Origin of the sequence: Castellaniella sp. S9, assembly GCF_027257175.1 — a bacterium.
Classification (GTDB): domain Bacteria; phylum Pseudomonadota; class Gammaproteobacteria; order Burkholderiales; family Burkholderiaceae_B; genus Castellaniella.
Window position 1 is genome coordinate 1 of sequence record NZ_JAPFGD010000004.1, and the last position, 57,099, is coordinate 57,099.

Sequence of the window (57,099 nt, forward strand, 5' to 3'; positions counted from 1 at the left end):
TCCCATCCCGAACAGGACAGTGAAACGCCTTCGCGCCGATGATAGTGGATGGACATCTGTGAAAGTAGGTCATCGTCAGGCTCTGATGCAAAACCCCCGCAAGGATCAACCTTGCGGGGGTTTTTTTTATGGGCGTTCCTTCGAAATAGGCCAGGCTGGGCCCAGCCGCACTGATCGCGGTCAGCGTCGGGGCTGTTATGACGCTAAAATGAGGCCGACAGCAACCTGCGCTCGGCGCATCTAGGAGATCCCCCCATGGGAGACACCCCCGACACCGACAATGGGCTGACCATGCGCCAGCTCATACACCTGATGTATGCTCTGTTCGCCGTGGGCATCGCCACCGGCGGGTTCTTTGGCGTGGCCGTCATCGCCGCCCTGGTGCTGGCCTACCTCAAGCGCGGCGATGCAATCGGCACGGTGTATGCCGGCCACATCGACTGGATCATACGGACGTTCTGGTGGGGGCTGTTGTGGCTGGCGCTCAGCGCGTTGGGAACACTGGTGTTCATTGGCTGGGCGACGGGCCTGGTGGCGCTCATCTGGATCGTTTACCGGATCGCCAAAGGATGGCTGGCCCATTTCGCCGGCGAGACGCCCTTGCCCGGATTCTGACGAGTTTCCCGACGCGAAGCCCTATTGCCGGCCCTATGCAGGGATTGCAGGCGCCGGATGCCCGACCCGGCGGCTTGGGAGTGCGCCCGTGGGCGCAAGCCCCCGCAGGATTACTTCAAGTGCTGGCTGACGAGCTTGGTCAGCTCGAACATCGAGACCTGGTCCTTGCCGAACAAGGGACGCAGCTTGTCATCGGCGTTGATGTTGCGGCGATTCTTGGGGTCTTGCAGGTTGTTTTTCTTGATGTAGTCCCAGATGCGCTTGGTGACTTCGGTGCGGGGCACGGCCTCGTTGCCGATGACCGCGGCCAGCGTGGCGCTGGGGGTCAGGGGCTTCATGAAAGCGGCGTTGGGCTTGCGCGCTGATTTTTCGGTGGTTGCCATAGAGACAGGCTCCTTCTTTGTTGGAAAATGTGATGCCCTCGCAGCATACCGCGTGTTTCCCCGAAAGACAAAGCGGATTCCGTAAGAATTTTTACAGATCAATCCCTCCCTGGAGCCTCTCATGCCTCACACTCCGCGCACTCTGACGATACGGCAGCCGGACGACTGGCATCTGCACCTGCGCGACGGCGCCGTTTTGCAGGCGGTCGTCGGCGACAGCGCGCGCCAGTTCGGCCGCGCGATCATCATGCCCAACCTCAAGCCGCCGGTGACGACCACCGCGCAGGCCGCCGAATACCGTGAACGCATCCTGGCGGCCGTCGCTAGCCTGGACGAGGCCGGCGCCGCCGGCTTCCAGCCGCTGATGACGCTTTACCTGACGGACCACACGCCCCCCGACGAGATCCAGCGGGCCCGCGAATCCGGCTTCGTCCATGGCGTCAAGCTCTATCCCGCGGGCGCGACCACGCACTCCGATGCGGGCGTCACGGACCTGCTGGGACGTTGCGGCGGGGTGCTGGAGGCCATGCAGCGCCACGGCATGCCCCTGCTCGTGCACGGCGAGGTCACCGATCCCGAGGTGGACCTCTTCGATCGCGAGGCGGTTTTCATCGAGCGGGTCATGGTGCCGTTGCGCGAGGCCTACCCCGAGCTGAAGGTGGTCTTCGAGCACCTCACGACGCGGGACGGCGTGCAGTATGTCAGCGAGGCTCCCGGGCCGATCGCCGCGACGATCACCGCCCACCACCTGTTGTACAACCGCAATGCGCTGTTCAAAGGGGGCCTGCGGCCCCATTGGTATTGCCTGCCGGTGCTCAAGCGCGAAACCCACCGGCGAGCCCTGCTCGAGGCCGCGACCGGCGACAGCCCGCGGTTCTTTCTGGGAACGGACAGCGCACCCCATCCGCGCGGCGCCAAAGAACAGGATTGCGGCTGTGCGGGCTGCTACACCGCGCGCCATGCCATGGCGCTGTACGCCACAGCGTTCGAGGGCGCGGGCCGGCTGGATCGGCTGGAGGCATTCGCCAGCCTGAATGGCCCGGCCTTCTACGGCCTGCCGGTCAATACCGCCACCCTGACGTTGGAGCACGTCGACACGGACATACCCCACGAGCTGCCCATGGGCGATGACGTGGTGGTGCCGCTGGCCGCGGGAGAGTCCCTGCCCTGGAGGCTACAGGGCTGACGATCGTCGACGCGGGACGTCAATCCTTTTTGCTTTCGAGGAGTTCCCAGCGGGCATAGCTGGACTCGAGCTGCGCCTCCACGGCCTCGATCGCCCGTTGTATGGATTCCGCCTCCTCGGTGCCCGAGCGGTAGAGGTCGGGGTCGGACAGGCGCGCCGCGAGACCGGCCTGTTCGGCCTCCAGTTCCGAAATGCGCTCGGGCAGGGCCTCGAGTTCCTGTTCCTCCCAGGGGGCGAGCCGGTTCTTGCGGGCTCGTGTGCCGCCGTCCTCCTTGTCGGCTGACGCGGGCCGGGAGGGTGCGGCATCGCGGGCCGCGGGCGCGGAGGATCCGGCCGGATCCGGCGTGGCGGGCGCTGGGCGCTGGGCGATCCAGTCGTCGTAGCCGCCGACGTACTCCCGCCACAGGCCGCCGCCCTCGGCGACGAGGGTCTGGGTCACGACGTTGTCGAGGAAATTGCGGTCATGGCTGACCAGCAGCACTGTGCCGCCGAAATCCTGCAGCAGGGATTCCAGCAGTTCCAGGGTGTCGATGTCCAGGTCGTTGGTGGGTTCGTCCAGGACCAGCACGTTGTGCGGTTGCGCGAACATGCGCGCCAGGGCCAGCCGTGCGCGTTCGCCGCCCGAGAGACTGGAGACCGGCGAGCGGGATCGGGCCGCCGGAAAAAGGAAGTCCTCGAGATAGCTCATGACGTGCTTGCGCTGGCCGCCGATCTCGACCCATTCGCTGCCGGGGCTGATGGTGTCCGCCAAGGTGGCGTTCTCGTCCAGCATGCCGCGCATCTGGTCGAAATAGCCGATGGACAGCTGGGTGCCCAGCCGCACCGTGCCCGCGTCCGGCTGCAGCTCGCCCAGGATGATGCGCAGCAGCGTGGTCTTGCCCGCGCCGTTGGGGCCGATGATCCCGATCCGGTCGCCGCGCTGGATGGTGGCGTCGAGATCGCGGATCAGGGTCCGTCCGCCGTAGCCGTGGGTGACGCCGCGCAGCTCGGCGACGAGCTTGCCCGAGCGTTGGCCATCGGCCAGCGAGAACCGGACCTGGCCTTGCTGCTCGCGGCGGGCGGCGCGTTCGCGGCGCAGCGCCTCCAGGCGCCTGACCCGGCCTTCGTTGCGGGTCCGGCGCGCCTCGACCCCCTTGCGGATCCAGACTTCCTCCTGGCTGAGGAGCTTGTCGAACCGTGCATCGGCCAGGCGTTCCGATTCCAGCCACTGCGCCTTGCGCGCCTGCCAGGCGCTGAAGTTGCCGGGGAAGCTCAGCAGCCGCCCGCGATCCAGCTCGATGATGCGGGTGGTCACGACGTCCAGGAAGCGGCGGTCGTGGGTGATGATCACCACCGCGATCCGCGCGGCCAGCAGCAGGCCCTCGAGCCAGGCGATGCCGTCGAAGTCCAGGTGGTTGGTGGGCTCGTCCAGCAGCAGCAGGTCCGGCTCGGCGACCAGCGCGCGTGCCAGGGCGACGCGTTTGCGCGTGCCGCCCGACAGGCCCGCGATCGGTGCCTCGGCGTTCAGGCCGAGGCTGTCGATCAAGGCTCCGGCGCGCGCCGGGCGTCCCCAATCCTCGGTGTCCAGCATGTCGCCGCAAAGCGCCTCGAGCACCGTGAGGCCCTCGGGCAGTTCGGGTTCCTGTTCCACGGTTGCGACCCGCAGCCCGCTCACGCGGCGGATCTCGCCGTCATCGAGCTGCGAGCGGCCGTCGAGGATGCGCAGCAGCGAGGATTTGCCCGCGCCGTTGCGGCCGATCAGGCCGATGCGCTCGCCCGCCTGGATGGCCAGGTCGGCGTGGTCGAGCAGGGGATGATGGCCGTAGGCCAGCTGGGCCTGGGTCAGGGACAGCACAGTTTCGGACATGGACTGCGGGGTCTCCAAGGCGAGGGGGTTGAGGACATTCCCGTATTGTCGCAGTATTGGAGACGGGGGCAGTTGGGATAAGGAGGCGGGACATGCAACTACCGTTGCGTTTGGACCTGGGCCGGCATCAGAACTTGCAGCGACAGATCTTCGAGCAGATCCGGGACCTGATCATCGAGGGCTGCCTGAAGGAAGGCGTGCAGCTGCCGGCAAGCCGCATATTGGCAAAAGACCTGGGGGTGTCGCGCAACACCGTGGTGCAGGCGTACGAGTTGCTGGTTGCCGAGGGCTACCTCGACATGCGGCCGCCTGTCGGCACGTTCGTGGCGCCGCTGCCGGCGACGGCCCGGCCCGTGTCCGATGTGCCACCCGCGCCGTTGCCGGATGTGGCGGCGTCCTGTTGCAGCCTGCGCTACAAGGGCGAGCCACACATTGTCGTTTCTCCCTATGACACCCCAGTGGCCTTTGATTTCTGGGTCGGACGACCCGACGCCCGCCTGTTTCCGATCCTGAACTGGGCCAAGAGCATGAAACAGCGCCTGCGCTATCTGCAGGACGGCAATAGCGGCTATGGGGATCCAGCAGGCCTGTGGGATCTTCGCCAGGCGATTGCCGAGTACGTCGGGGCGGCGCGCGGGATCCGGGCCGAGGCGGGCGACATCCTGATCGTCAATGGCATCCAGGAAGGCCTCAGCCTGATGGCGCAGCTGTTCATCGCCGAAGGCACCGAGGTGGTGGTCGAGAACCCATGCTACATGGGGGCCGCCAATATGTTCGCCAGCCGGGGCGCGCGCCTGGTCCCGGTGCCGGTGGACGACCAGGGCCTGTGCATCGAGGCGTTGCCGACGGGTGCGGCGCTGGCGTATCTGACGCCGGCACACCAGTACCCGACCGGTGCGGTATTGTCCGCCCAGCGGCGGCATCGCCTGCTGCATTGGGCCCAGTCCTGTCGGACCTATATTCTGGAGGACGATTACGACAGCGACTTCCAGTACGACCAGACGCCTTTGCCGGCGCTCAAGAGCCAGGACGAGAGTGGCCACGTGGTCTACATGGGTACGTTCTCCAAGAGCCTGGGCGCAGGCCTGCGGGTGGGCTACCTGATCCTGCCGCGCCCGCTGTTCCAGCCGGCCCTGGTCGCGAAGTGCCTGCTGAACAACGGCACGGTGTGGCTGATCCAGGCCTTGCTGGCCGATTTCCTGGCCTCGGGCGCCTATCGCCAGCACCTGCACCGGATCCGCACGCTGTATGCGGCGCGGCGCAACCTGCTCTGGCAGGCGCTGTCCCAACAGCTTGGCGGCGAAGTCTCGGGTACGCAGGGCGGGATGCACCTGGTCTGGCACATGCCTGACAGCATGCCCGAAGCCCTGGACGTGGAACGCCGGGCGCGGGCGCTTGGCGTGGGCGTCTACAGCTTTCCCACCGGCAACGCGCGGCTGCTTGGCGATGCGGCCGAGCAGCGCTATGCCCGGTCGCTGATGCTGGGATATGCCGCGCTTCAAGAGCGTGAAATCGAGTCCGGGGTGCGGCGCCTGGCGTCGCTGCTGGGGTGAGGCGGCCGGCCGCCGGCCGCGCATGGACCCATCAGATGGTTGAAGCATGGACCTTGAGTTTGCTGGCTCCGGACCTAGACTAGACAGCATAGAAAAAGACCCGTCATGGGGAGGAGACAGCAATGCGCAATCATTTGCTGGGCAGCCTGCTGGCTATGCTGGTGGCGATGCTTTTGGTGGCGCCGGCATCCGCGAAGATCTGGGATTCGGTGCCCGACGAACAGCTCAAGGCGCTTGAGATCGACCGGGATGCCAGTCCCAAGGCGTTCTACGAGGCCTTGTCGGCACGCTACAAGGCCGAACTGACCAAGGGCAAGTTCGCCAAGTGGTGGGAACCCATACCCATGGACCAGTACCTGGCTCCCACGCTGTTCTACTCGCCGCCTCCCGGACTGGACATCGAGGTCAGCCGCAGCCAATGCGCGGACTGCCACCAGGCGGTGACGCATGGCTGGGTGAAATCCTGGGAAAAGAGCGTGCACGCGAATCTCGACGAGATCCGTGGCTTGCCCGACGGGGATGTGCGCGCCTATAAAAAGGACATCATCGCCGAGGTCGAGTCCAATCTGCACTCGCTCGACCTGCTGGCTGCGGATCAAACACTGAAGAACGTCTCCTGTATTGACTGTCACATGGGCGTGGGCCAGGAAACCGGCAACCACGCCAAGGACCTGCGCATGCCTGACCGGTCCGTGTGCGGGACCTGCCACCTGAGGCAGTTCGCCGAGGCCGAGTCCGAGCGCGATACGCTCGTCTGGCCTCAGGAACAATGGGCGCCTGGGCATCCCTCGCATACGGTGGACTACATGGCCAACGTCGAGACCGCCACCTGGGCCGCCCTGCAGCAGCGTGAGGTGGCGGCCAGTTGCACGATGTGCCACACCAATCAGACCAAGTGCGACAACTGCCACACGCGCCACGAGTTCTCGGTGGTCGAGGCCCGCAAGCCGCAGGCCTGCGCGACCTGCCACAACGGCGTGGACCACAATGAATACGAGAACTACATGACGTCCAAGCATGGCACGGTCTACCAGACCCTGGGCCATGAGTGGGACTGGAATGCGCGGCTGGCCGATGCCTTTGAAGCGGGTGGGCAAACGGCGCCGACCTGCCAGACCTGCCACTTCGAGTACAACGGCGAGTTCACGCACAACGTGGTGCGCAAGGTGCGCTGGGGCTTCCTCCCGTTCCAGAACATCGTGGACAACCTGGACGACCCCTGGTTCGAGTCGCGCAAGGTGGCCTGGCAGTCGACGTGCTCGCAGTGCCACTCGCCACGCTTTGCCAAAACCTATCTCGACATGATGGACAGCGGCATCAAGGAGGGCACGGCGCTGGTCGAGTCGACGCGCAAGGTGGTGCAAAAACTCTATGACGACGAACTGCTGGTGGGCCAGAAGACCAACCGTCCGGTGCCGCCCGAGCCCGAGATCGCGGAGGCCGGTGGCTTCAGCTCGCTGTTCTTCGCCCAGGGCAATGGCACCACGCTGGTCGACCGCACATTCGCGGAAATGTGGGAGCAGCACGTCGCCCAATACATGAAGGGATTGCAGCACGTCAATCCGGGCGGCTGGACGTACTCCGCCGGCTGGTCCGACCTGATCAAGGACCAGACCATCATCAATGAGCAGGATACAGTGCTGCGGGCCCGGGCCGCGCTCGAGGAGCGCGTGGCCAAGCTCGAGGGCGCCACGCAGCAAAGCGCGGCGAAGGTTTCTTCGCTGGCGCCGGCGTCGGGGTCGATACAGCTGGCCAGCCTGACCCTGGATGCGGATTACACCAGCGGCAGCCTGGCCCTGCTGGGCGGGGGGCTGCTGTTCGGGGGCTTGATGTCGGTACGGCGCGCACCCAAGCGCAAGGAGGAAGAGGAGACCGCGTAGGCGGCGACACGTGGGGTGGTGCGCAAGCGCCACCCCCCATGCGCCGCAGTCCCAGAGGAGTCGTGTGCAGGAGGAGTCATGACGGGAATCTCCACTCGGTTGGCGGATACGCGGTGGCGGGGCATGCTCGTGATGGGTGTGGGCGCGCTGTTGCTCGGCGCGGCCGCCTGGATATGGATGCGCGGGATGGCGGCGGAGCCGCCCTATCGCTACGAGATGGATGCGGCGCCGGCACAGCAGGCCGCACCCGAGACCCTGCGCAGTGCGCAGGGTGTGTTGCCATTGCAGACCGGACGGGTGCTGGTGGCCGGCGGGGCCGGGGATGTCCTGGCCAGGTTCGCCACGGTGGGCTCGGCCGATGGTCCGGTCCTGATGCGCTGGCAACCCACGGTCGATGGTCCATTCCTGCGCCTGCCGCCCGACTTGGGCGAGATCGAGGCGCTGGCCGAGGTGCTCGAACGCCATGTGGATCCGCAGACCCCCGTGCTGGCATGGTGGGATGTCTCCCGTCAGCTGGGCCTGCTGTCGGGGGTGCGGACCGTCTTTGATGCGCCGCTGGGCAAGCCGCTCTTCATTCCCGCGGCATGGCGCGGCGCGCGCGGCCAGGTGGAAGCGGTTGAAACGGCATTCTGGGGCGCCACCGCTCAGGGCGACGAGGCGGCACGCTTCGAACGCTTCGCCGATGCGCTGGTGATGGAGGAGGGCGCCGGCATGGACGCCTTGCGCAGCCTGCTTCCGGACCAGCGCGCCGTCCTGGTCTTGCATGTCCGCGATGCCATCCAGCTTGGCCAGATGCGTCCTGACCGCATCGGGGTCGCCTATCGGGAATTTCCACCCTCGGGGGACGTGCACGGCATGGTGCGCAGTGTGCGCGGCTGGCTGGGCGAGGATGGATACACGGCCTATGCGCTCATGCGCAACGAGAACCAGCCCCTGAAGGCGATCGCATTGACCGACGATGCGTCGGGCATGACGCTGGCGGCGCGCCTGCTGCCCTTCATCGGCAATGCCCAATACGATGTGCCTGGCACGACCCTGGTCTATCAGACGGGGGGCTTCGTCGTCTATGAAATCGGGCCGGCGGCCTCCGGCGCGCAGGAGTAAGCCATGGCGGCCGGACGGATCAACTGGTATGCCTTTGCGGCGCCGCGCCGCTTCTACGATCTGGCGGGCGCGCTGATTCCCTGGCTGGGGGGACTGGCTGCGCTGCTGGGGGTGGCGGGCCTGGTGATCGGACTGGGCATCGCGCCGACCGATGCACAGCAGGGCGACGCCTATCGCATCATCTTCGTCCACGTCCCGGTGGCCTGGATGTCGATGATCATCTACCTGGCCATGGCGTTCTGGGCCGGGGTCAGCCTGGTGTTCAATGCGCGGCTGGCGGCCATGCTGGCGCTCGCCCTGGCGCCGACGGGCGCGCTGATGACATTCCTCGCGCTGTGGACGGGCGCGCTCTGGGGCCGGCCGACCTGGGGGGCCTGGTGGGTCTGGGATGCGCGCCTGACCTCGGAGCTGGTCCTGCTGTTCCTGTACGTTGGTTTTCTGGCCCTGCACGCGGCGATCGACGACGTGCGCCGCGCCGACCGCGCGGCCGCCCTGCTGGCCCTGGTGGGCGTGGTCAATGTGCCCATCATTTATTTCTCCGTGGTCTGGTGGAACACACTGCACCAGGGCGCCTCGGTCAGCCTGTCGAGCGCGCCCACCATGGCGGCCATCATGCTGACGGGCATGCTGATCGCGACGCTGGCCTTGTGGTGCTATTGCATCGCCATTGTCCTGGCCCGCGTGCGCGTCCTGATCGTCGAACGGGAGGGCGCGTCCAAGTGGATGGCGCGCAAGGAGGAGTGGACATGAACTGGTCGAACTGGGCCGAGTTCTGGGCCATGGGCGGCCATGCGCGCTATGTCTGGGGCAGCTTTGCCATGGTGGCCCTGGTCCTGGCGGCCGAATGGGCGCAGCTGGCGTGGCGGCGCCGGCTTGCGCGCCGCCCGGAGGGCCTGCGCGGCATCGCACTGGACAAAGAGGTGAAGGCCCATGAAGCCGCGAACGAAACGTAGCCTGATGGTGCTTGGCGGCCTGGCCTCGCTGGGATTGGCCAGCGCGCTCGTGCTCGACGCGTTTCGCAGCAACCTGGTGTTCTATTTCAGCCCGTCGGAGGTCGCCGCCTCGGCCGTGCCGTCGGGCCAGCGGTTTCGCCTGGGCGGTGTGGTCGAGGAAGGCAGCCTGCGGCGCGAGGGCCAGACCCTGCGCGTGAGCTTCGGCGTGACCGACGGTGCCCGGACGGTGCCGGTCCACTACGAGGGATTGCTGCCCGATATGTTCCGCGAGGGCAAGGGCGTCGTGGCCCAGGGCGTGATGGATACGGGCGGCGTATTCGTCGCCGATCAGGTCCTGGCCAAGCATGATGAGAACTACATGCCGCCCGAAGCCGCCCAGGCGCTCGAGGACGCCCGCCTGGCCGCCAATACCGAGGTGTCGACGGCCTGGACCGGCGGTGGCGGAGGCACGCCATGATTCCCGAGATCGGTCACTTCGCCCTGACCCTCGCGCTGCTGCTGGCCTGTGTGCAGGTGGTGCTGCCCCTGTGGGGCGCGGCCCGCGACCGGACGGCCTGGATGGCCCTGGGACGTCCGGCGGCGGCGGGACAGGCGCTGTTCGTGCTGGTGGCGTTCGCCTGCCTGATGTGGTCTTTTTATGCCAACGATTTCTCGGTGCGCTATGTTGTTCAGCACTCCAACACGGCCTTGCCCTGGGCCTATCGCCTGGCGGCGGTGTGGGGCGGCCACGAGGGCTCGATCCTGCTCTGGCTGCTGATCCTGTCCGGCTGGACCTTGGCGGTGGCGCTGTTTTCGCGCCACCTCGAATTCGGCATGCTGGCCCGCATCCTCGGGATCATGGGGCTGATCAGTATCGGTTTCCTGCTGTTCATTCTGTTCACGTCGAACCCATTTGACCGGCTGTTTCCGGCCGCGCTCAACGGCGACGACCTGAACCCGCAATTGCAGGACCCTGGGCTGATCCTGCATCCGCCGCTGCTGTACATGGGGTATGTGGGCATGGCGGTGCCGTTTGGGTTCGCCATGGCGGCACTGCTGGCCGGCAAGCTGGATGCCGCCTGGGCGCGCTGGACCCGGCCCTGGGCGACCGTATCCTGGTGTTTTCTCACCCTGGGGATCGCCCTGGGCAGCGCCTGGGCCTATTACGAACTGGGGTGGGGCGGCTGGTGGTTCTGGGATCCGGTCGAGAACGCGTCGCTGATGCCCTGGCTGGTCGGCGCCGCCTTGCTGCATTCGCTGGCGGTGACCGAGAAGCGCGGCACATTCAAGATGTGGACCGTGCTGCTGGCGATCATTGCGTTCTCTCTGTCGCTGCTGGGCACGTTCCTGGTCCGCTCGGGTGTCCTGACCTCGGTGCATGCCTTTGCCACGGATCCAAAGCGTGGCGTCTTCATCCTGCTGTTCCTGGGCATCGTGGTCGGCGGCTCCCTGCTGTTGTTCGCGCTCAGGGCTGCGCAGGTGGGTCTTGGCGGGCGTTTCGCAACGGTATCGCGGGAATCGATGCTGCTGGGCAATAACGTGCTGTTGATGGTGGCGGCCAGCGCGGTCTTGCTGGGCACGCTGTATCCGCTGCTGATCGACGCCCTGGGCATGGGCAAGCTGTCGGTCGGGCCGCCGTACTTCAATGCGGTGTTCGTGCCCTTGATGGCACCGGCGTTGTTCCTGATGGGCATCGGCCCGATCGCGCGCTGGCAACGGGCGGATGCGGGGGGGCTGGCGCGACGCCTGCGATGGGCGCTGGCGGTCAGTCTGGCGGCGGCCCTGGCGACACCCTGGCTGGCTGGCGGCTGGAGCGCCTGGACCAGCTTTGGCTATTTCCTGGCATTCTGGATCTTTGCCAGCGCCGCGGTCAATCTGGGCGGGCGCCTGGCGGCGCGACCGTGGCGCGAATGGTGGCGCGTCTTGCGCGTGCAACCCGGCAGCTACTACGGCATGCTCGTCGCCCACGTCGGCATGGGCGTGCTGGTGGTGGGCGTCACCACGGTCGGCAGCTACGAGATCGAGCGCGACGTGATCATGCGGCCATCGGAAACCGCGTCCGCGGCGGGCTATGTGTTCCGCCTCGATACGATCAGCCAGCGGCCGGGCTCGAACTATATAGCCGATCGCGCAGTCATTTCCGTTTTTCGCAATGAGCAGCGGATTGCGATCCTCACGCCGGAGCGGCGGATCTACACCGCTGCGCAATCGGCCAATCCCATGACCGAAGCGTCGATCGACACCGGCCTGACGCGCGACCTGTATGTGGCGTTGGGCGATGCCCTGGAGGGCGGCGCCTGGATCGTGCGCATCTACGTCAAGCCCTTCGTGTCCTGGATCTGGGGCGGTGGCATCCTGATGGCGCTGGGCGGCGGGCTGGCGGTCCTGGACCGCCGCTATCGCCGCCGCGTGGCGCAGGCCGACGGCTGCGTGGCACCGGTTGCCGCGCCGCCGCCGCCGTCCTATCCGGATACGGGCGCCGCCGTGCCCAAGCGCGTGGAGACCTCCGCATGAAGAAACAGGCCTGGCTGCCGCTGTTGGTGTTCCTCGTGCTAGTGGGTTTTCTGGCCGTCGGGCTGCGCCTGGATCCGCGCGACCTGCCTTCGCCCCTGATCGATCGCCCCGCGCCGCAATTTGCCTTGCCCTCGGTCGACGCCATGGACCAGGTCCGCGACTCGGGCGATTTGCGCGGGCAAGTCTGGTTGCTGAATGTATGGGCGTCCTGGTGCGTGGCCTGCCGCCAGGAACACGGCGCCTTGATGGACTTTGCGGCGCAGGAGTCGGTACCGCTCTATGGCTTGAACTACAAGGACAGGCATGGCGATGCGGTGCGCTGGCTGCGCGAGCGTGGCGACCCGTACGTCGATTCCTTCTTTGACGGCGAGGGCAGGGTCGGGATCGATTTCGGCGTGTACGGCGTGCCGGAAACATTCCTGATCGACCGCGAGGGGCGCATCCGTTACAAGCATGCGGGGCCCCTCACGCCGGAACTGCTGCGCGACACGATCCTGCCCTTGATCGGAGCCTTGGGTGCGTAGGGCATGGGGGATCGCTGCGGGGCTGGTCCTGGCCTGCGGCCTGAACCTGTCGCTGGCGGCGGGTCGCGAAGCCCGCCCACTGGCGGAGGATCCCGCCTTGGAGGCCCGGGTGATGGAGATTGCCGAGGACCTGCGCTGCCTGGTGTGCCAGAACGAGACCCTTGCCGCGTCGCACGCGGGCCTCGCGGTCGATCTGCGCGCGCAAATCCGCGAGCGCCTGGCGGCCGGCGAAGACCGCGCACAGATCATCGATTTCATGGTCGCCCGCTATGGCGACTTCATCCTTTACCGCCCGCCGTTCCAGCCCAACACCTGGGTCCTGTGGGTCGGCCCCTTCGTGCTGCTGGCCCTTGCGCTGGCCATCATGGCGCGAGTCATCCGCCAGCGCCGCGAACAGGGGACCGGGGACGAGGCGTCATTCGATGAGGAGGCGCCGTCATGATGCTGTTTCTGGTCCTGTTGATGGCGAGCATCGTGGCCGCCGGGATGTTGGTGTGGCCCCTGCTGCGCCCCGCGGCCGCGCCGGGCGGCGCGGTGCCGTCGGCGAGCTGGCGCACGGCCCTGGTCCTGGGTTTCATCGTGCCCATGGCTGCATTCAGCTTGTATGTGGGCAGCGGTCGTCCATTCGCCTGGCTCAGTGACCAGGCGGTGCGGCAGGCCCAGACCGACAGCCTGTCGCGGATCCAGTCGTCCATCGACGAACTGGCGGCCCGCCTGCGTGCGCAACCCGAAGACCTCGAGGGCTGGCTGCTGCTGGCGCGCTCCAACCAGGGCATTGGGCGGATGGCGGAATCGCTGGAGGCATACGCGCGTGCCGTGTCCCTGGCGCCGGAGGATGCCGACCTGATGGTGGAATATGCCAATGCGCTGGGCCGCCGGCAGGGCCGCCGCCTGGCGGGCCAACCCACGGTGTGGATCGATCGGGCGCTGGCGATCGCACCCGACAACTTGAACGCCTTGGCGCTGGCCGGGGCCGCAGCCTTGCAGCAAGGGCAGCCGGAGCGCGCACGCGCCTACTGGACCCGTTTGCGTGACCTGACGCCTGGAGACTCCGGCGACCGTGGGCGTGTGGATGCCTTGCTGGCCCGCATTGATGGGGACACCGGCCCGGCGGTGTCGGCGGGCATGTCCGCCGCCGCGCAGCCGGTGCCGGCTGCGGCCGCCGCCGCAAAAGTCAGTGGGGTCGTTCGCATCAGCCCCGCCTTGGCGGATCGGGTGGCCGCGGGCAGCACGCTGTTCATTTTTGCCCGTGCCCTGGAGGGGCCGCCGCTGCCCATTGCCGCCGTGCGCAAGGCCGCGACGGATTGGCCGGTGCCGTTCGCGCTGGATGATGGCGCGTCGATGATGCAAGGACGGTCGTTGTCGGCCTTCGATGCCGTGCGGTTGGTGGCCCGGGTTTCGCATTCCGGCAGCCCTGAGGCGCAGCCAGGCGATCTGGAAGGGGCATTGGAGCCGGTCGCCGTCGGGGCGGCCGGCCTGGAAATCGTCCTGGATCGCATCGTCCAGGCCCGCTGATCCTCCAGGCGGCTCCGGTGGCTCAATCCAGCGCGATGCGCAGCGCGGCGGCGCTCGCCCAAGGGGCGAGGAACAGGGCCAGCACCAGCATGGCGCCCAGGGTGGCATAGTAGCCGTCCGCCGGCATGCCGCGCAGGCTGTCGCCGACTGCCGCGGCGCCGAACACCAGGATCGGGATGTACAGGGGCAGGATCAGGATCGCCAGCAGCGTCGCGGCGCCCCGCACGCCCACCGTGAGCGCCGCACCCACCGCGCCCAGCAGGCTGAGCGTCGGCGTGCCCAGCAGCAGGACCAGGAACAGGGTGCCAGTGGCCTCGGCCGGCAGGTTGAACTGCAGCGCCATCAGCGGCGCGATCACGATCAGCGGCACGGCGGTGCCCAGCCAATGGGCGGCGGTCTTGCTGAGCAGCAGCAAAGGCAGCGGGGTGCCGGCCAGCAGAAACTGCTCCAGGGTGCCGTCCGCGTGGTCCTCGGCGAACAGCTTGGGCAGCGTCAGCAGGGTGGCCAGCAGCGCCGCCACCCAGATCACGCCCGGTGCGATGTCGCGCAGGACGGTGGGGTCGGGGTTCATGCCCAGCGGGAACAGGCCGGTCACCATGATGAAGAACACCAGAGCACCGATGCTGTCGGTGCGCCGCCGCCAGGCCAGGCGCAGGTCTCGGGTCAGGACGCACCTCATGGTACGCAGTTCGGTGTGGCTCATAGTTCGATGACCTGTTGTGGCAGGGCTTCCAGGCCGGTGCGGTCGTGGCTTGTGAAAATGACGATGCCGTCGCCGCGCAGGTGGTCCTGGATCAGGCCGACCAGCCACCCGCGCGCTGTGGCATCCAGTGCGGTGAAAGGTTCGTCCAGGATCCACAGTGGCGCCGGCGGCTGCACGGTCAGCCGCGCCAGCGCCAGGCGCCGGCGCTGGCCTTGCGACAGCAGCCCGGCGGGCACCGCGCGGCGGGCGGACAGGCCGGCGGCCTGCAGGGCCGCATCGATCTGGGTCGCGGCGGGCCGGCGGCCCTGCAGGGCCAGCGAAACCGCCAGGTTCTCGTGGACGCTGAGTTCCGCCTTGCTGGCCGGCGCGTGGCCGATATAGATGAGCTGGCTGGAATAGTTTTCGCCCAGGCGGCGGATATCCTCGCCCTGCCAACGGATCGCACCGTGCTCGGGCCGCGACAGGCCGCTGATCGTGCGCAGCAGGCTGGTCTTGCCCGCCCCGTTGGGGCCCGATACGCGCAGCAGGCCGCCCGGCCCGACGTGTGCGTCCAGGTCTTCGAATAATTGCCGCGTCCCACGCGCGCACGCGATTGCTGTCAGCTCGAGAATGGAGGCTCCTCCGCCGGTCTGCGCCGGTCCTGGGTGAAGTGTAGTCAGGGCGGCGAGGGTGGGCAAGGACGTGTCGTCTTCCCGTACAATGACGCTTGCGGGGCAGATCGGGCAATCGCGGTGCCTGCGGGCATCGAGGAAGGTCCGGACTCCACAGGGCGCGATAGCGGCTAACGGCCGTCCGGCGACCCCTTTCGGGCAAGCCGAGGACCAGGGCCACAGAGACGAGTCTGCCACGGGGGTGTGTCTTCGGGCGCACACCGGTACGGCCATCTCCGTACCGTATGGCGGCGCATGCCGCCATGCCGTGGCAGGGTGAAACGCGGCAACCTCTATCGGGAGCAACATCAAATAGGCATGCGCAGGCTTCGTGCCGGCAGGGCGGCCCGCCCCAGCATGCGGGTAGATGGCTAGAGCAGTCCAGCAATGGCCTGCCCAGAGGAATGATTGCCCGCCGGGGCGACCCGGCGTACAGAATCCGGCCTATAGATCTGTTCCGCACTCTTTTTTCCACCCCCTTGAGAGCCCCGCTGCGCGGCGTGCTCCAGGCAGTCCGGCCGCTTGGACAATAGGGAATGTTGCGCATAGGGCCGGCTGATGCGCTGTGTTAACCTGTTGTCACAGTTCAGTGCCGACGGCCCGCCATTGCGTGACGGCGGGTGCGCCGACCGTATCCTCCGCCCACCCGGGCGGACCCCAGGAGACATCGGTGACAGAAACGACAGAATCGCCTCTGTCGGACGCGGGCGGTAACCAGGAACCCTGGTTGCTCGAGGTCCGTGATCTGGTGAAAAACTTCGGCGGCCTGCGGGCGGTCGACCATTGTTCCTTTCGAGTCGAACGGGGCACCATCACCGGCCTGATCGGCCCCAACGGGGCCGGCAAGACCACCGTCTTCAATCTCATCACCGGCTTCATCCCGCCGGACTCCGGCCGGATTCTCCTGGCTGGCGAGGACATCGGTCACTTGCGTCCCGACCAGATCTTTGCGCGCGGCCTGTGCCGCACGTTCCAGATCCCCCGCGAACACGGTTCGATGAGCGTCCTGGAAAACCTCCTCCTGGTGCCGCCCGAGCAGTCGGGCGAACGCTGGTGGAACGCGCTGATCCGCGGCGCGCAGGTCCAGGCCGAGGAAACGCGCAACCTGGAAAAGGCGCGCGAGGTCCTCGAATACCTGCAACTGACGCACGTCAGCAATGAATATGCCGGCAATCTGTCGGGCGGCCAGAAAAAACTCCTGGAACTCGGCCGCATGCTGATGGCCGACCCGCAGATCATCCTGCTGGACGAGCCCGCCGCCGGCGTCAACAGGACCTTGCTGCGCACCATATCGGACAACATCCAGTACCTGGCGCGCGAACGCGGCATCACGTTCCTGCTGATCGAGCACGACATGAACATGGTCATGAACCTGTGCAATCCCGTCATCGTCATGAGCGAGGGCCGCAAGCTCGCCGAAGGCGAGCCCGACATCGTGCGCAATGACAAGAACGTGCTCGAAGCCTACCTAGGAGGTCAATATGCCGCTGCTGAAGGTTGATTCGGTGACGGCGGGGTACGGCGACACCGAGATCCTGCGCGGCGTGTCCATGGTCGTCCAACCGCGGGAAGTCGTTTCCATCATCGGCCCCAACGGGGCCGGCAAGTCCACCCTGATGAAGACCATCTTCGGGCTGCTGCATGCGCGCCAGGGTTCGGTCACCTTCGACGAACACGACATCACGCGCCTGGCGCCGTACCGGGTCGTGCGCCTGGGCATGTGCTATGTGCCGCAGGTCGCCAATGTCTTCACCAGCCTGACCGTCGAGGAAAACCTTGAAATGGGGGCGTTTCCGGCCGGCAAGGCCGACCAGACCGAAAGCAAGGAGCGGGTCTACGCGATGTTCCCCAAATTGCGCCAGCGCCGCCGCCAGCTGGCGGGCAAGATGTCCGGGGGCGAACGCCAGATGGTGGCCATGGGCAGCGCGTTGATGCTCAACCCCAAGCTCCTGTTGCTCGACGAGCCCACCGCCGCGCTGTCCCCCAAGCTCGTGGATGAAATCTTTGAACGCATCGCCCGCATCAGCGAAACGGGCGTGGCCGTGCTGATGGTCGAGCAGAACGCCCGCCAGTCGCTCAGCATGGCGGATCGCGGCTATGTCCTGGCCAACGGCGAAAATCGCCACGAAGGCACGGGCCGGGACCTGCTCAACGACCCGAACGTCGGGCGTCTCTATCTCGGAGGCTGATCGGATGGCTGAATCCGCACAAACGACGGGGGGCGGCCTGTCCCCGGAGGCATCCGAGGAGGACGCCGTCCACGCCCGAGACACCGGCGGCATGCGCAGTCGCCGCTTTGTCGGCATCGTGCTGTTCTGTGTATTGGCCGCCATGTGGCTGGCGGGCTGGTATTCCGGCACCAGCGCGCAGGAAATGCTGTCCCTCACGATCTGGGGCGTGATGCTGGGCGGGATCCTCGCCCTGGGCGGCATCGGCCTGACGCTGTGCTATGGCGTGCTGAAGTTCCCCAACTTCGCGCATGGGGAATTCCTCACCCTGGGCGCCTACGTGACCTACGGGATGGTGCTGGTTCTGCCGCAGTCCAATCCGATCTGGCGCTTTTCCTTCGGCTGGGAGCTGATCATCGGGCTGCTGCTGGCCGCCGTCGTCACCGCCGGCGTGGCCATCCTGCTCGACCGGCTGCTGTACCGTCCATTGCGCAGGCATCAATCCCCGCTGGTCCTGCTGGCCATGGCGTCGCTGGGGATGGAGTTCCTGCTGCGAGGCATCGTCTACCTGCTGTGGGGCTCGGACTTCCACTTCTATTATTCCGGACGCAGCAACCCGGCCTTGCACTTGCCCCTGGGGCTGCGCCTGCAGGCGGACCAGCTGTTCGTCTTTGCGCTGGCCCTCATCCTGGTGGTGGCCCTGTACTGGATGCTGACGCGCACCCGCATCGGCAAGGCGATGCGGGCCACGGCCGACAATCCCGACCTGGCCCAGGTCCGCGGCATCAACACCGAGCAGGTCATCGCGTGGACCTGGACCATAGGCGCCGGCCTGGCGGCCATTGGCGGCGTCATGTATGGCCTCGCCTCGCAGCTGCGCCCCGACATGGGGTTCGTGCTGCTGCTGCCCTTGTTCGCCGGTGTCATCATGGGCGGGATCGGCAGCGCCTGGGGCGCGCTGGTGGGCTCCATCATCATCGGCATCGCCATGCAGCTGACCTCGGCCTTCCTCAGCCCCGCCTACGGGCCCGCGGTGGCTTTTGTGCTGATGGTCCTGGTGCTGCTCATGCGGCCGCAGGGCCTGTTCGTCCAACGTTAGTGTCTCACGCCCGCAGGAGTCGTCGCCATGGAACCATCGCTGCTACTCAAGACCTGCTTTCTGCTGGTCCCCGCCGTATTGCTGGGCGGCCTGCTGCTGTCGGGCCGGCGCTGGCTGCTGCGCCTGCCGCTGGCCGTGGTTTTCGGCGTGGTGCTGGCCTTCGGCGTGGCCCTCTGGCTGCCGGGCATCATGGATTACCTGGTGTCCTTCTGCATCATGGCCACCATCTACGCCATCCTGTCGCTCGGCCTGAATGCCCAGTGGGGCTACAACGGACACCTGAACTTCGGCATTGCCGGCTTTTTTGCCGTGGGTGCCTTCACCATGGCCCTGTTCGTCACCGCGCCGCCGTCCGGCGCCATGGTCGCCTATGCCCAGCAATGGTTCGGCCTGCAGGCGCCCTTCCTGGTGGGGCTGGTGGCGGCGGGCATCCTGGCGGGTATCGCGGGCTACCTGGTGGCCCAGCCGATCCTGCACCTGCGCGAGGACTTTCTGGCCATCGCCACCCTGGGCATCGCCGAGATCATCCGGCTGATCTTTCAGAACGAGCGTTGGCTGGCCAACGGCCCGCAGCCGCTCTCGGGCATTCCGCAGCCGCTGTCCTGCGTCTTCGATGGGCCCACCTGCACCTGGCTGCCGGACTGGCTAGTGCAGATCCTGTCGGTGCTGGACCAGCGCGACTACAGCTATCTCTATCTGGCGATCGTGACCATCACCCTGGCGGTCGTGTATGTGCTCCTCGAGACACTGGTCCGCTCGCCGTGGGGGCGCGCCCTGCGGGCGGTGCGCGACGAGGAAGCCTCGGCGGCCATGAACGGCAAACCGGTGAAAGCCCTGCGGGTGCAATCGTTCGTCCTCGGGGCGGTCGTCATCGGCGTGGCCGGGGCGCTCTATGCGCCCTACATGGTGACCATCGACTATAGCCATTTCAAGCCCCTGTTCGCGACCTTCCTCGTGTGGGTGATGCTGATGCTGGGCGGCAGCGGCAACAACAAGGGCGCCATACTGGGGGCCTTCGTGATCTGGGCCGTCTGGAGCGGCACGGGCTACGTCACCGAGGCCATGCGGGCGGCCTTGCAGGACGTCGCGCCGGACGTGGCCTCGCGCATGGCGTTCCTGCGCTGGTCCTTCGTCGGGCTGTTGCTGGCGGCCATCGTTCTGTTCCGCCCGCAGGGCATCCTGCCCGAGAAAAAGCGCGTGTCGCGTTTCCTGAAAGACGTGCCCGAGGACTGATTCCGGGGGCCGGTCGGGCGGCGCGAAAAAGGCCACGCAAGTGGCCTTTTTCGTGGGCTGCGGCGGGCCTCAGGCCGCCGGGATGTCCTTGGCGGCGACCATCTTGACCGTCTCGATGTCCGTGGCGGTGTATTTCCAGATGTTGACCGGCGTGATGACGTCGCCGTTCTTGTCGAAGTCGCAAGGCCCCGCCACCCCGTTGTAATTGATTTTCTTGCCGGCCTTCAGGGCCTTCAGCATGTCGACGGTACGGCCCGGGTCGCCGCCGTCGATCATGTCGCCCGGGCCGTTGGCCACCTCGCGCAACTGGTCGCGCAATACGGTGCCCGTGATCTTCGAGGCGTCCGTGGCGCCCTTGGCGACGACGGCCGCCATGGACAGGCACGCCAGCAGGCCGGCGTCATACGAGCAGGTGGTGAACGGCGGGAAGTGGTCGTATTTGAAGCCCGCGAGGAAGTTCTTGGAGAAATCCTTGTAGGACTGCGTGCTGGTGTCCTCACCCGGCGCGGTGCCGTATTGCCCTTCCATGTCCTTGGCGCCGACCTCCTTGATGAGGTCGATCCCGGCATTGCCGTCGGCGAATTGCCATTTCGTGAAATTGAAGGTGTCGCGCGATTCCTTGCAGATGGCGATGGTGTGCGCGGGGTAGCTGAGGATCAGCAGCAGGTCGGGCTTGTCCTTGAGGGCCTGGGACAGCATGGACTTGTAGGTGGGCTGGACTTCCTCGGGGTGGGGAACCTGCGCCAGGACCTTTCCGCCGCGGTGCTCGAAGGCTGCCGCAAAGGCGTTCGACAAGCCTTGGCCATACGGGTTGTTGATGTAGATGGTGGAGACTTTTTTGAACTTGTAGTTGGGGTCGATTTCCCCGTTGACGAGCTGCGCAGCCACCACACCTTGCATGGCGTCCGAGGCCGAGGTGCGAAACAGCAGGTCGGCCTTGGCGTCGGCCGGCAGGACGCTGACCAGCGGCGAGGTGGTGCCGTTGCCGATCTGCAGGACGCCGGAAGGAATCGTCACCGAGGTGGCGACCGCCACGGTCACGCCGCTGGACCAGCCGCAGATGACGATGGGCGTGTGCTGGGTGTCGACCATCTGGCGCGCCGCCTGCACGCCGGTGGTGGGCAGCGTCGCGCTGTCGACGGTGACGAGCTTGGATACGATGGGGCCGCCGAAGACCTCGTTGGCGGCGTCATTGACATGGTTGATGGCCAGTTGGACGGCATCCCGGTAATAGGGGCCGAATTCGGCCGCCGACCCGGTCATGGGCGCGACCTGGCCGATGGTGATGGCGGGGGGCTTGTCCGCCGCGAAGGCGCGCATCGGCAAGGTGCCGGTCAGCGCGACGGTGCCGCCTGCCGCACCCAGCGAGAGCAGGAACTGGCGGCGTGATTGGGAGGTATGGGGTTGATCCGACATGAGGAACTCCTTTTGGTTGGCTGGCGGGTGGCAGGCAAACACAAAAAAGGCTCGGATGCTTTCGAGTCCGGCGCGATGGGTGGGCGCCACTGTGCTGTGTGATCCTGGGATAGGACGGGTCTCATTACATCGGACTCCCCAGGCGACTGTCAATCCGTGATTCTGTCCGTTGCATTCGGTACGAAATGGCCGTCGACGTGCGACCCGGGTAGGCCACAAGGGCGGCCTTCTGTTCACAAAGGACTTTCACTTGGCCTTGCAATCCATTGATTTTTCAGGGGTTTATAGTCCGATATTTTCGTCGGAATGAATGTAAGTGCTTGTTGTCATTGAATAAATTTCAATTTAAACCTTGACCGCCGCAGTATCCATGCCGTAGAGTGGGGAAAAGTAGGTTGAAGTGCAAAAAAGTGGGAGGAATTCCTCGTGTTTCAAGGGAGCAGCGCGCTCACACTGGATGCCAAGGGCAGGATGTCGATCCCGGCCCGGCATCGTGACGTGTTGTTGTCGACGGAACAGGGGCGTCTGACCATCACGCGGCACCCGGACGGCTGCCTCATGATTTATCCGCGGACCGCCTGGGAGGCCAAGCGCGAACAGATCGCGGCGCTGCCCATGAGCGCGCGGGCCTTGCAGCGCCTGCTGCTGGGCAGCGCGCAGGACGTCGAGCTCGACGGCGCCGGACGCATCCTGGTGGCGCCGGAACTGCGCGCCGCCGCGAACATGACGCGCGAGGTCATGCTGTTGGGCATCGGCACGCATTTCGAGCTCTGGGACAGTGCCGAGTGGGCGCGTCGCGATAGCGAAGACATCGAAAATCTCGATCCAGCGGTTCTGGAAAAGTTCACTTTCTGAGTCCGCCATGGCGTTTGCACATCGAACCGTTCTGCTTGAACCGGCCATCGACGCATTGCTGAATCCGGCATACGGACGCAAGGCGCGAGGCGCGGCCCCGGACGCCGGGGCGCAGGCGTCCCGCCTGGGCGGGATCTACGTGGACGGGACCTTCGGCCGTGGCGGCCACAGCCGGCTGCTGTTGCGGCGGCTGGCGCCCGAGGCGCGCCTCATCGTGTTCGACAAGGATCCGCTGGCCATCGATGCCGCCCGCGCGCTGGGCGAGACCGATGCCCGGGTCCACGTGATCCATGACGGCTTCGCCTCGATGCCTGCGCATCTGGAGGCGCTGGGCATCGGGGGCGTGGACGGCGTGCTGCTGGACCTGGGGGTCTCGTCGCCGCAGATCGATGATGCGGGGCGGGGATTTTCATTCATGCGCGACGGCCCGCTGGACATGCGCATGGACACGAGCCGTGGCACCACCGCCGCGCAATGGCTGGCGCAAGCCAGCCAGGACGAGTTGAAGGAGGTCATTGCTGATTATGGCGAAGAACGGTTTGCTTTCCAGATTGCAAAGGCGATTGTTGCGGGCCGCGAATCCCGCCCGCTGCGCACCACGCACGAGCTTGCCCAGCTCGTTGCCGGTGTCGTCCGCACGCGCGAAAAAGGTCAACACCCGGCCACAAGGACCTTTCAAGCTATACGGATTCACCTCAACCAAGAGCTTGAGGAGCTCGCGCACGCCCTCCCGGCAATTCTAGGGCTGCTGAAACCCGGCGGGCGCCTGGCGGTGATCAGCTTCCATTCCCTCGAGGACCGGATGGTCAAGCAGTGCCTGGCGGCCGCGGCGCGGCCCGGCCAGGCGCAGGCGCGGCTGCCGATCGCCGAGCGCGACATGCCCAAGCCCTATGTCGTCCTGCTGGGCCGCATCCTGCCCGACGAGGCCGAGGTCCGCGAGAACGCGCGCGCGCGTTCGGCGGTGCTGCGCGTAGCCGAACGCACCGGCGAATGCCTGGCGCCCGATGCGGCCCGCGCATTCGTGCCGGCGCGGCGCGGCGCGCCGCGCAAGATCCGCGGAGGACGCTGACATGGTCCGCCTGGTCGTCGTGTTCGCGGTGCTGCTGATGATCTCCGCCCTGTCGCTGGTGACGGTGCGATTCCAGTCGCGCGAACTGTTCGTCGCCTCCGAGCGCCTCGCCTCGCGCGCGCATGAACTCGACACCGAATGGCGGCGCCTGCAGCTGGAGCGTGCCGAGCTGGCGCGCAATGTGCGCATCGACCAGGTGGCGCGCAACGAGCTGGGCCTGGTCCCGGTCACGCCGGACCGGACCATCTATCTGAGGCCGGGTGAGACGCTTGCCCCGCGGCCCGGTCCCGAGGCGGGAGGCCGGCGGTGAAGCGCTTCGGATTCCACGAAAGCCCCGTGCTCGCGGGGCGTCGCAATTTCTGGCGGGCGCGGCTGGTGCTCGTCATGCTGCTGCTGGCGTTCGCAGCGCTGGTCGGCAAGGCCTTGTACCTGCAGATCCTGTCCAATGAGTTCCTGCAGCGCCAGGGCGAGCGCCGCTACGAGCGCACGCTGGTGCTGCCGGCCACGCGCGGCAAGATCTTCGATCGCAGCGGTTCGGTGGTGCTGGCCTCCAGCGTTCCCGTCAAGGCCATCTGGGCGATTCCCGAGGACTTCAACAAGGCCGAGGACGGGCAGGTCCGTGCGCTGGCCAAGCTGCTGGACATGGATCCGGCCGACATCCGGCAGCGCACGCGCGATGAGGACAAGAACTTCGTCTACATCAAGCGCCAGGTCCCGGTGGACGTCGCCGATGAGATCCGCGAGCTCAAGATCCCGGGCGTCCAGCAATTGACCGAGACCCGGCGCTACTATCCCGAAGGCGAGGTGATGGCGCACGTGATCGGCTTCACCAACATCGAGGACCGCGGCATCGAGGGCATCGAGCTTGCCTTCAACGATGAACTCTCGGGCCAGCCGGGTTCGCGCCGCGTCATCAAGGACCGCCTGGGTCGCGTGATCGAGGACGTGCAGGCGGTGGTGCCGCCGGTCGATGGGCGCAACCTGCGCCTGTCCATCGATTCGGGCATCCAGTTCGACACCTATACGGCCCTCAAGGCGGCCTTGAAGGAGCACCAGGCGCGCGCCGGCGCCGCCGTGGTGCTGGACGTCGAGACCGGCGAGGTCCTGGCCATGGTCAACCTGCCGACCTACGATCCGAACGATACCGCCCAGCGCAGCGGCCTGGCCTTGCGCAACCGGGTGATGACCGACACCTTCGAGCCGGGCTCGATCATGAAGCCCTTTACCGTCGCCCTGGCCCTGGACGAGAAAAAAATCGACCTCAAGACCCGTTTCGACACGGGCGACGGCCGCTATCGCTATCAAGGCGCGTTGATCTCCGACGTGGGGCACTATGGGGTGCTGGACGTCGCGGGCATCATCCGGCATTCCAGCAACGTCGGGATGACGATGATCTCCGAGCTGATGTCCTCGCAGGCGATGTGGACGAAGTTCTCGGAGCTCGGTTTCGGACGGGTGCCGCAGACGCATTTCCCGGGGATGGCCTCGGGCCGGCTGCGGCCCTGGCAGCGGTGGCGCCCGATCGAGCGGGCGACGATGGCCTACGGCTATGGGCTGTCGGTGTCGCTGATCCAGGTCGCGCACGCATACACGGCTTTTGCCCGCCAGGGCGACATGGTGTCCCTGTCGCTGCTGCGCCGCGAGGGCAAGCCGGCCAGCGTCCAGGTGTATTCCCCGCAGGTGGCCGGCGTGATGCGCGCCATGCTCGAGGCCGCGGCGGGTCCCGACGGCGCCAAGCGCGCGCAGGTCCAGGGCTACCGTGTCGCCGGCAAGAGCGGGACCGCGCGCAAGATCGTCAACGGGCAGTACAGCAAGACCAAATACCGCAGCTCCTTCGTCGGCTTTGCGCCCGTCTCGAACCCGCGTGTCGTCGTCGCGGTCTCGATCGACGAGCCCGGTGCCGGGGGCTACTATGGCGGCCGCGTGGCCGCGCCGGTCTTCTCGGATATTGTTGCCAGCACTTTGCGCCGACTGGGCGTGCAGCCCGATGCGCCGGTCGATGCGCTGGTCGCGGTCGCCGGCCGGGAGGCGCCTACACGATGAATATGATAGACATTCTTGCCTGGCTCGACGAGCGGGTGGATCGCGAGGCGCACCTGTGCCTCGATTCGCGCCAGATCCGGCCGGGCGACGTGTTCTTCGCCTGCCCCGGCATATCGGCCGATGGACGCCAGTACATCGGGCCGGCCGTTGCGGCCGGCGCGGCCGCGGTGGTCGTGGCGGCGGGCGGCGCGGCGCTGCCCGATGTCCCGGCGCCTATTTTGCAGGTCGAGGGCTTGCCGGGGCTGCTGGGCGAGATCGCCCATCATTGGTACGGCCGGCCGTCGGACGCCTTGACGGTGATCGCGGTGACCGGCACCAACGGCAAGACCTCCTCCGTGCAATGGATCGCCGCCGCCATGAACGCCGAGGGCCGGCCCTGCGGCACGGTGGGCACGCTGGGTGTCACGCTGGCCGACGGCAGCAACCTGGGCGGCGCCCTGACCACGCCGGATGTCCTGACCATGCACCGCAGCCTGGCCGCCATCGCCGCCGCCGGCTGCGGGGCCGCGGCGATCGAGGCCTCATCGATCGGCATCGAACAGGGCCGGCTGGCAGGCGTGCGCATCCAGGTCGCGGGCTTCACCAACCTGACGCGCGACCATCTCGACTATCACGGCACGCCGGAACGCTACAAGGCGGCCAAGTTCGCCCTGTTCGAGCAAAGCGGCCTGCGCAGCGCCGTGATCAACGCCGATGATCCGGCCGGCGCCGAACTGTTGTCGATGGGCGGCGGCATGACGCGGATCGGCTATTCCATCGCGCGCGATGCGCAGGCGCCGTTCCGGGCCGAGGACATCCAGAGCGGCAGCGAGGGGCTGGTCTTCAATCTGGTGTCGCCGCAAGGCAGCGCCCAGATCTTCACCCACCTGGTGGGCCAGCACAATATCTCCAACCTGCTGCTGGTCGCGGGCGTGCTGCGCGAACTCGGCTGGGGCCTCGGGCGGATCGCGCGGTCCCTGGCCGTCCTGCGGCCCGTCAATGGCCGCCTGCAGGTGGTCGAGGCGCTGGGCGGCGCAAGCAACGCCCGGCCCCAGGCGCTGGTGGTGGTCGACTATGCCCATACGCCGGACGCATTGGAGCGCGCCCTGCTGGCCCTGCGTCCTGCCGCGCAATCCCGCGGCGGCCGCCTGGTCTGCGTATTCGGCTGCGGCGGCGACCGTGACGCGGGCAAGCGCCCCTTGATGGGCGCGGTGGCCGCGCGCCTGGCCGACGAGGTGCTGTTGACGACCGACAATCCGCGCACCGAGGATCCGCAATCCATCATCGACCAGATCGCAGCCGGCATGCCGGGGCCCGCGGCGGTGGAATTGGATCGGGCGCAGGCCATCCTGCGGGCGGTCTGGCACGCGGATGATCGGGACGTGATCCTGCTGGCGGGCAAGGGGCACGAGACCTACCAGGAGGTCGATGGCGTGCGCAGTCCGTTCGACGATCGCCAGTGGGCCGGTTTTGCGCTGACCTGGCAACGCGGCCAGGGCCTGTCGACCGATACGCGCAGCATCCGCGCAGGCGAACTGTTTCTGGCCCTGGAGGGCGAGCATTTCGACGGCCACCACTATCTGGAGGCGGCACGCTCGGCGGGCGCGGCGGCGGCCATCGTCGCGCGCGCCGATGCAGGCGTGGATCTGCCGCAGTTCGTGCTGGGCGATACGCGTGCGGCGCTGCGGCGCATCGCGCGCGTCTGGCGGGGGGTGTTCGCCTGCCCCGTGATCGCGGTCACCGGCAGCAACGGCAAGACCACCACCAAGGAAATGATCGCTTCGATCCTTGCGGCCTGGCTGGGTGAGGAGGGCCGGCTGGCCACGCGCGGCAATTTCAACAATGACATCGGCCTGCCGCTGACGGTGCTGCGCATGCGCGCCCCGCACCGCGCGGCGGTGTTCGAACTGGGCATGAACCACCCGGGCGAGATCGCGGTCCTTGCGGATATCGCCCAGCCGACCATCGCGCTGGTGAACAACGCCCAGCGCGAGCACCAGGAATTCATGTGCAGCGTCGAGGCGGTGGCGCGCGAGAACGGCAGGGTCATCGACGCCTTGCCGGCCGGGGGCGTGGCGGTGTTTCCGGGGGATGACGAGTACGCGGACCTGTGGGCGGGCATGGCGGGGAACCGGGGCGTGCGCCGCTTTGGCTTCGATGCGGCCTTCGACGTGCATCCGGCGCAGATCCGCGCCGGTCTCGAGCGCACCGAGTTCCGCTTGTGCGTGGGTGCCGAGTCGGAGCAGGTGGTCCTGCACGCACCGGGGCGCCACAATCTGCGCAACGCCCTGGCCGCCGCCGCCTGCGCCCGGGCCGCCGGCGCGCCCTTGTCGGCGATCGCCGAAGGGCTGGCGGCATTCCGCCCGGTGGGCGGGCGCATGCAGCCGCAGGCCATGGCCGATGGGTTCCAGCTGATCGACGACAGCTACAACGCCAATCCGGATTCGGTGCGCGCGGCGATCGACGTCCTGTCCGGCCTCGACGGCCGCCGCATCCTGGTGTTGGGAGACATGGGCGAGGTGGGCGACCAGGGGCCGGGCATGCATGCCGAGGTCGGCGCCTACGCGGCCCAGTGCGGCATCGATTTCCTCCTGACGCTGGGCGAGGCCTCGCGCCACGCGGCGGCGGCGTTTGGCGACGGCGCCGAGGCCTTCGATGCGCTGGACGGGCTGCTGCGGCGCCTGCTGGCCCTGCGGCCCGGGCATGTGCTGGTCAAAGGATCGCGCAGCATGCGCATGGAGCGTGTGGTGCAGGCCTTGCGCGGCGATGCCGCGGGCAAGGAGGACGGCCATGTTGCTTGAACTGGCGCGTTGGCTGTCGGACGAACATTTCCGCGCATTCGGGGTGGTGGAATACATCACGTTCCGCGCCTTGCTGGCCTGCGCCACCGCCCTGGCGATCGGCCTGCTGGCGGGCCCCTGGCTGATCCGCAGGCTCACCGCGCTGAAGATCGGCCAGGCGGTGCGCAGCTACGGGCCGCAGTCCCACATGCAAAAAAACGGGACGCCGACCATGGGCGGGGCCCTCATCCTGATCGGCATCGGCGTGAGCACGCTGCTGTGGGCCGACTGGACGAACCGCTTCGTCTGGGTCGTGCTGCTGGTGACCTTCGGCTTCGGCTGGATCGGCTGGGCCGACGACTACCGCAAGGTGGTCAACCACGACCCCGAGGGCATGCCGGCGCGGCAGAAGTTCTTCTGGCAGGCCCTGATCGGCCTGGTGGCGGCGGTCTACCTAAGCTTTGCCGTGTCGGCGCCGGCCAATACGGCCCTGTGGCCGCTGTTCAGCGATTGGGTGATGAGCGGTTTTTCGATGCCGCTGCCGGCGCGCGCCGACCTGATCGTGCCGTTCTTCAAGACGATCAGCTATCCCCTGGGCGTGTTCGGCTTCGTGATCCTGACCTGGCTGGTGATCGTGGGTTCCAGCAATGCCGTCAACCTCACCGACGGGCTCGACGGCCTGGCCATCATGCCCACCGTCATGATCGGCAGCGCCCTCGGGATCTTTGCCTACGTGGTCGGCCGGGTCGACTATTCCAAGTATCTGCTGTTCCCCTACATTCCCGGGGCTTCCGAGCTGATGGTGATCTGCGCGGCGATCGCGGGGGCGGGGCTGGCCTTCCTCTGGTTCAACACCTATCCCGCGCAGGTCTTCATGGGCGACGTGGGCGCGCTGGCCCTGGGCGGCGCGCTGGGTGCGATCGCCGTGGTCGTGCGCCAGGAGATCGTACTGTTCATCATGGGCGGCGTGTTCGTGGTCGAGACCCTGTCGGTGATGCTGCAGGTGTCCTGGTTCAAGTACACCAAGCGGCGCTACGGCGAGGGCCGGCGCATATTCCGCATGGCGCCCCTGCATCATCATTTCGAGGTCGGCGGCTGGAAAGAGACCCAGGTGGTGGTGCGCTTCTGGATCATCACCATGATGCTGGTCCTGGTCGGTCTTGCGAGCCTGAAGCTGCGATGAGCGCCTATACCTTCCCCTCCGTGCGGCCCGAGGGCCTGACCCTGATCCTGGGTTTGGGCGAGACCGGGCTGGCCGCGGCGCTTTGGTGCGCGGCGCATGGGGCGCGCCTGCGCGTGCTGGACACGCGCGCGCAGCCCGGCGGCCTGGAGGGGCTGCGCGAGGACGTGATCGATGCGGACCTGCGCCTGGGCGCGGACGCCTTCGCCCCCGATGCGCTCGACGAGGTGCATACCGTGGTCATCAGTCCGGGCCTGAATCCCCGCGAGGAGCCGGTCGCCGGCCTGCTGGCGGCCGCGTGCACGCGCGGCATCGAGGTCCTGGGCGAGATCGAGCTGTTCGCCCGCGCCCTGGCCGACCTGCGCGAACAGGGCTATGCGCCGAAGACGGTGGCCGTGACCGGCACCAACGGCAAGACCACGGTCACGGCGCTGGTCCGGCGCCTGGCCCAGGCCGCCGGCCGCAAGGCGCGCGCGGCCGGGAACATCGGTCCCGCGGCGCTCGCCAGTCTGCGCCAGGCGCTGGAGGACGATGATTTGCCGGATGTCTGGGTGCTGGAGCTCTCGAGCTTCCAGCTCGAGGCGACCCGCAGCCTGGCGCTGGATGCGGCGGCCGTGCTGAACGTCACCCAGGATCACCTGGACTGGCACGGTTCGATGCAAGCCTATGCGCACGCCAAGGCGCGCGTGCTCGACATGGCCCGCGTCGCCGTCGTCAATCGCGACGATCCGCTGGTCGGCGCCATGGTGTCCAGTCTGGAGGACGAGCGGGTGCGCAGCTTCGGTGCGGATGCGCCCGTGCTGGCGGGCGACCTGGGCGTCGAGGTGGAAAACGGCATGGCCTGGCTGTCCTGCGCGCAGGCGTCCGAGCCCGAGGAGCGCGCCGCGCCGCGCCGCGGCCGCGCGCCTGCGCCCGTGCATCGGCGCCCGGGGCGCAGGACGCCGTTGATGCCGGTCGAGGCGCTGCGGATTCGTGGCATGCACAATGCCCTGAACGGCCTGGCGGCTTTGGCCCTGGGGCACGAGATCGGCCTGGGCTGGGCGCCGATGCTGCATGCCCTGCGCGACTATCGCGGCGAGGCGCATCGCACCGAACTGGTCCAGCAGATCGCCGGCGTGGATTTCATCGACGACAGCAAGGGCACCAATGTGGGCGCCACGCTGGCCGCGCTGCGCGGCCTGGGCCAGCCGGTGGTCCTGATCGCCGGCGGGCTGGGCAAGGGGCAGGATTTCTCGCCCCTGGTGCCCGCCGTGCGCGAACACGCGCGCGCCGTGATGCTGATCGGGCAGGATGGGCCGGCCATCGGCGAGGTTCTCGCCCAGGCCGGCGTGCCGCTGGAATCCTGCGAAACCCTGGAGCTGGCCGTGTCCCGCGGCTTGGCCCACGCCCGTCCGGGCGACGCGGTTCTGCTGTCGCCGGCCTGCGCCAGCATGGACATGTTCCGCAACTACGTCCATCGCGGCGCCTGCTTCGTCGAGGCGGTGCGCGAACTGGCGGCCGAGCGCGGGGAGGTCGCATGAGCGTATTCGGCGAACTGAGCGCGGGCCTGAACGCGGTGCGCCCCGGCCGCACCACGATGCCCAGCGTGGATCTGGGCCTGATCATCGCCGCCGGCACCCTGGTGCTGTTCGGGCTGCTGATGGTGTATTCGGCCTCGATCGCCCTGGCCGACGGGCCGCGCTACGAAAGCTATGGCCGCTTCTATTTCGTCGGCCGCCACGCGGTGTTCATCATCGTGGGCGTGCTGGTCGGGCTGTTTGCCGCCAGCATTCCCATGCGGGTCTGGCAGAAAATGGCCGTCCCGCTGTTCCTGTTCGCGCTGATCATGCTGATGGTGGTCCTGATTCCCGGGATCGGGCGCGAAGTGAACGGCGCGCGCCGCTGGCTGCCGCTGGGGCCGATCAATTTCCAGCCCTCGGAATGGATGAAGGTGGCCGTGCTGCTGTACGCGGCGGATTACGTCGTGCGCAAGCAGGCGCACATGCAGAATTTCTGGCGCGGTTTCATGCCGATGGCGTGCGCGCTGGCGGCCGTGGGCGTGGTGCTGCTGATGGAGCCGGACCTGGGCGCCTTCATCGTCATCGTGTCGATCGCGATCGGCATCCTGTTCATCGGCGGCATCAACATCAAGCTGTTCTCGACGCTGCTGCTCATCATGGTCGGCAGTTTTCTTGCGCTGATCTGGGCCTCGCCCTGGCGCCGCGAGCGCCTGTTCGTCTATCTGGATCCCTGGAATCCGGACAACGCCTACGGCAGCGCCTACCAGCTCTCGCATTCGTTGATCGCCCTCGGGCGGGGCGAATGGTTCGGCGTGGGCCTGGGCGCCAGCATCGAAAAGCTGCACTACCTGCCCGAGGCGCATACCGATTTCATCGTCGCGGTGGTAGGCGAGGAGCTCGGCTTTGTGGGCGTCTGCTGCCTGATCGCGATCTTCGTCTACATCGTGATGCGGGGCTTCGACATCGCCCGCCAGGCCATTGCCATGGAGCGCATGTTCGACGGCCTGGTCGCACAGGGGGTGGCCCTGTGGTTCGGCGTGCAGGCCTTCATCAATATCGGCGTCTGCCTGGGCCTGCTGCCCACCAAGGGGCTGACCCTGCCGCTGGTCAGCTATGGCGGTTCGGGCATCGTGATGAACATCGCGGCCATGGCCATACTGCTGCGCGTGGACTACGAGACGCGCTGCATGATGCGGGGGCGGCGCACATGACGGCCCGCACGATCCTGATCATGGCCGGCGGCACCGGCGGGCACATCATGCCGGGGCTGGCCGTGGCCGCGGAGCTGCGTGCGCGGGGCTGGCGGGTGCTGTGGCTGGGCAATCCCGAGCGCATGGAAGGCCGGCTCGTGCCGGCGCAGGGTTATGAGCTGCTGGCGCTGCGCTTCGGCGGCGTGCGCGGCAAGGGCATCGGCGCCCTGCTCAGGCTGCCGTTCAGCCTGACGTCCGCCTGCCGGCAGGCGCACCGCCTGCTGCGCACGCATCGCCCGGACGTCGTGCTGGGCATGGGCGGCTATGTCGCGTTCCCGGGGGGCGTCATGGCCCGGCTGTCCGGCATTCCGCTGGTGGTCCATGAGCAGAATGCGGTGGCCGGCACGGCCAACCGCTGGCTGGCGCGCCTGGCCTCGCGAGTGCTGTCCGGCTTCCCGGGCGCGCTGCCCGATGCGTTGATGGTCGGCAACCCGGTGCGCGCGTCCCTGCTCGAGGTGGAGCCTGCCGCGCGGCGCTATGCCGCGCGCGAGGGCGCGTTGCGTGTGCTGGTCCTGGGCGGCAGCCTCGGGGCCGCACCGCTCAATGCGCTGGTGCCCGAGGCCGTCGCGCGCCTGCCGGCGCCGCGGCGCCCACGGCTGCGCCACCAGGCGGGCGAACGCCATGCCGAGGCGGTGCGCGCGCGCTATGAGGCACTGGGCGTGGCCGCCGAGACCTCGGCCTTCATCGAGGACATGGCGCAGGCGCTGGCCGATGCCGACCTGGTGATTTGCCGGGCCGGCGCCATGACGGTGGCCGAGGTCGCCGCCGTGGGCGTGGCCGCGCTGTTCGTGCCCCTGCCGCATGCCATCGACGATCACCAGACCGCCAATGCGCGCTATCTGTCGGACTGCGGGGGCGGCTGGATGATGCCGCAGGGCACGCTCGATGCCGGCACCCTGGCGGCATGGCTGGATGCGCGCAGCCGCGCCGAACTCGCGGGTGTCGCCCAGCACGCCCACGAGCACGCCGGCCTGAACGCCGCGCAGCTGATTGCCGACGCCTGCGCCGACACGATCGAGGAAGCGGCATGAAGCATCGCATACAAAGCATACATTTCGTCGGGATCGGCGGATCGGGGATGAGCGGCATCGCCGAGGTCCTGTTGAACCTGGGCTATGCCATCAGCGGCTCGGACATCCAGGAGACCGCGGTGACCCGCCGCCTGGCGGGCCTGGGCGCGCGCATCATGACCGGCCATGCGGCCGAAAACATCCAGGGTGCCGGTGCCATCGTCACCTCGACGGCGATCCGCGCCGACAATCCCGAGGTCATGGCGGCGCGCGCCGCCCACGTGCCCGTGGTGCCGCGCGCACTGATGCTGGCCGAGCTGATGCGCCTGAAGCGCGGCATCGCGGTGGCCGGCACGCACGGCAAGACCACGACCACCAGCCTGGTGGCCAGCGTCCTGGCGGCCGGCGGTCTGGATCCGACCTTCGTCATCGGCGGGCGCCTGAACGCGGCCGACGCCAACGCCCGCCTGGGGCAGGGCGAGTACATCGTCGTCGAGGCGGATGAATCCGATGCCTCGTTCCTGAATCTGTTGCCGGTGATGGCGATCATCACCAATATCGACGTGGACCACATGGACACGTACGGACACGACGTCGCGCGTCTCAAGAGCGCCTTCGTCGAGTTCACCCAGCGGCTGCCTTTCTATGGCAGCGCCATCCTGTGCCTGGACGATCCCAACGTGCGCGAGATCATCCCGTTCGTCTCGCGGCCCATCACGACCTACGGCATCGATTCGCCGGCCCAGGTGCGCGCCGAGGCCGTGCGCGCCGACGGGGTGTCCATGCGCTTCGACGTCCGGCGGCTGGGCGCCGCCGGCGAGCTGGCGCCCATGTCCGTGCGGCTGAATCTGCCGGGACGGCACAACGTGCTCAATGCCCTGGCGACGATCGCCGTGGCGACCGAACTGGGCGTGCCCGATGCCGTCATCGTCGACGCGCTTGCCAACTTCCGCGGCGTAGGGCGACGGTTCACCCAGGTGGGTGAATTTCCCGTGCGTGCGGGCCAGGGTGGTGGAACCTATACGGTGATCGACGATTACGGGCACCACCCCGTCGAAATGGCGGCGACACTGGCGGCGGCGCGCGGCGCCTGGCCGGACCGTCGTGTGGTGCTGGCCTTCCAGCCCCACCGCTATACCCGCACGCGGGACTGCTTCGAGGATTTCGTCAAGGTCCTGAGCCAGGCCGATGCCTTGCTGCTGACCGAGGTCTACCCAGCCGGCGAGGCCCCGCTCATCGCCGCGGACGGCCGCGCGCTTGCCCGAGCGGTGCGCGTCGCGGGCCGGATCGAGCCGGTATTCGTCGAGCAGGTGGGTGAACTGGCGGACGCCATCCGCGATTTTGCGCGGTCGGGCGACGTGATCATCATCATGGGCGCCGGCTCCATCAGCCGCGTCCCGGCGCAATTGGGGGAAGCTGCATGAGTCAATCTTTCGGCCGGGTCGGCGTGCTGTACGGCGGCACCTCCGCGGAGCGCGAGGTGTCCCTGCTCTCGGGGGCGGGCGTTTGCGAAGCCTTGCGCGCCGAGGGCGTCGATGCCCATTTGTTCGACACCGGCCGTCAGGACCTCCCGGCCCTGGCCGCGGCGGGTTTCGACCGGGTGTTCATCGCGCTGCACGGCTGCTATGGCGAAGACGGCACGATGCAAGGCGCGCTGGAGCTCATCGGCCTGCCCTACACCGGCAGCGGCCCCACGGCCTCGGGCGTCGCCATGGACAAGATCATGACCAAGCGCCTGTGGCTCCATCACGGATTGCCCACGCCCGCATTCCGGACGCTCGCGGCCCCGCCCGACCCGGCGGACCTGGCCGCCGCGCTGGGGCTGCCGATGATCATGAAGCCGCCGCACGAGGGCTCGACGGTGGGGGTGACCCGGGTCGACGAGGCGGACATGATCCTGCCGGCCTACGAGCAGGCGCGCCGCTTTGACGACGTGGTGCTTGCCGAGCGCTACATCCAGGGGCGCGAACTGACGGTGCCCATCCTCGGCTCGGGCGCCGCCGCCCGCGCCCTGCCGGTCATCGAGATCATCGCCCCTGGCGGCAACTACGACTACGAGCACAAGTATTTCTCGGACGAGACCCGCTACGTGTGTCCCGCCGAGCTCGACGAGGCGCTGGCGCAGCGCATCCAGCGCATCTCCGAGGAGGCCTACCGGGTCCTGGGATGCGAAGGATGGGGCCGGGCGGACCTGATGCTGGATGCGGCGGGCGAGCCCTGGCTGCTCGAGATGAACACGTCGCCCGGGATGACGAGCCATTCCCTGGTGCCCATGGGCGCCAAGGCGGCCGGCATGAGCTATGGCCGCCTGTGTGTGGAAATCCTGGCCTCGGCGCGCTGCAAGCTGCGCCGCGGGGCCGGAACCTGAGCGGAGGATCATGGACGTGTTCGCCGATGCCCGCCTGACCAATCTCCTCGCCAATGCGCTGGCGCTGCTCGCCGTGCTGGCGATGCTGGCCGGTGCGCTGGCCTGGGTGGTGCGCCGGCCTCATTTCGCGATCGCCCGCATCGAGATCGCGCCGATGGCGGCGCCGGGGCTGCAGTACGTCACGCCGCTGAGCCTGCGCACGGCGCTGGCCGGCCAGGTGAACGGCAATTTCTTCCTGCTGGACCTGGACGAGGCGCGCCGCAAGATCGAGTCCACCCCCTGGGTGCGGCATGCCAGCGTGCAGCGCGTCTGGCCCGACGTCCTGCGCGTGCGCATCGAGGAACAGCAGCCCCTGGCGCTCTGGAACGAGAACCAGATGATCAATACCTGGGGCGAGGCTTTCACCGCGAACCAGGGCGAACTGCCCGACGGCCTGCAATTGCCCCAGCTCAACGGCCCCGCGAATTCCGAGCGCCTGGTGGTGCAGCGCTATGCCGAGATCGCCCGCTGGTTCGCGCCGCTGGACCTGCGCGTGCGCGAGGCGACCCTGAGCCCGCGCTATGCCTGGGAAGTCCAGCTCTCGGACGGTGTGCGCCTGCGCCTGGGGCGCGACCCGGCCGCCGATGCGACCGACCCGCACGGGCGCTCGGGCGCCCTGCCGTTCGCCGCGCGCATCGAACGCTTCGTCCAGGCCTGGCCCGCCTTGTCCCGGCGGCTGGGCGAACGTGTGATCGCCGGCGCCGACCTGCGCTATCCCAATGGCTTCGCCATCACGCTGGCCCCTGAAACCCAAGCCTCTCCGAGAACCCGAAAGCCATGACCCGTGACATCAAAGACCTGATCGTTGCACTCGATATCGGCACCAGCAAGGTGGCCGCCGTCGTCGCCGAGATCCTGCCCGATGGCGGGTTCGAGGTGCTTGGCCTGGGCCAGCATGAGTCCGAGGGCATGCGCAAGGGCGTCGTGGTCAATATCGAGTCCACCGTCAACTCCATCCAGCGCGCGCTGGAGGAGGCCGAACTGATGGCCGACTGCAAGATCCGCGAGGTCTTCACCGGGATCGCGGGCAGCCACATCACGAGCTTCAATTCCAGCGGCATGGTCGCGGTCAAGGACAAGGAAGTGACGGCCACCGATGTGGCCCGCGTCATCGAGACCGCCAAGGCGGTGAACATCCCCACCGACCAGCAGGTGCTGCACGTGCTGACGCAGGAATTCATCGTCGATGGGCAGGAGGACATCCGCGAACCCATCGGCATGAGCGGCATGCGTCTCGAGGTGCGGGTGCACATTGTGACCGGCGCGGTCAGCGCCGCCCAGAACATCGTCAAGTGCGTGCGCCGCTGCGGCCTCGAGGTGCAGGACCTGATCCTGCAGCCGCTGGCCTCCAGCCTGTCGTGCCTCACGGTCGATGAAAAGGAACTCGGCGTGGTCCTGGTGGACATCGGCGGCGGCACGACCGACATCGCGATCTACACCGGCGGCGCGATCCGCCACACCTCGGTGATCCCCATCGCGGGCGACCAGGTGACCAGCGACATCGCGGCGATGCTGCGCACGCCCACGCCCGATGCCGAGGAAATCAAACTGCGCCACGGCGTTGCCAAGCAGGTGCTGGCCCACGCCGACGAGATGATCGAGGTGCCGGGCCTGGGCGACCGGCCGAACCGCAGCGTCAAGCGCCAGGCGCTGGGCGCGGTGATCGAGCCGCGCATGGAGGAATTGTTCGGTTTCGTGCAGCAGGTGGTGCGCGAGTCCGGCTACGAGGAACTGTTGTCGTCCGGCGTGGTGCTGACCGGCGGCACCGCGCTCATGCCCGGCATGGTGGAGCTGGCCGAGGACGTGTTCCTCAAGCCGGTGCGCGTGGCCGTGCCGATGTACGAGGGCAGTTTGTCCGACGTGATGCGCAATCCGCGCTTCTCGACGGTCATGGGATTGTTGACCGAGGCGCGCATGCAGCGCGCCCGCGGTCGCAAGGTTGCGCAGCAGAAAGGGGCGGTGAAGTCCATTTTTGCCCGCATGAAAGAGTGGTTCATGAATTAGGGCTCGAGGCCTTGAAGAAAAGCCACACCGTAGTTCAGGGGAAATTGTTTGTGTTTTTTGATATGTGAGGGAGTCAACCATGATGAGCTTTGAAATGCTGGATACCAGCAGCAACGGCACCGTGATCAAGGTCGTCGGTGTCGGCGGGGCGGGCGGCAATGCCGTGGCCCACATGATCCGTTCGGGCGTGCAGGGCGTGGATTTCATCTGCGCCAATACCGACGCGCAGGCGCTCACGACCAGCGAGGCGCCCGTGCAGATTCGCCTGGGCCGCACCGGCCTGGGCGCGGGCGCCAAGCCCGAACAGGGGCGCGCGGCCGCCGAGACCGCCCGCGAGGAAATCCGCGCGGCGCTCACCGGCGCGCACATGGTCTTCATCACCGCCGGCATGGGCGGCGGCACGGGCACCGGCGCCGGACCCGTGGTGGCCGAGGTGGCCAAGGAACTGGGCATCCTCACCGTGGGCGTGGTGACCAAGCCCTTCGTCTTCGAGGGCGCCAAGCGCATGAAGATGGCCGAGGACGGCATCCGCGAACTGGGCAAGCACGTGCATTCGCTGGTGGTGGTCCTGAACGAGAACCTCTACGAGCTGATGGACGATGATGCGACCCAGGAAGACTGCTTCCAGGCCGCCGACGACGTCCTGCACAATGCGTGCGCCGGCATCGCCGAGATCATCAACGTCGAGGGCAATGTCAACGTCGACTTCGAGGACGTCAAGACCATCATGGGCGAACAGGGCCAGGCCATGATGGGCACCTCGGTGGCGGCGGGGGCGGACCGCGCCCGCGTGGCCGCGGAGCACGCCATCGCCTGCCCGCTGCTGGAAGGCGTGGACCTGCACGGCGCGCGCGGCATTCTGGTCAACATCACGGCCAGCCGCACCCTGAAGATGCGCGAGACCCGCGAGATCATGGACACCATCCGCAGCTATGCATCCGAGGACGCCACGGTGATCTTCGGCACGGCCTACGACGAATCCATGGGCGAGAACCTGCGGGTGACGGTGGTCGCCACGGGCCTGGGCTCCGGCAATGCGCGTCCGCAGCTCGTGTCCAACAACGCCGAGGCCCAGCGCACCGGCACGGACAACATGCCTTTGGCGGGCGGATTCGCCAATACCGACGTGCCGTCGGTGATGCGCAATCCGCGCAGCAACGCCTCGGCCCAGGTGAGGGCGCTCGAGACGGCGGGCATGGATCACTTCGACATCCCGGCGTTCCTGCGCAAACAGGCGGACTGAGCGGCTTTCCGCACAGTCCCCTCTCACATATCGCGGCCCGCCGCTCGCGGCGGAATGCAGCGGCCGGCACGCGCGCCCCTTCCCCTGGGGGTGCGCGTGCCCACGCCTTCATGCCGTAACATCCGGGTGCTTCATGATTAAAAAAAACATAGTGGTAAACCCGGGTTTTGGTTACAATGCATCGGTTTAGCGGATGGGAGGCCTTGCCTGCCGTCCCCCTGCAATTCATCGGCTGCTTCCATGCTTCTTCAGCGCACCATCAAACAAGCGATTTCCACCAAAGGCGTCGGCCTGCATTCCGGCCGCCGGGTGGATATCACGTTGCGCCCCGCACAGCCGAACACCGGCATCGTGTTCCATCGGGTCGACCTGCCCCAGGTCGTCGACCTGCCCGCGCGCGCCGATGCGGTGGGCGACACGCGCATGGCCTCCGTGCTCCAGCAAGGCGATGTGCGCGTATCGACGGTCGAGCACCTCATGTCGGCCCTGGCCGGCCTGGGGGTGGACAACCTGCACGTGGACCTCAATGCCGAGGAAGTCCCCATCATGGACGGCAGCGCGGGCACCTTCGTGTACCTGCTGCGTTCCGCCGGCCTGCAGGAGCAGGCGGCGCCCAAGCGCTTTCTCCGGGTGATCCAGCCCGTCGAGGTGCGCGAGGGCGAGGGCGACCAGCAAAAATGGGCCCGGCTCGAGCCCTACGACGGCTTCGCGCTGTCGTTTTCCATCGATTTCCGGCATCCGGCCATCGACTCGACGGCCAATGTGGCCGAGGTGGACTTCGCCCGCGATTCCTACGTCAAGACCATTGCCCGCGCCCGCACCTTCGGTTTCGCCAGCGAGGTCGAGGCGTTGCGCTCGATGGGCCTGGCGCGCGGCGGCAGTCTCGACAATGCGATCGTGATGGACGAGTACCGCGTGCTTAACGCCGACGGCCTGCGGTATGCCGATGAATTCGTCAAGCACAAGATCCTCGACGCGATCGGCGACCTGTACCTGGCCGGCAAGCCCCTGGTGGCGCGCTACGTCGCCTGCAAGTCCGGCCATGCCATGAACAACCAGCTCGTCCGGGCGCTGCTGGCCCGGCAGGATGCCTGGGAACTCGTCACCTACGAGTCGCCGGCCGCGCCGGCCGCCTTCACCCGCGACTGGCAACTGGCCTGATCGGTCATTGGCGGTGGCGGCGCAGCAGCCGGCCCACCGCGTCGGCCAGCGGTCCCGGCCGCAGCGAGCGGCGCAGGGCTTCGAATGAATCCAGCGCGGTCTCATCCAGCCCCTCGGCTTGCCGAAGGGCTTGTTTTATCGCCATGCGGCCCAGTCCGGCGTCGATACGCACGACAATGTCCTCAATCCGCCATCCGGCGGCGCGCAGGTGGGCCGCGACGGAGGGCGCCAACTGGCGCAGGCGGGCCGCATGCGCGGGGCTGGGAACCGAAACCGTCAGGCGCTGTCTGTCAATGAGGGCTGCCTTGCAGTTGCGCGCCAGGCCGGCGGGCAACACCTGGGCCAGCAGCGCCTCCGCGGCCATCAGGCGGCGGGCGGTGTCGAGCAGGCCCGCGCCGCGCTGGTCGCCCGCCATCCAGTCCAGCAGCGGTGTGCCGGACGCGGATGCTCTGTCGCGGATGGGTCGTGGACCATGGCTCATGCCGTATCAATTCCTGAACTGATGATGATTGCTGCTTTTCTATCCCGCCTGAGACATTCTAACGCCGGGGTGCTCAAGGCTCTGCTGGGCCTGTGTGCGCTGGCCGCCGCAGCCTGGGGCGGGGCGCAATGGCAGGCGCGCCTGGCCGCTCAGGCCGCGCCCCTGGATCCCGCGCGCCAGCATGCGCTCGCCCAGCGCCTGGACCGGGACGCCACCCTCATCGACGACAGCATCGCAGGACTGGCGGCCAAGATCGGCGAGCTCCAGGCCCGGCTGATCGCCATGGACGCCGTGCGCCAACGCGTCAGCGACGCTGCGGGCCTGGCCTACAGCGCCCCTGAGCTCCACACGGCGCCGGACGTGACCGATGCCATGCCGGTCATGGACGATATCCCGCCCGAGTCATCCGAGGACATGGCGCCGGGGACGGCCGAGGCGCTGGGCCGCAGGATCGATGCCCTGCGCGGGCGCGTGGCGGCCCAGGAGGACGCCTTTTCCCTGATCGATGCGGCGATGTCCAGCCGCGCGGGCCTCGAGGCCAGCCTGCCCACCCTGATGCCGGTCGACTACCCTTATCTCAGTTCGTCCTTCGGCTGGCGCCGCAATCCGGTCAGCGGCCGCCACAGCATGCACGAAGGCCTGGATTTCGTCGCGCCCCGCGGAACGCCGATCCGCGCCGCCTCGGGCGGCCTCGTCCTGCGGGCCCGCAGCGTCCGTGGCTACGGCAAGATGGTCGAGATCGACCACGGCAACGGGCTGACCACGCGCTATGCGCACGCCTCGTCGCTGGCGGTGCGGCCAGGCGACCTCGTGCGCCAGGGGCAATTGATCGCGCGGGTGGGCAACACCGGCCGCTCGACCGGCTCGCATCTGCATTTCGAGGTGCGCATGGCGGGGTACCCTCTCGATCCCACGCTTTTCCTCGGGGCGCCGGCGGATCGGCCCGACCTGCGCCTGGCCCATTCCGGCCCACCGGCCGATCCGGGGACGTCCCATGCGACGGCATCCCAGCTGCGTTAAACTGCATCGTTTACCTACGGTCGCCGCCGGGCGGCCGTGTCCATACAACCGGGCTTCGCGGGATCGTTCCAAGGCCCGAATCGATGACACGACATGGTTTCTCTGCTCAAAAAGATCATAGGCAGCCGCAATGACCGTCTGCTGAAGCAATACCGCAAGCAGGTGGTGCAGATCAACGCGCTCGAGCCGTCCATGGCGGACCTGACGGATGACGCGCTCAAGGCCAAGACCGACGAATTTCGCCAACGGCTGGCCGACGGGCAGTCCCTCAATGCTCTGTTGCCCGAGGCCTTTGCGGTGGTGCGCGAGGCCAGCAAGCGGGTCTTCGGAATGCGGCATTTCGATGTCCAGCTGATCGGCGCGATCGCCTTGCACAACGGCAAGATCGCCGAGATGCGCACCGGCGAGGGCAAGACGCTGATGGCCACGCTGGCCGTCTACCTCAATGCCTTGACCGGCCGCGGGGTGCACGTCGTGACGGTCAACGACTACCTGGCACGCCGCGACGCCGAGTGGATGGGGCGCCTCTATGGGTTCCTGGGCATGAGCGTGGGCGTGGTGGTGCCCCAGCAGGACAACGAGGAAAAGCGCGCGGCCTATCGCGCCGACATCACCTACGGTACGAACAACGAGTACGGCTTCGACTACCTGCGCGACAACATGGAGTTCCGTCCGGGCGATCGCCGCCAGCGCGGACTGGTGTTCGCCATCGTCGACGAGGTCGACTCGATCCTGATCGACGAGGCGCGCACGCCGCTGATCATCTCGGGCCAGGCCGACGACAATACCGAGCTCTACGTGCGCATGAACGCGATCCCGCCGCTGCTCACGCGCATGGCCGAGGAGCCCAAGCCCCACGAGCCCGAACCCGAGGGCGATTTCTGGGTCGACGAGAAGGCCCAGCAGGTGCATTTGTCCGAGGCCGGCCAGGTCAAGGCCGAGCAGATCATGGCGCGCCAGGGCATCCTGCCCGAGGGCGAATCCCTGTACGATCCCCGGCACATCTCGCTGATCCACCACCTCATCGTGGCGCTGCGCGGCCACAACCTGTTCTTCCGCGACCAGCAATACGTGGTCCAGAACGGCGAGGTCGTGATCGTCGATGAATTCACCGGTCGCCTGATGGCGGGCCGGCGCTGGTCCGACGGCCTGCACCAGGCCATCGAGGCCAAGGAAGGCGTGCAGATCCAGAACGAGAACCAGACCCTGGCCTCGATCACGTTCCAGAACTATTTCCGCATGTACGAAAAGCTCGCGGGCATGACGGGCACGGCGGATACCGAGGCTTACGAGTTCCAGGAAATCTACGGCCTCGAGACGGTCATCATCCCCACCAACCGTCCGATGGCGCGCGACGACCAGAACGACCAGGTGTTCAAGACCGACGCCGAGAAATACCAGGCGATCCTGGCCGACATCGTCGACTGCCACAAGCGCGGCCAGCCCGTCCTGGTGGGCACGACCAGCATCGAGAACTCCGAGCGCCTGTCCGAGGCGCTGCGCCGCGACGGTCTGCCGCACGAGGTGCTCAACGCCAAGCAGCACGCCCGCGAGGCCGAGATCGTCGCCGAGGCGGGCAAGCCCGGCCACATCACCATCGCCACCAACATGGCCGGGCGCGGCACTGACATCGTGCTGGGCGGCAGCGTCGAGAAACAGATCGATCTGGTGCGCGCCAACCCCGACCTGAGCCCGGAGGAAAAAGAAGCCCGCATCGCCGTGATCCGCAGCGAGTGGGCGCCGGCCAACGAGGCCGTGAAAAAGGCGGGCGGACTGCGCATCATCGGCACCGAGCGTCACGAATCGCGCCGGATCGACAACCAGTTGCGCGGCCGCGCCGGCCGCCAGGGCGACCCTGGATCCTCGCGCTTCTATCTGTCGCTGGACGATTCGCTGATGCGGATCTTTGCCGGGGATCGGGTGCGTGCCATCATGGAGCGCCTGAAGCTCCCCGAGGGCGAGCCCATCGAGGCGCGCATGGTGTCGCGCTCGATCGAGTCGGCCCAGCGCAAGGTCGAGGCCCGCAACTTCGACATCCGCAAGCAGCTCCTCGAGTACGACGACGTCGCCAACGACCAGCGCAAGGTGCTCTACGCACAGCGCAACGAGGTCCTGGAGGCCAGCTCCGTGGCCGATACCATCGCCCACCTGCGCGATGCCGAGATCACCACGGTGTTCCGGCGCAGCATTCCCGAGGAAACCATGGAAGAGCAGTGGGACGTGCCCGGTCTGCAATCCACGCTGGAATCGGATTGGTCGATCGTGCTGCCGCTGTCCGAGATGCTGGAAAAGGAGCCCGACCTGACCGACGACGACCTGCTCGAGCGGGTCCTGGCCGAGGCGCGCCGCCTCTACGAGGCCAAGGTCGAACTCGTCGGGCGCGAGGGCTGGGAGCCCTTCGAGCGTTCCGTCCTGCTGCAATCCCTGGATTCGAACTGGCGTGGCCACCTGGCGTCCCTGGACCACCTGCGCCAGGGGATCCACCTGCGCGGCTACGCGCAGCAGGATCCCAAGCAGGCCTACAAGCGCGAGGCGTTCGCGCTGTTTTCCGACATGCTCGACCGGATCCGCAATGAAACGATCCGCGTCCTGATGACGGTGCGCGTCCAGTCGCCCGAGCAGGTCGAGGTCGAGGAGCCCGAAAGCCCGGCGCTGGAAAACGTCCGCTATCACCATGCGGACTACGACGCGGCGCTGCGCGGCGAGGATCCCGGGCTGGATCAGCCGCCGGCGGCGGCAAGCGGCGCACAGGGTCGCCGCGCGGCCGCGGGCGCGGCAGGCATGGGCGGTATGCCCAAGGTGGGGCGCAACGATCCTTGCCCGTGCGGCAGCGGCAAGAAATACAAGCACTGCCACGGGCGCTTGGCCTGATGTCTGGATTCTGCTTGGATGACGGGGGCTGCGGCCCCCGTTTTCTTTTGGGCGCCTGGGGCTGAGGCTCGTGTTTGAGGCAGTTTGCTCTTGCGCCGGCCAGCCGCAGGCAGTGCCTGAACCAGGAAGACATCACAGCAGGAAAATCGTCGCCAGTCCCAGGAACAGGAAAAAGCCCAGCGAGTCGGTCGCGAACGTCAGCAGCACCGAGGATCCCACGGCCGGGTCCTTGCCGAAGCGGTCGCGCAGCAGCGGGATCAGCACGCCCAGCGCGGCGCCGATCAGCATGTTGCCGACCATCGCCGCCATCATCACGCCGGCCACCGCGTAGGATTCCGAGATCAGCCAGGCGAAAGTCGCCGCCACCAGGCTGCCGCAGGCACCCACCAGAAACGTCACCTGCAGCTCGCGCTTGACCAACTGCCAGATATTGGCGCCCGTCACGCGGCCCGTCGCCATGGCGCGGATGATCATGGTCATCGTCTGGTTCCCCGAATTGCCGCCGATCCCCGCGACGATCGACATCAGGAACGCCAGGATCACGATGTGGCTGACCGTGTCCTCGAAGCGCGAGGCCACCAGCGATGCGATCGAGGCCGTGCACAGATTGATCAGCAGCCAGGGGGCGCGGTTGCGCAAGGCGCTGAGCACCGGGGCGAAGATGTCCTCCTCTTGCAGACCGGCGCGCGACAGTTCCTGTTCGTGCGAGTCTTCCTGCAGCACGTCGACCACCTCGGCGATGGTCACGCGGCCGACCAGGCGGCCCTGGTCGTCGACCACCGGCGCGGACACCAGGTCATAGCGCTCGAAGGCGCCGGCCGCATCGGCGTCCGAGTCCAGCGGATTGAGGCTGAGGAAATCGGTCTTCATCACGTCGGCGACCAGCGTGTCGGGCTCGCTGACCAGCAGCTTGGACAGGTACAGCGTGCCGCGCAGGCGGTCGAGGCGATCGACCACGAAGACCTGGTCGGTGTGGTCGGGCAGTTCGTGCAGGCGGCGCAGGTAGCGCAGCACGACCTCCAGCGTGACGTCCTCGCGCACCCGCACCATCTCGAAATCCATGATGGCGCCGACCGTGTCCTCGGGATAGCCCATGGCCTCGATCAGTTGGGCGCGCTCGGCGTCGGTCAGGCCCTTCTGGACCTCGGCGATGACATCGGGGGGCAGGTCCGGGGCGATGTCCGCGATCTCGTCCGCGTCCATGGTCTCGGTCGCGGCGATCAGGTCCTCGTGGTCCATGGACTCGATCAGCGACTCGCGGACCCAGTCCTCGACCTCCAGCAGCACGTCGGCGTCGTGTTCCTGGCCGACCAGGTGCCAGACCGCCTGGCGCTGCTGCACGGGCAGGGATTCCAGGATGAAGGCGATGTCGGCGGGGTGCAGCACGTTGACGATCTGGCGGATCTCGTCCTCGTGCTGGCGTTGCAGCATGCCCTCGAGCAGGTTCGAGGCGTCCTCGTCCTCGTCCACGTTCTGGCGCTGTGCGATCGCGTCCACGACCTCCTGGCGTTTCAGGATGGCCTGGAGTTCCTGCAGCGCCAGCTGTGCATCCTCCGGATCGAGCCGGCGCGGGATGATCAGCGGGGTGCTCTCCGAACTGTGCTGTATATCCGGCATGATGGCTCCGGCATCAGATCGGTGGCAGGGGACGGCTGCGGCGCTGCTCGTCGGTGGCGACGTAGGTCAGCGTCGCCTCGGTGACCTTGACGACCTCGACCGTCAGGCGCTGGCGCTCGGCGTAGACCTCGACCGATATAGTGATCGAGGTGCGCCCCGTGCGGACGATGTCGGCGTAGAAGCTGAGCAGGTCCCCGACGAACACGGGATGCTTGAAAGTGAAGGCGTTGACGGCGACGGTGGCCACCCGGCCGCCGGCGCGCCGTGCAGCCGGGATCGAGCCCGCGATGTCGACCTGCGACATGATCCAGCCGCCGAAGACATCGCCGTGGATATTGGCGTCGGCCGGCATGGGCATGACGCGCAGCACCGCGTGGCGCTCTGGGGCGGGCAGGGTGTCGAAGATGTCTCTGGTCATGGGGTGGCCTTTCGCAGTGCGGACGCCGGCCGGCGCGGATCTTGGGGCGGGGCCCCCGGGGAAGTCGCCGTATTTTACGGCAAGCCTGGGGACGGAACTGTGTCAGCCGGGCGGTTGCGGCCGGCGGCGTGCGAGCCAGCGGCGCGCGAGCATCACCCAATAGGCGGCGCCCAGCGGGATTAGGGCGTCGTTGAAATCGTAGCTGCCGTTGTGCAGGGTGCAGGGCCCCAGGCCGTGGCCGGCGTCGCGGTGGTCGCCGGAGCCGTTGCCGATCCAGACGTAGCAGCCGGGGCGGGCCTGCAGCATGAAGGCGAAATCCTCGGCCCCCATGGAGGGCCGGACATCGGTCTGGACGTGTTCCGCGCCCACGAGTTCGCGCAGAACCTCGGCGCAGAAGGCGGACTCGGCGGGATGGTTGACGGTGGCGGGATAGCGGCGGTCGAAGCGGAACTCGGTCGCGCAGTCCAGGGCGTCCCCGATCCCGCGGGTGATCTCGTCCATGCGCGTCTCGATCACGTCCAGCGCGGCCTCGGACAGGGTGCGCACGGTGCCGCGCAGGATAGCCTGGTCGGGGATCACATTGTCCGCCGAGCCGGTGTGGATTTGCGTGACGCTGATGACGGCGGGCTCGAGCGGATCGAGGTTGCGCGTGATGATGCCCTGGTAGGCCAGGGTGAGTTGGGCGGCGGCGACGACGGGGTCCACACCCAGGTGCGGCATGGCGCCGTGGGCGCCCCGGCCGGTGACGACGGCCTCGAAGGTGCTGCTGGAGGCCATGATGGGGCCAGGGGTCAGGGCGAAGGCGCCCGTCGGGATGCCGGGCCAGTTGTGCATGCCGAACACCGCGTCCATCGGGAACAGCTCGAACAGCCCGTCCTCGATCATGCGCCGCGCGCCGCCCTGGCCTTCCTCGGCGGGTTGGAAGATCACGTGGACCGTGCCCTCGAACGCACGGTCGAGCGCCAGGTGGCGGGCGGCGGCCAGCAGCATGGCGGTGTGGCCGTCATGGCCGCAGGCATGCATGACGCCCGGATTGCGGCTGGCGTGCGGGAAGGTGTTGGATTCGGCCATGGGCAGGGCGTCCATGTCGGCGCGCAGGCCGATCGACCCGCCCGAGGCGCGTCCGGTGATCCGTCCGACCACGCCCGTGACACCGAGGCCGCGATGGGTTTCGATGCCCCAGGATTCCAGGAGGTCGGCGACGGTATCGGCCGTGCGCACCTCCTGGAAGGCGAGCTCGGGCCAGGCATGGATGGCGCGGCGGACGGCGGTGAATTCCTCGCGCCAGGATCCCAGGGTGTCGAGGACGTCGTGTGCAGTCATAGGTGCTTGGCGATCATGGCGTCGAGGGCGTCGGCGACCTGCGGGTTGGCGGCATAGACGTAGCCGCCCTCGGGCCAGGGCTGGCGATGGTGGATGTCCTCGCAGACGCCGCCGGCGGCGCGCACCAGCGCGACGCCGGCCGCCACGTCCCAGGGGGACAGCCCCATTTCCCAGTAGCCGTCGTAGCGCCCGCAGGCGGTCCAGGCCAGGTCCAGGGCCGCCGATCCCAGGCGGCGGACGCCTCGCGTGGCGCCCATGGCCTCGCGCAGCGTGGGCATGTACTGGTGTTCGAACGAAAAGTCCCGGAATGGAAAGCCCGTGGCCAGGACCGAGTCGCTGAGGTTCTCGGTGCCGGAGCACTGGATGCGCCGGCCATTGGACCAGGCGCCGATGCCGAGCATGGCGGAGAACAGTTCCTCGCGGTTGGGATCGTAGACCACACCGATCAGCGGGGTGTCGTGCGTCAGCGGATCGGGGCCGCTCACGGTGGCGCCGGCGTGCCCGACCAGGGCGATCGAGACGGCGTAGTGCGGAATGCCGCTGAGGAAATTGGTGGTGCCGTCCAGCGGATCGACATACCAGGTCGCCTGTGCGCCCCGCCGACCGCCGCTTTCCTCGGCAATGATGCCGATGTCGGGCGTGCGCTGGGACAGGATGTCGACAATGGCGCGTTCGGCCTCGCGGTCGGCCTGGGACACGAGGTCGTTGCGCATCTTGAAATCGATGACCAGGTCCGCCCGGTGCAGGGCGTGGGTCTGTAGAATGGCGGCTGCGGCGTGCGCCGCGGTCACGGCGGCGTCCATGCAGTCGGCCGACAGGAAATGCGAAGCTTGCATGGCGTGGGAGGCCCCTGTGCGGCGCCGTCGGGCCAGGGCGGCCCATGGCGTTCCCATGCATTGTACGTGAGCCCTCGAGGGTCTTGCATGTCAGGAAGTTATGAAGCGCTGCAGGCGGCGCGCCTGCACTTCAATGCGCAGGGCGTACCGTGCAGCAGCCAGTACGGCGATGTCTATCACAGTGCCTCGGGGGCGCTGGCGCAAGCCCGGCACGTATTCCTGGGCGGCAACCGCCTGCCCGGACGCTGGCGGGACAGGCCGGCCTTCACCATTTGCGAGACTGGTTTCGGCCTGGGACAGAATTTCCTGGCGGCCTGGCAGGCGTGGCGCGACGATCCGGGGCACAGCCGCCGCCTGCATTATCTGGCCTTCGAGGCGCATCCTTTCGAGGCCGCCGATCTGCGCCGCGCCCTGTCCCCGCGCCTGCCGCCGCCGTTGGCGGCGCTGGCCGAGGCGCTGGTCGTGGGTTGGCCGCCCCTGACGCCGGGGCTGCACCGCCTGGAATTCGAGGGCGGCGCCGTGACCCTGACCCTGGCTTTCGGCTCGGTGCGCCGCATGGCGCCCCAGGCGGAGGCCCGCGTGGATGCGTTCTTCCTCGATGGCTTCGCGCCGGCGATGAATCCCGAAATGTGGACGCCGGCACTCTTTGGGCAATTGCGCCGCCTGGCCGCCGCGGGGGCCACCGCGGCCACCTGGTGCAGCGCCGGACAGGTACGCCGCGATTTGCGCGATGCGGGCTTCCTGGTGGAGAAAGCGCCCGGGTTCGGCGGCAAGCGGGACATGACGGTGGCCGTCCTGCGCCCCGGCCTGGGGGCGCGCGCGCAGGCGTCGGGCCCCCGGCGGGTCGCTGTGGTCGGCGGCGGCCTGGCGGGCGCGGGCATCGCCCAGTCCCTGGCCCTGCGCGGCCATGCGGTGCAGGTCTACGATCCGGCCCTGGCGCAGGTGCCCGACGCGGCATTGCGCCTGCGCGGCGCCGCCGCCCTGGTGCCCGCCCTCACCATCGATGACGACACCCGCTCGCGGCTGAGCCGTGCCGGGCTGGCCTGCGCGCGCCGGCGCTGGCTGGGCCTGCCGGCGCCGGCGCGCCCCGAAGCCTGCGGCGCACTGGTCTGCGCGCAGACTGCGGACGAGGCGGCGGCACAGCGCGCCGCCCTCGAGGCACTGGCTTTTCCGCACGGCTGGGTCCGCTGGCTCGATGCGGCCGCGGCCGGCGCCCAGGCCGGGGTGCCGCTGTGCGAAGGCGGCCTGTGGTTCGAGCAGGCGCTGCTGCTGCGACCGGGCGCGCTGCTGCCGGCGCTGTTGGGGGTGCCGGGGGTGCGGACCCATGCCTTGCGCATCCACGGCCTGCAGGCGAACGGCGACGGCGGCTGGCGCCTGCTGGATCGCGAGGGCCGGGTGCTCCAGGAGGCCGACCGGGTGGTCCTGGCCAATGCCGCCGAGGCGGGCGCCCTGCTCGCGCGCGGCGCGCCCGGGGCGGTCTTGCCGAAGCTGGCCGCCGTGCAGCGCCTGGCCGGACAGGTCAGCCTGTTCCGGGTGCCGCCCGGCGTCCCGGGGGCGGACGTGCCGCGCTGCATCCTCTCGGGCAAGGGCTATTGCCTGCCGCCGCGCATGGGCTGGGGCCTTGCCGGCAGCACCTATCGACCGGACGTTGCCGAAAGCGTGGCCGATGCCGCGGGGCATCGGGACATCCGGACCCAGTTGGCCGGCTGGCTACCCGATGGCGCGGTGCCTTGGCTGGATGCCGCGGCGCCCGAGGGCTGGGCGGGATGGCGCGCCGCGACCGCCGACCACTTGCCCGTCATCGGCGCGGTGCCGGGTGCGCCCGGGCTGTGGCTGGCCTGCGCGTATGGTTCGCGCGGCCTGAGCTGGTCGGCGCTGGCGGGCGAGATGCTGGGTGCGGACCTGGACGCGGAGCCGGCGCCCATTGAGCGCGAACTGGCGCGGCGCGTGCGGCCGCGCTGAGCGGATCCGGGTCCCTGAGGTCGGCGTAAAGACGCGCGGGATTTTATTTTATGGCGCAAATCCGTCAGAATAATGGCTTTTGTACGACTCACACGGGTTCATGCCCAGGGGATCACGCTGTGTCGCCCAAATCGGAACTGGCTGGCCAAATGCTCGAAACAGGTCTGAAATTTGTCAGCGCCAATACCTCCCGCGTGGATTTTGCACTCGGGGGCGGCGACCTGCGTTTCAGGATCGAGGCCCATGCGCCGGGGGTTTTCCGGCTGCGCTGCGGTGAACAGCGGCTGCTGGATCCCGACAAGCCGACGTTGCGCGCCCAGCGGCATGCCGAGCTGCTGCTCGCGCGCCAAGAGGCGGTGGGTGAGCTCAGCTGCCAGCCGCTGACCGACGGCGCTGGTTGGCAGATCGTCCAGGGGGATGCCACCTTGCGGCTCGAGGCCGCAGCCTTCGACCTGCAAGTCCTGCGCGCCGATCAGCCGGTGCTCGAAAGCCTGCCCGGCGCCTTCGGCGCCGAAGGCCAGGGCGACGAACGGGTCTGGCGGTTCGGCGTTGCGCTGGGCGAGGACGAAGGGCTGTTCGGCTTGGGCGAGACCCAGGGCGATCTCGATCGGCGCGGCATCCGGCTGGTGTCCGATGATCCCGCCGCCCGGATGCTGCCCTTGGCCTGGAGCCCGCGCGGCTGGGGCCTCTATGTGAATACGCTGGATCGCGTCGAGCACGACGTGGCTGCCGATGCCGACGCCTATTGCATCCGTGCGGCCGGCGCCCGGTTCGATGTATTCCTCTTCGTGGGCGATCCGTCCGAGATCCTCAACCAGTACACCGCCCTCACCGGCCGGGCGGGGCAGCCCGGCCTATGGCCCATGGGCGTCTGGCTGGACCAGGCGCCCGCGCAGGCCGCGGCCGCATCCCTGCGCCAGATCCGGGGGATGCGCGAACAGGGCTTTGCCCTCGATGCGCTCAGGCTGGCGCCGCCGGCCGCGCTGGGGTTCCAGGCCGACAAGCCGATCTTCGAATGGTCGCAGCGCCTGCCGGACTGGCGCGAATTTTCCGCCGCCTGCAGTGGCCTCGACGTGCACGTGGCAGGCGCCAGCTTCCCGGGCGTGCTGCGCGACACCCCGCTGTTTGCCGAATGGGAGGACCGCGGCTGGCTGCTGGCGGGCGAGGACGGCGAGGCACAGATCTTTCCCGGCGAACCCGTCACCGATGGACGCGAGTTCGCCCTGCTGGACCTGACCCACAAGGACGTCTACCGGCTCTGGTCCGAGCGCCATGCGCAAGCCGCCGAGGAAGGACTGGCGGCGCCGGCGTGCCGCGCGCAGTTCGATATTCCGGACACGGTCCAGGCGCGCGGCGGGGAATCCGGCGCGGTGTTGCGCACCCTCTATCCACATCTCGCCCGGCAGGCGCTGTTCGATGCCGTGGCCGGCCAAAAGACGCCCCAGGAAGGCGTGCTCCCCAGCCGCGACCTGTTTCCCGGCGCCCAGCGCTACGCCTGGCAACAGGGGCCCGATGTCGACAACGACTGGGACGGGTATGCGCGCACGCTGCGCGCCGCCCTGGCTGTCGGCAACAGCGGCATCGCGGTGCAAACCCACGGCCTGGGCTGTGCGGGGCGGCCGACGGACGGCATGGACAGCGAGCTCTACCTGCGCTGGCTGGCGATGTGCGTGTTCTCGGCCAACTTCAGTATCCAGGGACACCCGGCCCTCATGCCCGACGCCTTCGACGCGGCGACGCGCGAACTGGTGGCGCACTGGTTGCGCTGGCGCTACCGGCTGGTGCCGTACGTGTCGGGCATCATCGAGGACGCGGTGCGCACCGGCCTGCCGGTGCAACGGTCCATGGCGCAGGCGTTTCCAGACGATGTGCAGGCCCACGCCTGGGATACCCAGTATCTGCTGGGCCCCGCCTTGCTGGTGGCGCCGGTGATGGGCCCGGGCGGGCGCCTCGAGGTCTACCTGCCCGAGGGGGCCGCCTGGTGGGACCTGAACACGGGCTGGCGCTACGAAGGCGGAACACGGCTGGCGATGGCGCCTGGGCTGGACACCTTGCCGGTGTTCGGCCGGGAAGGCCACATGCTGTGCCTGGGGCCGGTCGCCCAGCACACCGGCGAGATCAATTCCGCCCGCATCCTGGACGAGGTCTGGATGTTCGGCATGCCCGAGCACAGCCCGGTCGTCATGCGCAACAAGATCCGCGTCATGCAGATGCAGGGCTCCAGCTACATCAAGGGGCTGGAGGGTTTGCGCATCCTGCCGTCCGAGGGGCTGGAGGTCAAGCGCCGCGGCGCCGAGGTGCGGATCTCGCGGGCGCGTTAGCGTTAGGGCGAGGCTGCTTACGGCCGCAGCGGAATGTCGATCCGCAGCGTCGGGTCGAACGACGGGTTTTCGGGCGTGCCGTCGCGAAAATAGCCGCGTGGGTTGCAGATCACCCGGGTGCCGCGCACGGAATAGTCGAAACTGTCGTGCGTGTGCCCGTGTATCCACAGGATCGCGCGCCCCATCAGCGCCGTGCAGTCCGAGGCAAAGCCGGCGCTGATCAGCGAATCGGCAAAGCGCGGATGCACGCTGCGCATGCTGGGGGCGTGATGCGTGACGACCACCGTGGGGCCCTCGAAGGGTTCGTCCAGCGCCTTGTCGAGCCAGTCGTACTGGGCCTCGAACAGCGCACAGGCATCGGCGGGCGTGTAGCGGCTGCCGTCGGTATTGCGGATGACCTGGAAATCGCGCATGAAGGCCTCGGTCTTGTCCTGGGCCGAGGCGCACAGTTCCGGCCCGAACAACTGGAAGTCGGTCCACAGGGTGGCCCCGAGGAAGCGCACGCCGCCGAACACCAGGCTGTCCTGGTCCAGCAGGTGGACGCCGTGCTCGGCGGCCAGGTCGGCCAGTTGCCGGCGGGTGCCGCCGATGTTGCCGCCGTAGAATTCATGATTGCCGGGCACGTAGAGCACCGGCCGTCCCAGCGATCCGGCCCATTGCATGGCCGCCGCCGGCCGCGCGACGTCGCCGGCGAGGATGGTGAGGTCGGCGTGGACCTCGGGCGGCGGCATGCCCTGGACGCTGAGGTGCAGGTCCGACAGGATGTGCAGGCGCAGATTGGTATTGTCCATGGCGGGGCTGATTCCTTTATTTGACAGGATTTTCGGCAAAAGCGATAATTTAAGGCTTATGTTGGGTCGTTAGCTCAGTCGGTAGAGCACCGGACTTTTAATCCGTTGGTCGCGCGTTCGAGCCGCGCACGACCCACCAGGATCCCAGGCGCCAGTCCCGAAAGGGGCTGGCGCTTTCTCATGGCGGCCTCGCATGGGGACTTCGCATAGGGACTTCGCATGGGGACTTCGCATGGGGATGGCCCCTGGAACGATGTGTTTTCATATAACCAATGAAAATAAGCTAGTGGATCTTTCATTGGTTTTGCTATGTTAAATTGTGCCTCGCCGCCCGTCCGACCGATGGGCGGCCTTCATGAGTGATTATGTATCTTGATCGATCTCGAGGACATCCGTAAAACCTATCATTCGGGCGGGCGTGCGGTGCATGCCCTGGCCGATGTGAACCTGGCGATCCGCCAGGGCGAGGTGTTCGGCATCATCGGCCGTTCGGGCGCGGGCAAGAGCACGCTGATCCGCATGCTGAACCTGCTCGAGCGGCCCACCGAGGGCGCGGTCAAGGTCGACGGACGCGACATCACGGCGTTCAGCGACGCCCAGTTGCGCGAATACCGCCGCGGCGTCGGCATGGTGTTCCAGCATTTCAACCTGCTGCGCTCGCGCACCGTCCTGGACAATGTGTGCTTTCCGCTGCGGCTCGCGGGCATGACGCGGGATGCGCGGCTGGCACGGGCGCGCGAGGTCCTGGCCCTGGTCGGCCTGTCGGATCATGCGCACAAGTACCCGGGCCAGCTGTCCGGCGGCCAGCAGCAGCGCGTGGGCATCGCCCGCGCCCTGGCCAACCGCCCGCGGCTGCTGCTGTGCGACGAGGCGACCTCGGCGCTCGACCCCGAGACGACCCAGTCGATCCTGCGCCTGCTGGGCGACATCAACCGGCGCCTGGGCCTGACCATCGTCCTGATCACGCACAGCATGGACGTGATCCGTGCGGTCTGCGACCGGGTGGCGGTGATCGAGGCGGGCCGCATCGTGGAGTCCGGCGAGGTCCTGGAGGTCTTCCTGCATCCCCGGCACGACGCCACGCAGTCCCTGTTGTCCGAAAGCGGGATGGATGCCGAAGGCTGGCGCGCCATGGCCGACGGCCTCACGGGCCGCCTGCTGCGCCTGAGCTTCCGCGGGGACGCCACCGTCCAGCCCTTGCTCAGCCGGATCAGCCGCGAACTGTCGCTGGACCTCAGCATCCTGCAAGGCTCGGTGGGGCGGATCAAGGACACGCCTTTCGGGCAACTGGTGGTCTGTGTCCAGGGGCCGGACGAGAGCCTGGCGCGGCTGGATGCGATGCTCTCCGACGCCGGGGTCGATCATGAATTATTGAGGCCATGATGCTTGCGAACGTGGATTGGTGGCTGATCGGCAAGGCGTCGATCGACACTTTGCTGATGACCGGGTTTTCCTTGTTGTTCACGGTGCTGATCGGCCTGCCGGTGGGCGTGCTGCTGTTCCTGACGGCGCCCGGCCAGGTCCTGGACAACCGGGCCGTCTACCAGACGGTCGCCTTCGTGGTGAACGTGTTGCGCTCGGTGCCCTTCCTCATCCTGCTGATCGTGATGATTCCGCTGACGCGGGTGCTGGCGGGCACGGCGTTGGGGGTGCAGGGCGCGATTCCGCCGCTGGTGGCCAGCGCGGCGCCGTTTTTCGCGCGCCTGGTCGAGAACGTGCTGCGCGAACTCGATCCGGGTGTGAGCGAGGCCTGCCGCGCGATGGGGGCCAATTCCCGGCAGACCGTGCTGTGGGCCCTGATTCCCGAGGCCACCACCGGGATTCTGGCGGCGATCGTCGTCACCGCCATCACCCTGGTCGGCTATTCCGCCATGTCCGGCGTGATCGGCGGCGGCGGCCTGGGCGACCTGGCGCTGCGCTTCGGCTATCAGCGCTACCAGACCGACGTGATGGTCGTCACCGTGCTGATCCTCGTGGTGATGGTCCAGGTTTTGCAGGTTTTTGGCGACCGTTGGGTCGCCAAGATGAACAGGAAGTAATTTTTAGGAGATTGACCATGTTGCTCAAGAAATTCGCGCCCGTGCTGGCGCTGGCGCTACCCCTGGCTTTCGCTGCTCCGGCGCAGGCCGCCACGCTCTCGATCGCTGCGACGCCGGTTCCGCACGCCGAGCTGCTGGAGTTCGTCAAGCCCGACCTCGCCAAGGAAGGCGTCGACCTGGACATCAAGGTGTTCACGGATTACGTGCAACCCAACCTGCAGGTCGCCGACAAGCAGATCGACGTGAATTTCTTCCAGCACCAGCCTTACCTGGATTCCTTCAACAAGGAGCACGGCACCAAGCTCGTGACGGTCGGCCTGGTCCACGTCGAGCCTTTCGGCGCCTATTCGCAAAAGATCAAGGACATCAAGGACCTCAAGGACGGCGCCAAGGTGGCCATTCCCAATGACCCGTCCAATGGCGCGCGCGCACTGCTGCTGTTGCAGAAGCAGGGCCTGATCACGCTCAAGGATCCCGGCAATATTCTCGCGACGGCGCGCGACGTGGTCGAGAATCCCAAGCATCTCGAGTTCCACGAGCTCGAGGCGGCCACCCTGCCGCGCGTGCTGCCGGACGTGGACGTGGCCTTGATCAACACCAACTACGCCCTCGAGGCCGGCTTGAACCCGGTCAAGGATGCGCTCTTCATCGAAGGCTCGGATTCGCCCTACGCGAACATCGTGGTGACCACCGCCGAGCGCAAGGACGATCCCGCGATCGGCAAGCTGGTCGCCGCGCTGCACACCGAGAAAGTGCGCCAGTACATCCTCGAGCACTACAAGGGCGCCATCGTCCCGGCCTTCTGATCGCGGCGGATATCCGGCGGAAACCACGTTGGTGACGGGTTTTTCCGTTAACATGACACCTGAAAAAAAACCCAGATAGCAGAAACCATCCCACAAGGAGACCTCTATGCTGCCCAAGACTTTCAAAGCCATGCTGCTTGGCCTGACCCTGGCCCTCGCGCTGCCCGCCGCCCAGGCCGCGGACAAGGAACTGATCGTGGCGACTGACACCGCCTTCGTTCCCTTCGAGTTCAAGCAGGATGGAAAATACACCGGATTCGACATCCAGCTCTGGGAGGCGATCGCCAAGCAGGCCGGCCTGAAGTACAAGCTCCAGCCGATGGACTTCAACGGCATCATCCCGGGACTGCAGACGCATAACCTGGACGTGGCGCTGGCCGGCATCACGATCCGCGAGGACCGCGCCAAGGTCATCGACTTCTCGGACCCCTACTACGAGAGCGGCCTGGCCATCCTGGTGGCCAACGACAGCCCGATCAAGGCAGCCGCCGACCTCGAGGGCAAGACCGTGGCGGTCAAGATCGGCACGGCGACCGTGGATTACCTGAAGGCCAATGTGCCTTCGGCCAAGCTCAAGCTCTTTCCCAACATCGACAACGCCTTCCTCGAACTGGCCACCGGCCGCGTCGACGCCGTGGTGCACGATACACCCAACGTGCAGTACTACGCCAAGACCGCTGGCCAGGGCAAGGTCAAGGTCGTGGGTTCCCTCAAGAGCGGCGACTTCTACGGCATCGCTTTCCCCAAGGGCAGCGAACTGGTTCCCGTCGTGAACAAGGCGCTGGCGGAGCTGCAGGCCAACGGCACCTACGA

50 protein-coding genes, 1 tRNA gene, 1 rRNA gene and 1 other RNA gene (1 of these 53 only partly in view) are annotated in these 57,099 nt (G+C 67.7%); 42 read left to right on the top strand and 11 right to left on the bottom strand.

What is annotated here, in order from left to right:
- Both rrf and OOZ48_RS07025 read left to right on the top strand, forming a co-directional pair.
- Positions 1–81: ribosomal RNA gene (rrf, locus tag OOZ48_RS18535) — 5S ribosomal RNA — on the top strand; the annotation flags it as partial.
- A 174-nt stretch (positions 82–255) separates the two neighbouring features.
- Complete coding sequence (locus OOZ48_RS07025; RefSeq protein WP_269496836.1) at positions 256–615, top strand: DUF4870 family protein; 360 nt, start codon at positions 256–258, stop codon at positions 613–615.
- Between the two features lie 110 nt (positions 616–725).
- On the opposite strand, the gene OOZ48_RS07030 is transcribed toward OOZ48_RS07025, so the two are convergent.
- Positions 726–998 carry an SWIB/MDM2 domain-containing protein gene (locus tag OOZ48_RS07030; RefSeq protein WP_269496838.1) on the bottom strand — a complete coding sequence of 91 codons (273 nt, stop codon included), beginning with the start codon at positions 996–998 and terminating at the stop codon, positions 726–728.
- A 121-nt stretch (positions 999–1,119) separates the two neighbouring features.
- Between OOZ48_RS07030 and pyrC the strand changes: the two genes are divergently transcribed.
- Positions 1,120–2,184, top strand: a complete 1,065-nt coding sequence (pyrC, locus tag OOZ48_RS07035) for a dihydroorotase (protein WP_269496840.1) — start codon at positions 1,120–1,122, stop codon at positions 2,182–2,184.
- Positions 2,185–2,203: 19 nt separating this feature from the next.
- Here pyrC and OOZ48_RS07040 read toward each other — a convergent pair whose 3' ends face one another.
- Positions 2,204–4,030 (bottom strand): ATP-binding cassette domain-containing protein, encoded by a 1,827-nt coding sequence (locus tag OOZ48_RS07040; RefSeq protein ID WP_269496842.1) that lies wholly within the window; start codon positions 4,028–4,030, stop codon positions 2,204–2,206.
- Positions 4,031–4,122: 92 nt separating this feature from the next.
- Here OOZ48_RS07040 and pdxR point away from each other — a divergent pair, with 92 nt between their 5' ends.
- The 10 genes from pdxR to OOZ48_RS07090 all read left to right on the top strand — a co-directional run bounded on the left by pdxR (position 4,123) and on the right by OOZ48_RS07090 (position 14,052).
- Positions 4,123–5,583, top strand: a complete 1,461-nt coding sequence (pdxR, locus tag OOZ48_RS07045) for a MocR-like pyridoxine biosynthesis transcription factor PdxR (protein ID WP_269496844.1) — start codon at positions 4,123–4,125, stop codon at positions 5,581–5,583.
- A gap of 122 nt (positions 5,584–5,705) precedes the next feature.
- Positions 5,706–7,463 (top strand): multiheme c-type cytochrome, encoded by a 1,758-nt coding sequence (locus tag OOZ48_RS07050; protein ID WP_269496845.1) that lies wholly within the window; start codon positions 5,706–5,708, stop codon positions 7,461–7,463.
- A gap of 78 nt (positions 7,464–7,541) precedes the next feature.
- Positions 7,542–8,567 carry a hydroxylamine oxidation protein HaoB gene (haoB, locus tag OOZ48_RS07055; protein WP_269496846.1) on the top strand — a complete coding sequence of 342 codons (1,026 nt, stop codon included), beginning with the start codon at positions 7,542–7,544 and terminating at the stop codon, positions 8,565–8,567.
- A 3-nt stretch (positions 8,568–8,570) separates the two neighbouring features.
- Entirely contained in the window at positions 8,571–9,317 is a 747-nt protein-coding gene (gene ccmC / locus OOZ48_RS07060) for a heme ABC transporter permease CcmC (RefSeq protein WP_269496848.1), read from the top strand.
- Positions 9,314–9,520: a heme exporter protein CcmD gene (ccmD, locus tag OOZ48_RS07065; protein ID WP_269496850.1), complete on the top strand. Its 207-nt coding sequence runs from the start codon at positions 9,314–9,316 to the stop codon at positions 9,518–9,520. Before ccmC ends, ccmD begins: the two co-directional genes overlap by 4 nt.
- Positions 9,498–9,977 (top strand): cytochrome c maturation protein CcmE, encoded by a 480-nt coding sequence (ccmE, locus tag OOZ48_RS07070; RefSeq protein WP_269496851.1) that lies wholly within the window; start codon positions 9,498–9,500, stop codon positions 9,975–9,977. Before ccmD ends, ccmE begins: the two co-directional genes overlap by 23 nt.
- Positions 9,974–12,013: a heme lyase CcmF/NrfE family subunit gene (locus OOZ48_RS07075; RefSeq protein ID WP_269496853.1), complete on the top strand. Its 2,040-nt coding sequence runs from the start codon at positions 9,974–9,976 to the stop codon at positions 12,011–12,013. The genes ccmE and OOZ48_RS07075 overlap by 4 nt, the downstream gene beginning before the upstream one ends.
- On the top strand, positions 12,010–12,537 hold the full coding sequence (locus OOZ48_RS07080) for a DsbE family thiol:disulfide interchange protein (protein WP_269496854.1): 528 nt from the start codon (positions 12,010–12,012) through the stop codon (positions 12,535–12,537). The genes OOZ48_RS07075 and OOZ48_RS07080 overlap by 4 nt, the downstream gene beginning before the upstream one ends.
- Positions 12,530–12,979 carry a cytochrome c-type biogenesis protein gene (locus tag OOZ48_RS07085; protein ID WP_269496856.1) on the top strand — a complete coding sequence of 150 codons (450 nt, stop codon included), beginning with the start codon at positions 12,530–12,532 and terminating at the stop codon, positions 12,977–12,979. Before OOZ48_RS07080 ends, OOZ48_RS07085 begins: the two co-directional genes overlap by 8 nt.
- Positions 12,976–14,052 carry a tetratricopeptide repeat protein gene (locus OOZ48_RS07090; RefSeq protein ID WP_269496857.1) on the top strand — a complete coding sequence of 359 codons (1,077 nt, stop codon included), beginning with the start codon at positions 12,976–12,978 and terminating at the stop codon, positions 14,050–14,052. Before OOZ48_RS07085 ends, OOZ48_RS07090 begins: the two co-directional genes overlap by 4 nt.
- 22 nt (positions 14,053–14,074) lie before the next feature.
- Here the strand turns inward: OOZ48_RS07090 and ccmB are convergent, their stop codons facing one another.
- Both ccmB and ccmA read right to left on the bottom strand, forming a co-directional pair.
- Complete coding sequence (ccmB, locus tag OOZ48_RS07095) at positions 14,075–14,755, bottom strand: heme exporter protein CcmB (RefSeq protein ID WP_269496858.1); 681 nt, start codon at positions 14,753–14,755, stop codon at positions 14,075–14,077.
- A complete protein-coding gene (gene ccmA / locus OOZ48_RS07100; RefSeq protein WP_269496860.1) occupies positions 14,752–15,432 on the bottom strand; it encodes a cytochrome c biogenesis heme-transporting ATPase CcmA in 681 nt (226 codons plus the stop codon). The genes ccmB and ccmA overlap by 4 nt, the downstream gene beginning before the upstream one ends.
- 33 nt (positions 15,433–15,465) lie before the next feature.
- Here ccmA and rnpB point away from each other — a divergent pair.
- From rnpB to OOZ48_RS07125, 5 genes are all read left to right on the top strand, one after another.
- Positions 15,466–15,868, top strand: an RNA gene (rnpB, locus tag OOZ48_RS07105) — RNase P RNA component class A.
- A gap of 207 nt (positions 15,869–16,075) precedes the next feature.
- A complete protein-coding gene (locus tag OOZ48_RS07110; protein ID WP_269496862.1) occupies positions 16,076–16,906 on the top strand; it encodes an ABC transporter ATP-binding protein in 831 nt (276 codons plus the stop codon).
- Positions 16,887–17,594 carry an ABC transporter ATP-binding protein gene (locus tag OOZ48_RS07115; RefSeq protein ID WP_269496864.1) on the top strand — a complete coding sequence of 236 codons (708 nt, stop codon included), beginning with the start codon at positions 16,887–16,889 and terminating at the stop codon, positions 17,592–17,594. Before OOZ48_RS07110 ends, OOZ48_RS07115 begins: the two co-directional genes overlap by 20 nt.
- 4 nt (positions 17,595–17,598) lie before the next feature.
- Positions 17,599–18,672, top strand: coding sequence for a branched-chain amino acid ABC transporter permease (locus OOZ48_RS07120; protein WP_269496866.1), 1,074 nt, complete (start codon positions 17,599–17,601; stop codon positions 18,670–18,672).
- A 27-nt stretch (positions 18,673–18,699) separates the two neighbouring features.
- Entirely contained in the window at positions 18,700–19,905 is a 1,206-nt protein-coding gene (locus tag OOZ48_RS07125; protein WP_269496868.1) for a branched-chain amino acid ABC transporter permease, read from the top strand.
- Positions 19,906–19,974: 69 nt separating this feature from the next.
- Here the strand turns inward: OOZ48_RS07125 and OOZ48_RS07130 are convergent, their stop codons facing one another.
- Positions 19,975–21,321, bottom strand: a complete 1,347-nt coding sequence (locus OOZ48_RS07130; protein WP_269496870.1) for an ABC transporter substrate-binding protein — start codon at positions 21,319–21,321, stop codon at positions 19,975–19,977.
- A gap of 426 nt (positions 21,322–21,747) precedes the next feature.
- Here OOZ48_RS07130 and mraZ point away from each other — a divergent pair, with 426 nt between their 5' ends.
- From mraZ to lpxC, 15 genes are all read left to right on the top strand, one after another.
- Positions 21,748–22,176 carry a division/cell wall cluster transcriptional repressor MraZ gene (gene mraZ, locus OOZ48_RS07135; protein ID WP_269496872.1) on the top strand — a complete coding sequence of 143 codons (429 nt, stop codon included), beginning with the start codon at positions 21,748–21,750 and terminating at the stop codon, positions 22,174–22,176.
- A 7-nt stretch (positions 22,177–22,183) separates the two neighbouring features.
- Entirely contained in the window at positions 22,184–23,245 is a 1,062-nt protein-coding gene (rsmH, locus tag OOZ48_RS07140; RefSeq protein ID WP_269496874.1) for a 16S rRNA (cytosine(1402)-N(4))-methyltransferase RsmH, read from the top strand.
- A 1-nt stretch (position 23,246) separates the two neighbouring features.
- Positions 23,247–23,555 (top strand): cell division protein FtsL, encoded by a 309-nt coding sequence (gene ftsL / locus OOZ48_RS07145; protein WP_269496876.1) that lies wholly within the window; start codon positions 23,247–23,249, stop codon positions 23,553–23,555.
- Entirely contained in the window at positions 23,552–25,288 is a 1,737-nt protein-coding gene (locus OOZ48_RS07150) for a peptidoglycan D,D-transpeptidase FtsI family protein (protein WP_269496878.1), read from the top strand. Before ftsL ends, OOZ48_RS07150 begins: the two co-directional genes overlap by 4 nt.
- Positions 25,285–28,068 carry a bifunctional UDP-N-acetylmuramoyl-L-alanyl-D-glutamate--2,6-diaminopimelate ligase MurE/UDP-N-acetylmuramoyl-tripeptide--D-alanyl-D-alanine ligase MurF gene (murF, locus tag OOZ48_RS07155; protein ID WP_269496880.1) on the top strand — a complete coding sequence of 928 codons (2,784 nt, stop codon included), beginning with the start codon at positions 25,285–25,287 and terminating at the stop codon, positions 28,066–28,068. The genes OOZ48_RS07150 and murF overlap by 4 nt, the downstream gene beginning before the upstream one ends.
- Positions 28,058–29,230, top strand: a complete 1,173-nt coding sequence (mraY, locus tag OOZ48_RS07160) for a phospho-N-acetylmuramoyl-pentapeptide-transferase (protein WP_269496882.1) — start codon at positions 28,058–28,060, stop codon at positions 29,228–29,230. The genes murF and mraY overlap by 11 nt, the downstream gene beginning before the upstream one ends.
- Positions 29,227–30,747 carry a UDP-N-acetylmuramoyl-L-alanine--D-glutamate ligase gene (gene murD / locus OOZ48_RS07165; RefSeq protein ID WP_269496884.1) on the top strand — a complete coding sequence of 507 codons (1,521 nt, stop codon included), beginning with the start codon at positions 29,227–29,229 and terminating at the stop codon, positions 30,745–30,747. The genes mraY and murD overlap by 4 nt, the downstream gene beginning before the upstream one ends.
- A complete protein-coding gene (ftsW, locus tag OOZ48_RS07170) occupies positions 30,744–31,937 on the top strand; it encodes a putative lipid II flippase FtsW (protein ID WP_269496886.1) in 1,194 nt (397 codons plus the stop codon). The genes murD and ftsW overlap by 4 nt, the downstream gene beginning before the upstream one ends.
- Entirely contained in the window at positions 31,934–33,007 is a 1,074-nt protein-coding gene (murG, locus tag OOZ48_RS07175; protein WP_269496888.1) for an undecaprenyldiphospho-muramoylpentapeptide beta-N-acetylglucosaminyltransferase, read from the top strand. Before ftsW ends, murG begins: the two co-directional genes overlap by 4 nt.
- Positions 33,004–34,410 (top strand): UDP-N-acetylmuramate--L-alanine ligase, encoded by a 1,407-nt coding sequence (murC, locus tag OOZ48_RS07180; protein WP_269496890.1) that lies wholly within the window; start codon positions 33,004–33,006, stop codon positions 34,408–34,410. Before murG ends, murC begins: the two co-directional genes overlap by 4 nt.
- Positions 34,407–35,354: a D-alanine--D-alanine ligase gene (locus OOZ48_RS07185; protein ID WP_269496892.1), complete on the top strand. Its 948-nt coding sequence runs from the start codon at positions 34,407–34,409 to the stop codon at positions 35,352–35,354. The genes murC and OOZ48_RS07185 overlap by 4 nt, the downstream gene beginning before the upstream one ends.
- Before the next feature lie 16 nt (positions 35,355–35,370).
- Positions 35,371–36,174: a cell division protein FtsQ/DivIB gene (locus OOZ48_RS07190; protein ID WP_269497425.1), complete on the top strand. Its 804-nt coding sequence runs from the start codon at positions 35,371–35,373 to the stop codon at positions 36,172–36,174.
- A complete protein-coding gene (gene ftsA, locus OOZ48_RS07195) occupies positions 36,171–37,397 on the top strand; it encodes a cell division protein FtsA (protein WP_269496894.1) in 1,227 nt (408 codons plus the stop codon). Before OOZ48_RS07190 ends, ftsA begins: the two co-directional genes overlap by 4 nt.
- A 79-nt stretch (positions 37,398–37,476) precedes the next feature.
- Positions 37,477–38,640, top strand: coding sequence for a cell division protein FtsZ (ftsZ, locus tag OOZ48_RS07200; RefSeq protein WP_269496896.1), 1,164 nt, complete (start codon positions 37,477–37,479; stop codon positions 38,638–38,640).
- Between the two features lie 240 nt (positions 38,641–38,880).
- Positions 38,881–39,801: a UDP-3-O-acyl-N-acetylglucosamine deacetylase gene (gene lpxC, locus OOZ48_RS07205; protein ID WP_269496899.1), complete on the top strand. Its 921-nt coding sequence runs from the start codon at positions 38,881–38,883 to the stop codon at positions 39,799–39,801.
- 4 nt (positions 39,802–39,805) lie between these two features.
- On the opposite strand, the gene OOZ48_RS07210 is transcribed toward lpxC, so the two are convergent.
- Entirely contained in the window at positions 39,806–40,282 is a 477-nt protein-coding gene (locus tag OOZ48_RS07210) for a DciA family protein (RefSeq protein WP_269496902.1), read from the bottom strand.
- 69 nt (positions 40,283–40,351) lie between these two features.
- Here OOZ48_RS07210 and OOZ48_RS07215 point away from each other — a divergent pair, with 69 nt between their 5' ends.
- Together OOZ48_RS07215 and secA are read left to right on the top strand one after the other, a co-directional pair.
- Positions 40,352–41,302: a M23 family metallopeptidase gene (locus tag OOZ48_RS07215; RefSeq protein ID WP_269496904.1), complete on the top strand. Its 951-nt coding sequence runs from the start codon at positions 40,352–40,354 to the stop codon at positions 41,300–41,302.
- Positions 41,303–41,395: 93 nt separating this feature from the next.
- Entirely contained in the window at positions 41,396–44,173 is a 2,778-nt protein-coding gene (gene secA / locus OOZ48_RS07220) for a preprotein translocase subunit SecA (RefSeq protein WP_269496906.1), read from the top strand.
- Between the two features lie 132 nt (positions 44,174–44,305).
- Here the strand turns inward: secA and mgtE are convergent, their stop codons facing one another.
- From mgtE to OOZ48_RS07240, 4 genes are all read right to left on the bottom strand, one after another.
- Positions 44,306–45,790, bottom strand: coding sequence for a magnesium transporter (gene mgtE, locus OOZ48_RS07225; protein ID WP_269496908.1), 1,485 nt, complete (start codon positions 45,788–45,790; stop codon positions 44,306–44,308).
- Positions 45,791–45,803: 13 nt separating this feature from the next.
- Positions 45,804–46,208: an acyl-CoA thioesterase gene (locus tag OOZ48_RS07230; RefSeq protein ID WP_269496910.1), complete on the bottom strand. Its 405-nt coding sequence runs from the start codon at positions 46,206–46,208 to the stop codon at positions 45,804–45,806.
- 102 nt (positions 46,209–46,310) lie between these two features.
- Positions 46,311–47,531, bottom strand: coding sequence for a M20 aminoacylase family protein (locus OOZ48_RS07235; protein ID WP_269496912.1), 1,221 nt, complete (start codon positions 47,529–47,531; stop codon positions 46,311–46,313).
- Positions 47,528–48,367: an inositol monophosphatase family protein gene (locus tag OOZ48_RS07240; RefSeq protein ID WP_269496914.1), complete on the bottom strand. Its 840-nt coding sequence runs from the start codon at positions 48,365–48,367 to the stop codon at positions 47,528–47,530. Before OOZ48_RS07240 ends, OOZ48_RS07235 begins: the two co-directional genes overlap by 4 nt.
- A gap of 87 nt (positions 48,368–48,454) precedes the next feature.
- On the opposite strand from OOZ48_RS07240, the gene mnmD reads away from it, so the two are divergent.
- Both mnmD and OOZ48_RS07250 read left to right on the top strand, forming a co-directional pair.
- Positions 48,455–50,329, top strand: coding sequence for a tRNA (5-methylaminomethyl-2-thiouridine)(34)-methyltransferase MnmD (gene mnmD / locus OOZ48_RS07245; protein WP_269496916.1), 1,875 nt, complete (start codon positions 48,455–48,457; stop codon positions 50,327–50,329).
- 119 nt (positions 50,330–50,448) lie between these two features.
- A complete protein-coding gene (locus OOZ48_RS07250) occupies positions 50,449–52,650 on the top strand; it encodes a glycoside hydrolase family 31 protein (RefSeq protein WP_442867551.1) in 2,202 nt (733 codons plus the stop codon).
- Positions 52,651–52,667: 17 nt separating this feature from the next.
- Here the strand turns inward: OOZ48_RS07250 and OOZ48_RS07255 are convergent, their stop codons facing one another.
- Positions 52,668–53,441, bottom strand: a complete 774-nt coding sequence (locus tag OOZ48_RS07255; protein ID WP_269496919.1) for a metallophosphoesterase — start codon at positions 53,439–53,441, stop codon at positions 52,668–52,670.
- A 63-nt stretch (positions 53,442–53,504) separates the two neighbouring features.
- Here OOZ48_RS07255 and OOZ48_RS07260 point away from each other — a divergent pair.
- From OOZ48_RS07260 to glnH, 5 genes are all read left to right on the top strand, one after another.
- Positions 53,505–53,580, top strand: a tRNA-Lys gene (locus tag OOZ48_RS07260).
- Positions 53,581–53,813: 233 nt separating this feature from the next.
- Positions 53,814–54,824, top strand: a complete 1,011-nt coding sequence (locus tag OOZ48_RS07265) for a methionine ABC transporter ATP-binding protein (RefSeq protein WP_269496921.1) — start codon at positions 53,814–53,816, stop codon at positions 54,822–54,824.
- Complete coding sequence (locus OOZ48_RS07270) at positions 54,821–55,480, top strand: methionine ABC transporter permease (protein WP_269496923.1); 660 nt, start codon at positions 54,821–54,823, stop codon at positions 55,478–55,480. Before OOZ48_RS07265 ends, OOZ48_RS07270 begins: the two co-directional genes overlap by 4 nt.
- A 17-nt stretch (positions 55,481–55,497) precedes the next feature.
- The gene (locus OOZ48_RS07275) at positions 55,498–56,286 is read left to right on the top strand and encodes a MetQ/NlpA family ABC transporter substrate-binding protein (protein ID WP_269496925.1); all 789 of its coding nucleotides are present in this window, start codon (positions 55,498–55,500) and stop codon (positions 56,284–56,286) included.
- A gap of 106 nt (positions 56,287–56,392) precedes the next feature.
- Positions 56,393–57,099, top strand: partial view of a glutamine ABC transporter substrate-binding protein GlnH gene (gene glnH / locus OOZ48_RS07280; protein ID WP_269496927.1) — the 5' portion only. Its footprint extends 49 nt past the window's final position; only the first 707 of its 756 coding nucleotides appear in the window; its start codon is at positions 56,393–56,395; its stop codon lies off the right edge, out of view.

Bases quoted from the DNA above. Each gene is read 5' to 3' on its own strand.
- murG (WP_269496888.1), top strand. From the start codon at position 31,934: ATGACGGCCCGCACGATCCTGATCATGGCCGGCGGCACCGGCGGGCAC.
- lpxC (WP_269496899.1), top strand. From the start codon at position 38,881: ATGCTTCTTCAGCGCACCATCAAACAAGCGATTTCCACCAAAGGCGTC.
- haoB (WP_269496846.1), top strand. From the start codon at position 7,542: ATGACGGGAATCTCCACTCGGTTGGCGGATACGCGGTGGCGGGGCATG.
- rsmH (WP_269496874.1), top strand. From the start codon at position 22,184: ATGGCGTTTGCACATCGAACCGTTCTGCTTGAACCGGCCATCGACGCA.
- ftsW (WP_269496886.1), top strand. From the start codon at position 30,744: ATGAGCGTATTCGGCGAACTGAGCGCGGGCCTGAACGCGGTGCGCCCC.
- OOZ48_RS07120 (WP_269496866.1), top strand. From the start codon at position 17,599: ATGGCTGAATCCGCACAAACGACGGGGGGCGGCCTGTCCCCGGAGGCA.
- OOZ48_RS07090 (WP_269496857.1), top strand. From the start codon at position 12,976: ATGATGCTGTTTCTGGTCCTGTTGATGGCGAGCATCGTGGCCGCCGGG.
- OOZ48_RS07050 (WP_269496845.1), top strand. From the start codon at position 5,706: ATGCGCAATCATTTGCTGGGCAGCCTGCTGGCTATGCTGGTGGCGATG.
- mgtE (WP_269496908.1), bottom strand. From the start codon at position 45,790: ATGCCGGATATACAGCACAGTTCGGAGAGCACCCCGCTGATCATCCCG.
- OOZ48_RS07125 (WP_269496868.1), top strand. From the start codon at position 18,700: ATGGAACCATCGCTGCTACTCAAGACCTGCTTTCTGCTGGTCCCCGCC.
- secA (WP_269496906.1), top strand. From the start codon at position 41,396: ATGGTTTCTCTGCTCAAAAAGATCATAGGCAGCCGCAATGACCGTCTG.
- ftsA (WP_269496894.1), top strand. From the start codon at position 36,171: ATGACCCGTGACATCAAAGACCTGATCGTTGCACTCGATATCGGCACC.
- OOZ48_RS07185 (WP_269496892.1), top strand. From the start codon at position 34,407: ATGAGTCAATCTTTCGGCCGGGTCGGCGTGCTGTACGGCGGCACCTCC.
- ftsZ (WP_269496896.1), top strand. From the start codon at position 37,477: ATGATGAGCTTTGAAATGCTGGATACCAGCAGCAACGGCACCGTGATC.
- pdxR (WP_269496844.1), top strand. From the start codon at position 4,123: ATGCAACTACCGTTGCGTTTGGACCTGGGCCGGCATCAGAACTTGCAG.
- OOZ48_RS07040 (WP_269496842.1), bottom strand. From the start codon at position 4,030: ATGTCCGAAACTGTGCTGTCCCTGACCCAGGCCCAGCTGGCCTACGGC.
- ccmB (WP_269496858.1), bottom strand. From the start codon at position 14,755: ATGAGCCACACCGAACTGCGTACCATGAGGTGCGTCCTGACCCGAGAC.
- mraY (WP_269496882.1), top strand. From the start codon at position 28,058: ATGTTGCTTGAACTGGCGCGTTGGCTGTCGGACGAACATTTCCGCGCA.
- ccmC (WP_269496848.1), top strand. From the start codon at position 8,571: ATGGCGGCCGGACGGATCAACTGGTATGCCTTTGCGGCGCCGCGCCGC.
- OOZ48_RS07075 (WP_269496853.1), top strand. From the start codon at position 9,974: ATGATTCCCGAGATCGGTCACTTCGCCCTGACCCTCGCGCTGCTGCTG.
- OOZ48_RS07130 (WP_269496870.1), bottom strand. From the start codon at position 21,321: ATGTCGGATCAACCCCATACCTCCCAATCACGCCGCCAGTTCCTGCTC.
- murF (WP_269496880.1), top strand. From the start codon at position 25,285: ATGAATATGATAGACATTCTTGCCTGGCTCGACGAGCGGGTGGATCGC.
- OOZ48_RS07235 (WP_269496912.1), bottom strand. From the start codon at position 47,531: ATGACTGCACACGACGTCCTCGACACCCTGGGATCCTGGCGCGAGGAA.
- OOZ48_RS07255 (WP_269496919.1), bottom strand. From the start codon at position 53,441: ATGGACAATACCAATCTGCGCCTGCACATCCTGTCGGACCTGCACCTC.
- OOZ48_RS07240 (WP_269496914.1), bottom strand. From the start codon at position 48,367: ATGCAAGCTTCGCATTTCCTGTCGGCCGACTGCATGGACGCCGCCGTG.
- OOZ48_RS07210 (WP_269496902.1), bottom strand. From the start codon at position 40,282: ATGAGCCATGGTCCACGACCCATCCGCGACAGAGCATCCGCGTCCGGC.
- ccmE (WP_269496851.1), top strand. From the start codon at position 9,498: ATGAAGCCGCGAACGAAACGTAGCCTGATGGTGCTTGGCGGCCTGGCC.
- murD (WP_269496884.1), top strand. From the start codon at position 29,227: ATGAGCGCCTATACCTTCCCCTCCGTGCGGCCCGAGGGCCTGACCCTG.
- OOZ48_RS07080 (WP_269496854.1), top strand. From the start codon at position 12,010: ATGAAGAAACAGGCCTGGCTGCCGCTGTTGGTGTTCCTCGTGCTAGTG.
- murC (WP_269496890.1), top strand. From the start codon at position 33,004: ATGAAGCATCGCATACAAAGCATACATTTCGTCGGGATCGGCGGATCG.
- OOZ48_RS07270 (WP_269496923.1), top strand. From the start codon at position 54,821: ATGATGCTTGCGAACGTGGATTGGTGGCTGATCGGCAAGGCGTCGATC.
- mnmD (WP_269496916.1), top strand. From the start codon at position 48,455: ATGTCAGGAAGTTATGAAGCGCTGCAGGCGGCGCGCCTGCACTTCAAT.
- pyrC (WP_269496840.1), top strand. From the start codon at position 1,120: ATGCCTCACACTCCGCGCACTCTGACGATACGGCAGCCGGACGACTGG.
- OOZ48_RS07275 (WP_269496925.1), top strand. From the start codon at position 55,498: ATGTTGCTCAAGAAATTCGCGCCCGTGCTGGCGCTGGCGCTACCCCTG.
- OOZ48_RS07115 (WP_269496864.1), top strand. From the start codon at position 16,887: ATGCCGCTGCTGAAGGTTGATTCGGTGACGGCGGGGTACGGCGACACC.
- OOZ48_RS07230 (WP_269496910.1), bottom strand. From the start codon at position 46,208: ATGACCAGAGACATCTTCGACACCCTGCCCGCCCCAGAGCGCCACGCG.
- ccmD (WP_269496850.1), top strand. From the start codon at position 9,314: ATGAACTGGTCGAACTGGGCCGAGTTCTGGGCCATGGGCGGCCATGCG.
- OOZ48_RS07025 (WP_269496836.1), top strand. From the start codon at position 256: ATGGGAGACACCCCCGACACCGACAATGGGCTGACCATGCGCCAGCTC.
- OOZ48_RS07030 (WP_269496838.1), bottom strand. From the start codon at position 998: ATGGCAACCACCGAAAAATCAGCGCGCAAGCCCAACGCCGCTTTCATG.
- ftsL (WP_269496876.1), top strand. From the start codon at position 23,247: ATGGTCCGCCTGGTCGTCGTGTTCGCGGTGCTGCTGATGATCTCCGCC.